Source organism: Protofrankia sp. Cj5, assembly GCF_917627405.1.
GTDB lineage: Bacteria > Actinomycetota > Actinomycetes > Frankiales > Frankiaceae > Protofrankia.
In genome coordinates this window covers 140526-188494 of the sequence record NZ_CAKJTO010000001.1, presented here as the reverse complement: position 1 = coordinate 188494, position 47969 = coordinate 140526, and the positions used below count along the sequence as shown (strand labels likewise).

Below are 47969 nucleotides of genomic sequence, written 5' to 3'. Positions count from 1 at the left end.
CGCGCGGCCTGGCGTTCGCTCCGTACGGCGCGAACGCCGGCCATGCCGCCGACCGCGCCGCCGACGATGGCGCCACCAGCCACGCCGCCGAGCAGCCCGGCGAGCAACAGGGCCACCAGCGCCGGTCGAGCCGGGGCCGGGTCGACCGGCTCTCGGCCGGCGCCGCGCGGTCCGGCTGACTTCTGGGCGTCAGCCGGATCAGCCGGGTCAGCCGGATCAGCCGGGTCAGCCGGGTCCGCCGGATCGGTATGGGGGCCGCCGGCACGGTGCGTATGGGAGGCAGCGAGAGCGGCCGGCGGATCCGGCCAGGGCCCGCGGGGAGCGGCCGGCGGATCCGGGCGCGTCCACCATGGCCGCGTCGGCGGGCCGGCCGGCCCGCCGTTGTCGGCCGGTTCACCCCGGAACGGGATGTCCTCCTCACCGTCGCCATCCACGGCCCTCCGCCTCCCGGTGCCAGCATCAGGGTACGAGCGGATATAACGCCAGACACGAGACATCCGCCGATATCGCGTAAACGGGCACCGGGAAAAGTTCGGGTCTGTCAGCGGCCCGCTACTGCGATCACGCGGCTACCACCGTACGGCCTCCCGAGAGGATCCAGCGTCAACGCCGCTGGAACACGGTGGCGGCGCGGCGCCACACCGGCAGGTCTACCGCCGCCGGTCACCCGGCAACGCCGCGACAGCCATCACCGGCAGCAGGCGGACGCTTCCGGATTCGACGGCATTGACCTCAGTGGCGTTGGCCACCGAGACGACGCCGCCTCCCAGCCTGGTCCCGGCTGGGAGGCTGGGCTGTACCACCGGGATCGCGACCGGACGCGCCGGTTCCGGCACCGTGACAGGGGCGGTCGCTCCGAGCGCGGCACCCGCGACAGCGAAAAGAATCACCGCCACCGAGTTCATCAATATTCGCCTCGCCCGGCTCCGGTACCCCCGCGGGCCGGTGGCCGGGCGGGTCACCAACCGGCGGCCAGCCCCGGATCGCGGGGTTGTCATGACCGGCCTCCCGACGGACCGGCGCGGCCGATCGGCGGGGCCCGCCGACAGCGCGGGCCGCGCGGACCGCGAAGCGGGCTGGTCTGGCCGGCGCCGCCTCGGGGTGGCATCGCCAAGGAAATCAGCTGCCCTGGCCGACAGCGCGACGCGCCTGGTCCGCGGCTGCCCTGCCCGTACCCGCCCGGCCACCGGCTGGGCCGGATCGGGGCTGCGCGCGGGGCTCTGGGCAGCAGGTGGCTGGTTCAGCGAACCGGCAACACCGACGAACAGACCACGCCCGGCTGCCCGGATGACCACGCGAACGGAGACGGTGGCCGAGCGCGGGCGGGCCGGGTCGTCGGGCGGCCCGGCGATGCCGGGAGCGGCCATCCGCAGCAGCCGTTCCGCCGCTCCCCCCGGCAGGGCCGGACCGCCGAGCCCCGCCAGCCGCGCCTTGAGATGGCGCAGCTCGGCAACCTCCCACTGGCAGGACGCACAGGACGCAATGTGCGCCAAGGCGCGGTCCCTGCCGTCGTGGTCCAGCTGCCCGTCCACCAGCGGGGCTATCTGCTTGCCGAGATGTCCGGTCACGCCTGTCCCTCCGGCGTGGACGACGTTCCACCACCTGCGCTCGCCACGGCCGGTTGGCCTGCTGGGGACGCCCGCCGAGTGATCCGGTGCGATCGGCGCGACGGCGACGCGGCGTCCTCGACCGAGAGGGCGGCGCCTGCCCCGATCGAGGACGCCCCGGCCGCCGTCTCCGGTGCCGCCGGCGCGGTCAGGGCGGCCCCCGCGGCTGCCGAGGCGTCGAACAAAGCCGGACCGGCCGCCGTCCCGGCCGCACGCGGCGCCCGGTCCGCGAGAGCCTGCCGCAGCATGGCGCGGCCTCGGGAGATTCGGCTGCGCACGGTGCCGAGCTTCACCCCGAGTGTCTGCGCGATCTCCTCGTAGGACAGCTGCTCGATGTCGCACAGCACGACCGCGGCCCGGAAGTCGGGCGGGAGCGCAGCCAGCGCGCCCTCGATGTCGGCGTCAAGATGCGACTCCGCGTAGACGGCTTCCGGGCTCGCCTCACGGCCGGCGAGGCGCTCCGGGTCATCCGGCAACGCGTCGAAACGAATCTTCTGCTGACGCCGCATGCGGTCCAGGAAAAGATTCGTGGTGATCCGGTGCAGCCAGCCCTCAAAAGTGCCGGGCGTGTAATCGGCCAAGGACCGAAACACGCGCACGAAGACATCCTGGGTGAGGTCCTCGGCATCATGCGCGTTCCCGGTAAGCCGGTAAGCGAGCCGGTACACCCGATTACCGTGATCTCGTACGACCTCTTCCCAGGTGGGCGGCACCCACGTGGGCTGGTCAGCACCGGCGATTTCCACCGCGGCGGGTTCGGCGACGGCATCACCGTCCGACACCGGACGTGACGAGACCGACCGCCCAGGCGCGAACGTGGCCAGGCGCGTGTCCTGTCCGTTCACGGTCGCCTCTCGATCGGTTCGCGACGAACGTACCCGACGCGCCGGCCATGGCGCGGCAAAACCCGCAGCGGACACCGGCTGATCTCCCCTCGCCCCATCCCGACACGAGATGCGTTGACCTGACGAACGCTCCATCCGCAGCGGGCGTTCCCGTAGGCTGCCCATGTCATGCCCGACACAGCCACCGGAGCCGTCGATCCGGCCTCCGCATACACCGAGGGCTTCCTCCTGGAAGACCCTCCGCTGCGGGCTGCCCGAGCACGTGCCGAGGAAGTCGGGATCTTTCCGGTCAGCCCGGGGGCCGGTTCCATCCTTCGTTTTCTCGCCGCCTGTGTCGCCGCCCGCACCGTCGTCGAAATCGGGACGGGCACGGGGGTATCCGGTACCTGGCTGCTGCGCGGAATGCGGCCGGACGGAACGCTCACCACCATTGACGTCGAGGCCGAACATCTCCGGCTCGCGCGCCGGACGTACGCGGACGCGGGAATGGCGTCCAACCGCAGCCGGCTGATAACAGGCCGGGCCCTCGATGTCCTGCCCCGCCTCACCGATGGTGCTTACGACCTGGTGTTCTGCGATGCGGACCGGCGTGAGGCCACCGATTACCTCAGCCAGGCCCTCCGGCTGCTGCGGCCGGGTGGGATCGTGGTGTTCGCCGGCATGCTCGCCGGTGGGCGGGTCGCGGACCTGGAGGCTCGCGACTCCGAGGCCATCGCGGCCCGGGAGCTCGCGACCGCCGTGCGGGACGACGTCCGGCTGACCCCGATGCTCCTCACCGCCGGCGACGGCCTGGTCGTCGCGGTCGTCGCGAAGTCGTCACCGGTCGGCTGACCCCACCACAGGGCCCTCGATCACCTAACAGTGATCGAGAACAACACCCCACCCACAACCCACCCCGCGGCTCCACCGCGGGCGCCCAGGCTCGCTCACGGGATGCTGGGCAGGACCTCAGGATGTGAGCCACGCCAGCAGCGTGCGCACGCCCCAGCCGGTGCCGCCCTTGCTGATCTCACCGTCGTCGCTGTCCGCGCGGGCGGTACCGGCGATATCGACGTGCGCCCAGGGGATACCGCCGGTGAACTCCCGCAGGAACAGCGCGGCCGTGATCGACCCGCCGGACACGTCCAGCGCGGTGCCGATGTTCGCGAGATCCGCCACACCGGACTCCAGGGCCGGCCGGTACTCATCGACCAGTGGCAGCCGCCACAGCCCCTCACCGGCTGTCTGAGCCGCCCGGAACAGCTCACTGGCAAGCGCGTCGTCGGAGGAGAACAGGCCGGCCGTCCGGCGGCCCAGCGCAACCGTGATCGCGCCGGTGAGCGTCGCCAGGTCAATGATCGCATCAGGCGCGAGGCTGGCCGCGTAGGCAAGCCCGTCCGCAAGCACAAGGCGGCCCTCGGCATCGGTGTTGAGCACCTCGACGGTGGTTCCGCCCCAGCAGGAGACGACATCACCGGGCCGCATAGCGGCACCACCGATCATGTTCTCCGCGAGGCAGAGCAGACCGGTGACCCGGTCCCGCACACCCATGGCCGGCAGGGCCGTCATGGTCGCGAGCACGGCAGCCGCCCCCGCCATATCCGTCTTCATCGCGGCCATGGACGTCGCGGGCTTCAACGACAGGCCGCCGGAATCGAAGGTGATCCCCTTACCCACCAGTGCCACATGCCGGCCGCGTGGACAGCCGGGATCGGACGCCGGAGCACCGTCGTAGCTCAACCGCACCAGCCGCGGTGGCCGCGACGAACCCGCGCCCACCGCGGCCAGCCCGCCGAAGCCCTGTTCGGCGAGTTCCGTCGGACCCAGGACGTGCGCGTCGAGCCCGGCCGCACGGGCGGTCTCGACCGCGCGCGCGGCGAACCACTCAGGCGACTTGACCAGGCTCGGCATATTGGCCAGATCGCGGGCGAGATGCACGGCACGGCTGGTCACGGTGGCGACGGCGACGGCGGCACGCAGCTCGGGATCCCGGGGGTTCGCGACAATGATCGTGGCTTCCCGCAGGGCCTTCGAGCGATCATCAGTGGTCCCGTCACTGGCGTCACCGTCACCGTCGCCGGTCAGCGCGGCGGCGCCGTCGGTCAAGGCAGCGACCAACGGACGGTAAGCGGCCAGCAACAGGCCTTCGGTGAACGCGCGCAGGCCGATGGCGTCGACCCCGGTCTCGGCGTCCGCGAGCACGGCCGCCCGGCTGGCGGACGCGGCCCGGCGGGCGAACGCCGCACCAGCCGCACGCCAGGCCGCCTGGTCCCGCCTGCCGGCTCCCAGCAGCAGCAGCCTCGTCGGCGGGTCGGCCCGCCCCAGCGGGACGACGACCACCTCCGCCGGCTCGCCGCTGGCCCGCTCCGCGTCCAGCAGAAGATCCAGGTCAAGACCGAGCGAGTGCCCGACCGCGCGACCGGCCGCCGTCACCGCGGCCGTGACGACCTCCTTCCCCACGGGGAAGGTCAACAAAGCCAGGACCGGCACGCCGACCTCCAATGGCGTACCGGCCCGCAGCGTCACGATCGGTGGGCGGGGGACGGCCCACCCGGCGTCCGCTGGAACGTCGAACACGCTGGCCGCGCGTCTAGCCGGCGGCCGACTTCAGCGCGTCCCCAAGGTCCTTCGCCTCGTCGGGCAACAACTCCACCACAAGACGGCCACCCCCTTCCAGCGGGACGCGCATGATAATGCTGCGGCCCTCCTTGGTGACCTCGAGCGGACCGTCACCCGTCCGCGGCTTCATGGCCGCCATCGGTGCACCTCTTCCTGCCGTCGGACCTGCTACCACCGGCGATTATCCCGGAGAACAGGCCGGGAACCGAAACACGTCACCCCGCAGCGCCACAACAGACGCGGCTTGCCGGGATCGCGAAGCACCAGAGATGCCTCTGAATGGACAACACACACGCAATCCGGACCAACGTCCATGATCAGAACGTTACGACGATCCGGCCGCGGTGTCAGTCGGAGGTCAGCCGCACGTCACTTTTCGAACGTTCCGAGCGAACCGGCGCAGTGACACCCACAACGCACCCACAACCATCGGCCGCAGTAGCGCGAACCCGGCCCGGCCGAGCCATCCCAGCGGCAGCTCCAGGTCCTCGGACCAGACAAACCGCGACCGCCCGGCGGGCAGGGGAACCACCACGAAGGCGCCACCCCCGCGCACCGCCCGGCCGGTATGGCGAACCAGGCAGCGGTACGGCGGCTCCCACTCGACGATCTCCATTGAGTCGACGAGCACCAGCGGGCCGATCCCGGTACGGGCGATGATGCATCCGCCGACCCCGATCCCGCCCTGGCGGCTTCGGACCACCGTCGTCGCCAGCAGCCACTCGCCCTGACGCTCCCAGTCCGTCAACGCCGCGAACACGGTTGCCGGCGCGGCCTCCACCTCGACGGCCACGGCCAGCGTGCCGGACCCGCGCCGCTTCACACCGGCGGCCAGGGGAACGCGCTCCCGGGATGACTGACGCTCACCATGAAGATCTCCCGTAGTGCTCCGCCGGCTCGAAGGCCTCGCATCCTCCGCATCTCCCCGGGACTCCCGTCCGCATCTCCCGGGACTCCCGTCCACGCGGCCATGCCCGCCCGGCGGCCGGTTACTCCACCGGCGGGGCCGCCGGGCCGACGGCATCGGCGTGGCCGGTCCAGCCGTCGCGCTCCGCGCTCCGGTAGCTCGGCGCCTGCTCGTCGGCATGGGCGAAGGAAGCCAGCCTGACCATCTCCTCGTCCCGCCGCGCGAGTTCAGCGTCCCGCCAGGCAAGCTCGTCCGCGAGCCGCGCGACCACCGCGTCGACCTCGGCCATCCGGTAGCCCCGGAACGCCATGTCGAACCGAACACCGGCGAGGTCGGCAGCGGACACGGTCAATGCCGGCAGACCGTCACCGGCCGCGTCCGGCGGCGCTGGCGACAACCGGTCGAAGCGTCCGACCGACAGAGCCGCGACGGCGAAGACAATTGCGGCAACAACCACTATCTCGACGACGAGCAACACATCCACGATCGTGGCACGGGTTGAGAAATTATGCCGCACCCGCCACCCCGACAGCACGATCACCGCTCTTTTTCACGCGGACGCAGGCCGGCGCAGGCTCCGGGCGGGTCCGCCGCATACGTGGCCGGCGGATAAGAGCGCCCGGCAACAGGGGTGTGGATCCTCGAAGCTTCCAGCGCCGGCCGCTAAAGTTCCCTGCGGTGAGCGACATCTCCTCGACGGGCGGCCCCGCCGGCCCCGCCCACACCGCCGGCAGCACGGGCGGAGGGCTCCCCGCGGGTACCCGGGCGGCCAGCGACCTCCGGCTCGGCTCATCGACGTTCCGCCCGTCCGACCTGACCATCATGGCAATCATCAATCGGACGCCCGACTCGTTCTTCGACCGAGGCGCAACCTACGGCGAGCCGGAAGCGCTGGCCGCGGTGGACCGTGCCGTCGCCGAAGGCGCCCAGATCATCGACATCGGCGCGGTGAAAGCGGCACCGGGCGAGGACGTCGACACCATCGAGGAGCTGCGGCGGCTCGGCGGGTTCGTCGCGCTCGTCCGGTCCAGGCACCCCAGCGTCGTGATCAGCGTGGACACCTGGCGTGCCGAGGTGGGCCGGGTGGTGGCGAGTGAAGGCGCCGACCTGCTCAACGACGCCTGGGGCGGTACCGATCCCCGGCTCGCCGAAGTCGCCGCCGAGCACGCGCTGGGTCTGGTCTGCACCCACGCCGGGCAGCTGCCGCCGCGCACCCGGCCACACCGGATCGCCTACGACGATGTGGTCGCCGACATCATCGCCACCACGACCGGGCTCGCGAACCGCGCGGTGGCGCTCGGCGTGCGACCGGACGGCGTGATCGTCGATCCAGGCCACGACTTCGGCAAGAACAGCCGGCATTCCCTGGAGGCGACCCGCCGGCTCCCCGAACTCGCCGCAACCGGCTGGCCGGTTCTCGTCGCGCTGTCGAACAAGGACTTCATCGGCGAGACCCTCGACGCCGGGGTCACAGACCGCCTCGAAGGGAGCCTCGCCGCAACCGCGATCAGCGCCTGGCTCGGTGCCAGGATCTTCCGCGCCCACCAGGTCGCCGAGACCCGCAGGGTGCTGGACATGGTGGCGGCCATCCGCGGTACCCGCGACCTCGCCGTCGCCCGCCGAGGCCTCGCCTGACCCGGACGGCGGCTACTCCCCCTCGAGCCGCTCGGCGGTGGTCGGCCCGGTGCCGCCCGGCGGTGGCACGCCGGCCTCAAGAAGATCCAACGCGGCCTCGACCGTATTCGCCCAGCCCAGGGCGTTCCGGGCCGCCGGCCGGACGAAACCCCGCCGGACCAGTTCGTCCACCTGTGCCCGGAGATGGGCGAACAGGCCGTCCGGGTCGAGGACGACGACCGGCTTGGCATGCATCCCGAGAACGCGCCCGACCCACATCTCCAGCAGTTCCTCCAGGGTGCCAAGACCGCCGGGGAGGGCGAGGAAGGCGTCCGAGCGGATCTCCAGGAGCCTCTTGCGCTCCCGCATCGTCTCGGTGACGATCAGCTCGTCCGCGTCGCCGTCGGTGATTTCCAGGGCCGACAGCGCTCGGGGAATCACGCCGGTGGTGCGGGCGGCGCCCGCACGGGCCGCGCGGGCGACCGCACCCATGCACGAGACGGAGCCGCCACCCGAAACCAGGCCGTGGCCGCGGCGGGCGAGCGCGGCACCGACCGCCGCGGCCAGCTCGAGGTAGGAGGGATCGATCGCCTCGGACGACGAGCAGTAGACACAGATGTTCACGCGGGCTCGCCGCCCGGACGCCCGGCCTCCGAGCCCGGCTGGTCGTTGCCCACGCGGTGGCTGTTGACGATGATCTGAACAGCCTCGTCCACGTCATCGGTGAGAGTGACAAGATCAAGATCTGTCGGCAGGATGCGCCCGGCGCCCGCAACCGTGGTGCGCAGCCAGTCCAGCAGGCCCGCCCAGTACCGCGAGCCCATGAGCACCACCGGGAAGCGGGTCACCCTACGGGTCTGGACGAGCGTGAGCGCCTCGAACAGCTCGTCGAGCGTGCCAAGCCCGCCTGGCAGGATCACGAATGCCTCGGCGTACTTGACGAACATGGTCTTGCGGACGAAGAAGTACCGGAAGGTCACCCCGAGGTCCACCCAGTCGTTGAGACGCTGTTCGAACGGGAGCTCGATGCCGAGGCCGACCGACAGGCCGCCAGCCTCCTGCGCGCCCCGGTTGACAGCTTCCATAGCCCCCGGGCCGCCACCCGTGATCACCGCGTAGCCAGCCCGGACGAGCGCGCCGCCGAGCCGCTCGCCAAGGGCGTAGTCGGGGTCCTCGACGGGGACACGAGCCGAGCCGAAGACCGTCACCGCCCGGGGCAGCTCGGCGAGCAGCCCGAACCCCTCGACGAACTCGCTCTGGATCCGCAGGACCCGCCACGGATCGGCGTGGACCCAGTCAGCCGGACCACGGGTGTCCAGCAGATGCTGGTCGGTCGTCGACCCTTCGACCAGCCCACGGCGAACGGTGATGGGCCCGCGTTGCCGCTCCGGCGGCCGGCGGGTCCGGGCTGGCCGATCCCGGCCCGGAGCCGGACCCGGACCCGGACCGGCGGCGGCCGAGGCGACGGCGACAGAAACATCGGCGGAAGCGGGGCCAGCGGAAAGCGCTCGGGCGGCCACGGCACCGTCGGCGACAGGAACGTCTGGCTGGGTCGGGTCGGTAGGCGCACTCACGAGCTGTAACATAACGTTCCAGCGTTACATTCAAGATCGTAAACGGGTAACCGACCGAGAAGTTCGACGGAGGTTACCCGAAACATCCCATGCGGGTCAGCGCATGAGGTAGCGCCGCAGCACATCCTCTGCCGCGCCGATCCGCGCCACCTCGACATACTCGTCGCGGGTGTGGGCGAGGCCAGGGTCACCAGGCCCGAAGTTGAGCGCCGGGATACCGAGCGCGGCGAAGCGGGCCACGTCGGTCCAGCCGTACTTGGCCACGGGCACACATCCCGCAGCCGCCACGAACGCGCTGACGACGGGCGCGGCGAGGCCGGGCAGCGCACCGGGCGCACTGTCGGTCACCGCAAGGGCGAAACCGTCGAGTACAGCGCGGACATGCTCGAGCGCCTGACCGACATCACGGTCCGGGGCGAACCGATAGTTGACCGTGACCTCACAGGCGTCCGGGATGACGTTGCCAGCCACGCCGCCGCTCACCCACACGGCGTTGAGGCCCTCGCGGTAGGTACAACCGTCGATGGTCACCGTCCGTGGCTGGTAGTCGGCGAGGCGCTCCAGCAGCGGCGCGGCGCGGTGGATCGCGTTCTCGCCAAGCCATGCCCGCGCCGAGTGCGCCCGGCGTCCGCGTAGCGAGACCACCACCCGTAGGGTGCCCTGGCAGCCCGCTTCGATCTCGCCCGAGGTCGGCTCCAGGAGCACCGCGAGATCGGCGTCCAGCCAGTCGCGATGGCGCTCGGCAACGCGGCGCAACCCGTTGAGCTCGGCGCGGACCTCCTCGTTGTCGTAAAAAACCCAGGTCACGTCATGGGTGAGGGGCTCACCCGCGAGCGCGGCGGCCAGCCGCAGCAGCACGGCCACTCCCGACTTCATGTCGGAGGTCCCGCAGCCGTAGAGCCTGCCAGCCGCGAACCGGGCGGGCAGGTTGTCCGCGATCGGCACGGTGTCGAGGTGCCCGGCCAGCAGCACCCGGGTCGGCAGCCCCAGGTCGGTACGGGCAACGACGGCGTCGCCGTCCCGGTCGACCCGCAGTCCGGCGACGCCGGTCAGAGCCGTTTCGACCAGGTCCGCGAGGACGGCCTCGGAGCCGCTCACCGACGGGACGTCGACCAGGGCGCGGGTCAGCTCCACCGCCGAGGCGGTCAGGTCGAGCGGCGCGCCGCGGCCGAGCGGGGAACGCTCGGCGGATGGTCCAGGTAGCCGGTCCGGCAGCTGCTCAGCTGGCAACGCCGTGCTCCCGCAGGATGTCGTTCAGCGCGAGCTTGTCGTGGATCTCCCCTTCGGCCAGCGTCCGCAGCACCAGGATGCACGGCATGGCGTAGTCCCCGCCGGGGAACGACTTCACCCGGCTCGACCCGACCGCCACCGCCCGCTGCGGAATCTCCCCACGCGGGTACTCCTCGCCGGTGACCGCGTCGAACACGTGCGTGGAGGCGGTGAGGATCGCGCCGGCGCCGAGCTTGGCCCCGCGGCGCACCCGGGCGCCCTCCACCACCATGGCGCGGCTGCCGATGAACGCGTCGTCCTCGACCACCACGGGCTTGGCGTTCGGCGGTTCCAGCACCCCGCCGATGCCGGCCCCGCCAGACAGGTGCACCCGGCGCCCGATCTGCGCGCAGGAACCGACCGTCGCCCAGGTGTCGACCAGAGTACCGGCACCGACGTACCCGCCGATGTTGGTGTAGCTCGGCATCAGCACCGCACCAGGTTCGATATGCGCGCCCCAGCGGACGATCGCGCCCGGCACGACCCGCACCCCGTCGAAGGATGTCTTGAGCGGCACCCGGTCGTGATAACGGAAGTCGCCGGCCGCGGACTCGGCCATCGGCAGCACCCGGAAAGCGAGCAGGATAGCGTGTTTCGCCCGCTCGTCCACGACGACGTCGCCGCTGTCGGCGACATGGGCGACCCGTGCCTTCCCCGCGTCCAGGAGGTTGACCGCCTCGACCACGACATCGTGCAGACTGCGGCCGGCCAGCGCCTCGGCGGCGTCAGGACGGTCCCACAACAGGTCGATGACCGGGTCTATCGCGGAGTCGATGATCTCGCCCGATGTGCTCACGACCCCGACCCTAACGAGGCGCCTGCCGCCCGTGCCCCACCGGCCCCGAAGGATCATGATCCTGGAAGATCGAGGAGCCCACCGCTCAGTGCCGGGAGACCGGAGCCAACGGGGCAGGAGGCGGGAGGCGGGACCGCGGCGCCCCGGACGGCACCCCCCGGCCCAGGATGGGGGCTACCGGATGTCCGGCGGCTCCGTCGTGACCCGGAATCCGGGACGGCCGCCACGGTCGTCGCCCGGCCACGGCATCGCCGGGAGCGTCCCCGGGCCCGCGGGCGCCGGCCCCCTGTCCTGGTACTGGCTCCCCTGCTGGTGCTGGTAAGCGGTGTCCGGCCGCGTCCCGGCCACGGGCAGACCCCCGGTCGGCGGTCCGGACGGGAGGAGCGGCGCGACCGGACGGGCGCCGGTCTGGTGACCGCCGCCGACGTACCCGGCGGCCACCGGTGCCGGTGGCGGGTTGACCAGCTGCGGTGGCGGCAACATCGCCATCCGCTCCGGGACGGTGGCGACCTGGGCGTCCGGCCCGGTCAGCGCTATCCGGACGTGCCTGCGCCCGGCCTCGCCGTAGAACACGCCGGGGGCGACGAGTACACCCACGCTCGCCAAGGCGTCCACCGTCGTCCAGGCTTCCTCCCCGCGGGTCGCCCACAGGTAGAGCCCGGCCTCGCTGTGCTCGATCGTGAAGCCGGCAACGGCCAACGCCGCGGCGAGCACGGCCCGCCGGTTGGCGTAACGCGCCCGCTGCTCAGCGACGTGCATGTCGTCGGCAAGGGCCGCGGTCATGGCGGCCTGAACCGGTGTCGGCACCATCGACCCGCCGTGCCGCCGCACCTCCAGCAGCCCGGTGACGAGCCTCGGATCCCCGGTGACGAAGCCGGCGCGGTAGCCGGCGAGGTTCGACCGCTTGGACAGCGAGTGCACCGCGAGCAGCCCTTCGTGGGAGCCGCCGCAGACATCCGGATGCAGCACCGAGACAGGCCGGGCCTCCCAGCCCAGCTCGATGTAGCACTCGTCGCTGGCGACGACGATGCCGCGCTCGCGGGCCCAGCCCACGACCGCCCGCATCTCGTCCACGGTCAGCACCCGGCCGGAGGGGTTGGCCGGAGTGTTCAGCCAGACCAGCGCCACACCGTCCACCGGGCCGAGCACCGGCTCGCAACGGGCGAGCAGGGCACCGACCTCGTAGGTCGGATAGGCCGGTGCCGGTATCCAGACGCGGTCGCCCGGCCCGAGCCCGAGCTGGCTCGGCAGCTGCGCGACCAGCTCCTTCGTCCCGATCACCGGCAGGACGCTGTCGGGCTCGACGATCACCCCGAGCCGGCGCGCCAGCCAGCCCGCGGCCGCGTCCCGCAACTCGGGCGTACCCGCGGTGGCCGGGTAGCCGGGGGCGTTCGCCGCCGCCGCGAGGGCATGCTGAACCGCGAGCGGGGTCGGGTCCACCGGCGTGCCGACCGACAGGTCGACCATGCCGTACGGGTGCGCGCGGGCCTTGCGCGCGAACGGCGCAAGGGCGTCCCAGGGGAAGTCGGGCAGCCGCACCCGGAAGTGATGGGCCTGCCGGAGCGCTCCAGCAGGCCCCGTAGGCCCGGTCAGGACTCGCCCTGCGGCGCCAGCGCGGCGACACCGGGCGGATCGAAGTCGAGCGCGCCCACCTTCGACGCCCCGCCAGGCGAACCGAGCTCCTCAAAGAAGACGGCGTTGGTGTCGGTGAAACCCTTCCACTGATCCGGAACGTCGTCCTCGTAGTAGATGGCTTCGACCGGACAGACGGGCTCACACGCTCCGCAGTCGACGCACTCGTCAGGCTGGATGTACAGCATCCGTCCGCCTTCGTAGATGCAGTCGACCGGGCACTCCTCGATACAGGCCCTGTCCTTGACATCGACGCAGGGCTCCGCGATGACGTAGGTCACCGGTTGTTCCTCCTCGGCTCACGGGCGACTGATTCCCTAGTATCGACCTCGACGGTTCTGTGTCGACAACAAGGGCGTTCGCTTGTCGTGTATGTCGTCCGTATCACTCCTGCTGACGTCGGCGCCAGGGTTTCCGTCCGCCGGCGGGTCGCCGGTCCGCTGCCACTGACCGACGTCGTCGGGCAGCTGCTGTCCTGGACCGACCGATGTCTGACGATACGGACCAGAGACGGTTCCATCGTGAAGGTCGCGGAAACAGATCTCGTTGCCGGCCGGAGGGTGCCGCCGCGGCCGGTCCGCCCAGCGGCCGCTGGGCAGTGCGGCGCCGGGCAGTGCAACGCTGGGCATACGGAGGCGAATCCGCAATGAGTGCCCGAACACGACGCCAATTCGCCGACATCGTCCGCCGGGATCCGGTCGATGTCGCGCTGGCCTGCCTGCTGATCGCGGCGGAGGTCGAACCAGGCCTCGACCCAGCCCGCGAGCTGGCCCGGTTCGACGCCCTCGCCACGGACGCCGGTCGCCTTCTCGACATCGCGCCGGACGAGCTGGGCACCGCAACGGACGAACTGGGCACCGCGGCGGACGAGCGACCCGCCACCCGGCGCACACTCGCCGGGCTGGACGTGCGTGCCGCCGCCGAGATCCTGCGGGAGGCGCTGGGAACGCGAGCCGGCTTCCACGGTGACCCCGGCAGCTCCGACAGCCTGCACGCCTGCCTGCTCACGTCGGTGCTCCGGCGTCGGCACGGCCTGCCGATCATGCTGTCGATCGTGTGGATGGAGGTCGCCCACCGCCTCGGCGTCCCCGCGTACCCGATCGGCCTGCCCGGCCATGTCATCGTCGGTGTCGGCGCGCCGGACCGGCACGTCCTGGTCGACCCGTTCGCCGGCGGCCGGCTGATCACCGTACACGAGGCCGCGGAGAAGGTCCGTTCCGCCGGGGTGGCGTTCACCCGTTCGCAGCTCAAGCCGATGGACCCGACCGGCCTGCTCATGCGGGTACTGGGCAACATCCGGATCTGGGCGGCACGGACGGAGGCCATCGCGACGCGGCTGTGGGCCGTCGAGCTGTCCCTGTTGCTGCCGCGCCATCCCACCCACCTGCTCCGGGAGCGCGGGGAACTACGTGCCCGCCGCGGTGACTTCATCGGCGGCGCGGCGGATCTCACGACTTTCGCCGATGTGGTCGCCGCCCTGGAGCCGGCCGCGGCCGGCGCGGCCCGTGAAGCGGCACACGCCGCCCGTGCCCGCTTGAACTGACGCCGGTCAGTCAGCGGCGAGCTCCCGGTACATCCCCCGGTAGAACAGCAGGGGAGGCGCATCCCGGCTGGATCCGTCCAGTGCCACGACTTCACCGAGCAGCAGGGTGTGATCACCGCCCTCGTAGGTGAGGACCGTGCGGCACTCGAACGCCGCGAGCGCGTCCGTCAGCAGAACCACGCCGGTCGCGGCTCCGATGGAATGCTTCCAGCTCTCGAAGAGGGTCCGTGCGTCGTGCCGGTCCTGGCTGGCGAAGAAGCGGGACGCCTCCCGCATGTCCGCGGCAAGGACGGAGACGCCCCACACGCCCGCGCCGAGGACCGGCGTGTGGAAACGGGACATCTTGCCAACGCTGACCAGCACCAGCAACGGGTCGAGTGACACGGAGGTGAACGAGTTCGCGGTAATCGCGAACGGCTGGTCCTCGAAAACAGTGGTGATGACCGTGACACCTGTTGCGAAACGCCCGACCGCCCGGCGGAAGGCGTCCGGATCGACGGCCACGCGGACACGCTACTCCCGCGCCGGTTTGCCGAGGCACTCCCGACCTGCTCGTGACAACGACCACATCTCCTCTTGGCCAGCCACGGCTTCATCCCCGGTTGTGGCGGCCCTTCAGCGCCCGGGACGACGGTGGTCCGAGCCCTGGGCCGGCGGACGCTGATCCGGGTGCGGACCGGAGGCAGAACCGCGCGGACCGGTCGCCAGCGTCGCGGACAGGCCGCGACGGGGCGAGCCGAGCATCGCCACGACGACCGGAGCGATCGCACCGACGACCAGAAACAGGTACCCGGCGGTGCCCGCCGTCAGGAGAAGATCACCTTCAGGACGCGCGACGCCAAAACACAGCACGATCGGGATCCAGCCCACAGCAACGATCATGGCCCCGAGGCGGGTGCCGGTGAACCAGCGCACCAGCAGCGCCGCGGCGGTGTTTCCGGCCAGCGCGAAGGCAACTCCGACCGACAGCAGGACCCCGCCGGGCCGGGGGCCCACCGGAACGAGGAACACACCGTAGAAGCCGAGCGCAAGACCGACCAGCCAACCGAACACGTAGGCCGACCCCAGGAAAGCCCGAGACGGTTCAGCGCCTGCGCCTGCGCCGCTGCCGCTGTCGCTGCCGCTGACCGCGTTCACGTCCCTGCCCACATCGGTGGCTGTCGCCGTGACCGAGGCCGCCGGAGGCGGCTGACACGAATGATCATGCATCGTCGAACCGGGCATGGGTCGAGATTAAGAGCGACCGGCAATAGGGGACGCGGCGTCGCGAGGCTGGGGCACCCACCTCGCCGCGTTGTCGTCGGTCGCCACCCAACACCTCCGGTGGCTCCCTCCGCCGCCTCGCGACGCACGCATCCCAGCCCCGCTCCTTGGCCCACTCCCCTGTTACCGATCACTCAGAGATCGAGCCCGGCGAAGAGGTCGGTCTCGCGCCCGTTCGGGCCGCCGGCCGGTCCGCGCTCACCCCGGGTGAGGATGTAGTGCTCGGTGCCCCATGCCCGGTGGCCGATGCCGTCGGCCAGGACGAAGAAGAAACCGTCCGTCGTCATCTGGGTTGCATGCGCTCGCATGGCCGCCACCTTCGCCTCGAAGTGAGCGGGCGAATCGATCTCAGTGGTCACGGCACTGTCCGGCACCGCCATCGGCACGTCATCCGCCGACTGCACACCGTCGAACAGCTCACGCCCGGTACCCGACGAACGGAAGTAGTCGATCCCAGCCTGGATCATCGATCGCGCGACCGCGGTCTGGTACAGCTTCGCGGGCTGCCAGGGCGGCCCGGTATCCGGAGCGAAGGACGGATCCCCCGCCACCTCGAACATCCGCACAGTCAGTTCGTGCGCACGGATGTGGTCGGGATGCCCGTAGCCACCGTTGCTGTCGTAGGTGACCAGTACCTGCGGACGGACCGCACGGACGATCTCAGCCAGCGCGGCCGCCGCCTCGTCGGGATCGGCCCGCCACAGGCAGCGCGGATCGTCGTTCCCAGGAGTGCCCATCATGCCGCTGTCACGCCAGCGGCCCGGCCCGCCGAGGAAGCGATGGTCGGTGACGCCGAGCGCCTCGCACGAGCGCGCCAGCTCACCGATGCGGTACCCGCCGAGCTGGTCGCCCCGGTCGGAGCGCAGATTGATCAGTTCTGGAACGAGCACCTCGCCCATCTCCCCGAGCGTGCACGTGACAAGAGTCACATGGGTCTCCGGGTCGGCGGCGTAGGACGCCATGGTCAGCCCGGTCCCGATCACCTCATCGTCAGGGTGGGCATGCACGAACATCACCCGCCGCGCCGGCAGCTCGATGAAGTCCGGCCCAGACCCGGTCAGCACAGTGGGAGCAGTCACGCCCACGACCCTACGGGGCGCCGCGGACGCGACGGCACCGGAGCCCACCAACCACGCTCCGCGAGGATGAACGGAGATCACCCGAGGAGCGAAGCCAGGCTGGCCCGCCTACCTCACGCACACGACGACAGCCGCCGCACGCTGGCCGAGGTCACGCCCGGCGGCGGGAACGGAGCTTCTCCCGCTCCGCCGCGGTCAGCGCGACCTTGCGCATCCGCACCGGACCGGGCGTGACCTCCACGCACTCGTCCTCCCGGCAGAACTCCAGCGCCTGCTCCAGGGACAGCTGCCGGTGTGGGGTGAGGCGCACCAGCTCGTCCCCGGTGGACGAGCGCATGTTGGTGAGCTTCTTCTCCTTGGTGGGGTTGACGTCCATGTCGTCGGCACGGGAGTTCTCCCCGACGATCATACCTTCGTAGACGTCGGTGGTCGGACCCACGAAGAGGGTGCCGCGCTCGCCCAGGTTGTACAGGGCGTACGCGGTCGCCACGCCAGCACGGTCAGCCACCATCGAACCCGTCGCACGGGTACGGAGTTCCCCGAACCAGGGCTCGTAGGAGTCGAACACGTGGTGCATCAGCCCGGTGCCGCGGGTCTCGGTCAGGAACTCGGTCCGGAAGCCGATGAGCCCGCGGGCCGGCACCTGGTACTCCATCCGGATCCAGCCGGTGCCATGATTGATCATCTGCTCGAGGCGGCCCTTGCGGACCGCCAGCAGCTGGGTGAGCGTCCCGAGGTACTCCTCGGGGGCGTCGATGGTGAGCCGTTCCACCGGTTCGTGCCGCTTCCCGTCGATCTCCCTGGTGACGACCTGCGGCTTACCGACGGTGAGCTCGAAGCCCTCACGGCGCATCAGCTCGACCAGGATCGCCAACGCGAGCTCCCCTCGGCCCTGCACCTCCCAGGTGTCGGGGCGCTCGGTCGGCAGCACCCGGATGGAGACGTTGCCGACCAGTTCGGCATCCAGCCGGTTACGCAGCAGTCGCGCGGTCAGCTTCGTCCCGGACTTACCGGCCAGCGGGGACGTGTTGATCCCGATGGTCATGCTGATCGACGGCTCGTCGACGGTGATGACGGGCAGCGGCCGCGGGTCCTCGGGGTCGGCCAGCGTTTCGCCGATCATGATATCCGCAATGCCCGCGATGGCGATGATGTCGCCTGGACCGGCCTGCTCGCCCGGCACCCGCTCCAGCGCCTTCGTGACCAGCAGCTCACTGATCTTCACCCGGTCGGTACGGCCGTCCGCGCGGCACAGCATCACGCTCTGCCCACGGCGCAGTGTCCCGTTGTGCACCCGGCACAGCGCGAGCCGGCCGAGGTAGGGGGATGCGTCAAGGTTGGTGACGAGCGCCTGCAAGGGTGCCTGCGGGTCGTAGACCGGCATCGGGACCGACTCAAGCAACACGTCGAACAACGGCTTGAGATCGGGTGAGTCGGGGTTGCCGCCATCATCCGGCCGGTTCAGCGAGGCGCGTCCCGCCTTGGCGTTGCAGTAGACGATCGGGAAGTCGATCTGGCTCTCGTCCGCGTCGAGGTCGAGGAAGAGCTCGTAGGTCGCGTCGACGACCTCGGCGATCCGGGCGTCGGAACGGTCCACCTTGTTGATGACCAGAATGACCGGCTGCCTGGCTTCCAGCGCCTTGCGCAGGACGAACCGGGTCTGCGGCAGCGGGCCCTCGCTCGCGTCGACCAGCAGCACGACCCCGTCGACCATGGACAGGCCACGCTCGACCTCGCCGCCGAAGTCCGCGTGGCCAGGCGTGTCCACAATATTGATCGTGACGTCGCCGTACTGGACCGCGGTGTTCTTCGCGAGAATCGTGATGCCCTTCTCGCGTTCGAGATCCATCGAGTCCATGACGCGATCCGTCGCCTCGGCATGGTCACCGAAGGCGCCGGACTGCCGCAGCATCGCGTCGACGAGGGTTGTCTTGCCATGATCGACGTGGGCAATGATCGCGACGTTGCGCAGATCGGCGCGGACGGACACGGTGGCGGGCTCCGGTACGGACGTGGGGCAGCGGCCCCGAGGCTGGTTGTTACTGGACAGATGGTGCTGACATCGTGACGCCGGACGCGGAACCCGGCCCGACGGGACACCCCGCGCGTCAGGCATGGGCACCAGAAGATCATCCCATTCCCGCTCGCCTCTCAGGGTCTACCCGCCATGGTACGGACCCGCGAGACCTCACATCGAAAATCAACAGAAGGTTTATTTCTCAACACCTTCCGTTAATGTTATCTACCATCCCACAACCCCAGAACACCCGCCGCCAGAGCAACACGAAGATCATTAACTAACGGTAAGTCCGGAGAGAGCCACGCTACGTTATCAAGTTCGTGCGATGCCAGCCATCGCAGCTCCGAATGCGCGATCATATATGGCTCGCCACCGACGATCCGAGCGAACCACACCCGGAGCACCCAGCCGGCCGTGGGCAGCGCGACCTCGCCGAGGAGCGCTCCCACCTCGATGCCCACGCCGAGCTCCTCGCGGCACTCGCGCGCGAGCGCGGTCGCCTCGTCCTCGCCGGGCTCGACCTTGCCACCGGGAAACTCCCAGCCACCGGCGAGCGCGGGAGGATCGCGCCGGCAGCATGCCAGCACGCGGCCCTGCGCGTCGATGAGCGCCGCGGCTACCACAACCCGCCGGCTGCCTGTCGGCTCCATAGCCGCACACACTCTCATGGCGCTGGGTTTCCCCGCGGCAAGGAGGGCGCGCTCACCCAGGTGGGGGTAACACCGAAGTCACCCGACAAACTGAACGGAGGCCATTCCATGCCCATCAGGCTCGACGCGGACCGGCTCGCCGACGCACTCGGCGAACTACCGGGATGGAGCGGTGATACCTCGACAATTGTACGAAAAGTCACCATGGATGATGAGACCGCAGACGAGGTGGTCGAGCGGATCTCGCTCGTGGCGAACACCATGAATCACCATCCCATCGTTGACCGAGCACACGGCGTGACAACCTTCACGGTCTGGACGCATTCCCAGGGCGGCGTCACAGAGCTTGACATCACGCTGGCATCCCGGATCTCCGACGTCCTGCGTCAGCACGGCATCGCGGACCCCAGCAGGTAAGAGCGCCCGGCAACAGGGGTGCGGCGGCACGGCAATCCCTCATGCGCCGCCGCATCTTTCCGACTACTCGTCGTGCCTCCAAGGCTCTGACCTGGGAACCCTCGGCGTCCCCATCAAAACTAGGTGATATGAATTAGCTATTCGCCTTGATCTATCGGGCGTCGGATCCCGGGAAGGTCACCCCAGCGCCATGCTGGATCAGCGTGACAAGACAACCACTGTTCGTGGAGGCCTACTGTGCGGCATCGCATTCCGTTTGGTCAGCGGTCTGCCATGGCCGTCGTCGCCGTTGTGCTGGCGGCAAGCTGCGGCGGCGGTAACGGCGACACACAGAGCGCGTCCGCGAACGCAGCCTGCACAACCCCCGGCATCAGCCCGACCACAGCCAAAGTCGGGCTGGTCTTCCCCTCCTCAGGGCCCGCGGCACCGCAGTTCGCGGACTTCCGGGCCGGCATAGACGCGCGGTTCGGCGTGGCGAACGGCAACGGCGGCGTACATGGCCGCCAGCTCGTCTACGACTGGTCGGACGACAGCTCCGACCCGGCCACGAACCGCGCCGTGACAACCGGGCTCGTCGAAAGATCACAGGTCTTCAGCATCCTCCAGGCCAGCAACGTCGTCTCCGGTTCAGCCGACTACCTGCACAAGAACGGCATACCGGTGGTCGGCTTCTCGGCGGAAACCATCTGGAGCAAGAACGACAACATGTTCACCTGGTCGAACTACCTCACGGACGGCCCGGCACCGACGACATGGGGAACATTCGCGAAGAACCTGGGCGGCCGGAAGGCCGCCGTGCTCCGCATCGCGTTCAGCGAGGCATCGGGCATTTTCGCCCAGAAGATGACGGACAGCCTGAAGGCCGCGGGCATCGACGTGGTCTACACCGACCAGATCTCCGTGACCGGGACGGACCCGTCCATGATCGCCGCAAAGATAAAGAGCTACGGTGTTGACGTGCTCGCCGGCGCGCTGACGGTCGACGCTTTCGCGAGCATTACCAGCGCGGTCAACCGGGCGCAGATACCGCTCAAGGTCTCGATGTCCCCGTCCGGGTACGACCAGGCGGTCCTCATCAAATACGGCGCCCAGCTCGCCAGGACCTACCTGTTCCTGAACGTCGCGCCGTTCGAGGAGAACCTGCCCGCGCACAAGGCGTTCATCGCCGGGATGACGGCGTACGCCCCGCAGCTCCAGCCACCGACCCAGAGCGTCGCCCTCAGCGGCTGGATCACCGCCGACCTGTTCATCCGCGGGCTTCAGGCCGCCGGCTCGTGCCCCACCCGCCAGTCCTTCATCAGCGGGCTGCGAGATGTCCACGACTACGATGCCAACGGTCTGGTGGTACCAGCCTCCGACATGGCCAAGTACCAGAGCGCCTCACCGTGTTACACCTTCGTCCAGATCAACGCCAAGGGCACCGCCTTCGACGTGCAGCAGCCGGCGCCATACTGCGGTCAGTAGCTCGGAGCCGCAGAGCGCCCGGCAACAGGGGCGTGGATCAAGGAACGAGGCTACGGCGTGTTTCGGAAGTCACCGGAGGCATTGGGTGACGACCGAAACACGCCCTGAGGTGGGTGCGCCGCGATGCGGCGGAGAAAGCCACCGCAGGCATTGGGCTCGGCGCGCCCCGGGCAGCCGGTGCGGAACGCGATCACCCGCGCGCTGCCCCAGCCGCGGGAGCGGTACCTGATCAGACGTTGAAACGAAACTCCACGACGTCGCCGTCGGCCATCACGTAGTCCTTGCCCTCGATACGGACACGGCCAGCGGCACGAGCCGCGGTCATCGAACCGGCCGCCATCAGGTCGTCGAACGAGACGACCTCCGCCTTGATGAACCCGCGCTGGAAGTCGGTGTGGATGACGCCCGCGGCCTCCGGCGCGGTCGCGCCGGCCCTGATTGTCCAGGCCCGCGACTCCTTCGGCCCCGCCGTGAGGTAAGTCGCCAGGCCCAGCGTGTGAAAGCCGATCCTGGCCAGCTGGGCCAGGCCGCTCTCGGTCTGCCCCAGGGCCGCCAGCAGCTCGGCGGCGTCGTCGTCGGGGAGCTCGCTCAGCTCGGCCTCGACCTTCGCGCACAAGACCACCGCGTCGGCCGGGGCGACCAGCGCCGCGAGCTCCTTACGCCGGCCGTCGTCGGCGAGGACGTCCTCGTCCACGTTGAACACGTACAGGAAGGGCTTGGCGGTGAGCAGGAACAGCTCACGCAGCGCGGCCCGGTCGACGCCCGGATCGGACGAAAGGGTGCGGCCCGCGTCCAGTACTTCCCGGGCGTGCTTCGCGGCGGCCAGCATGGCCTGCCTGCTCTTGTCGACCCGCGCTTCCTTCTCCAGCCTGGGCAGGCGCGCGTCGATGGTCTGCAGGTCGGCGAGGATCAATTCGGTGTTGATCGTGGCGATGTCGTCAGCCGGATCGACACGGCCGTCAACATGGACGACGTCCGGATCGGAGAAGACACGGACAACCTGGCAGACCGCGTCCGACTCGCGGATGTTGGCGAGGAACTTGTTGCCGAGGCCCTGTCCTTCGGCCGCGCCGCGGACAAGCCCGGCGATGTCGACGAAGCTGACCGCCGCCGGCACCGTACGGGTGCTGTGGAACACCTCAGCCAGCCGGGCCAGCCGGGAGTCCGGAACGCCGACGACTCCGACGTTCGGCTCGATGGTGGCGAACGGGTAGTTCGCGGCTAGGACGTCGTTACGGGTCAACGCGTTGAACAAGGTCGACTTGCCGACGTTGGGTAGTCCGACGATCCCGATCGACAAGCCCATGACGCCGCAGTCTACGGGGCGGGCCGCGGCCGGCGTCCACATACCACTGCCGGACGACGCCCAGAAGATATCGCTGGCATCCCGCCAGGCGCGATCATGGCCGGCGTGAAGCCTGCCGGGTACCGACTGCCGGCGATGCTGCTTGCCGGCCTCCTGTGCGCGGCCACGGGCGTCGCCTGCACGGGCTCCAACGCCAGCCAGCCGCGCCCCAGCCACCCAATCTCCAGCCACCCAATCTCCAGCCACCCAATCTCCAGCCACCCACGTGCCAGCCAGCCGGGCACCAGCCAGCCAGGCACCAGCCAGCCGGGCGCTGGCGACACGGCGAAGAACCCGCCCGTGATGGCGCGCTGTGTCACGCCAGGCCTGCTCCTGTCCGCCGTGCCGCCAGCCGGCGGTGGTGCCATGGGCCACCAGGGCCTCGTCCTCGTCTTCAGGAACACGACACGGAGCTCCTGCGCGCTCAGCGGCTATCCGGGTGTCGCCGCTCGCGACAGCAGCGGACGCCACCCCGTCGACGCCGCTCGCAGCACCGTCGGCTCCATCTTCCCGAGGACAGCACGATCACGGATCGTTCTGGCGCCGGGCGGCACCGTGTCCGCGGGCCTGGAATGGACCGTCGTCCCGATGGGGCCACGGGACCGTTGCCCGCGGTACGCCGGTCTCGCGGTGACGCCACCGGACGAGACACGCAGTCTGTGGCTGACCAGGCCGCTCAGCTTCTGTGGCGAGTTCCGGATCCATCCGCTGGTATCCGGCACCGACGCTGGCGGCACCGACGCTGGCGGCACCGCCCAGTAGCGGCGCGGCGGTCGCGGCGAAAAGCGTCGGAGGCCTGTGATTGCCTATCGGCCATGGACGTCGCGACCACCCTGCTTCTCCTTCTCGGCCTGTTGCTGGGCGGCGCGGGCGGTTTCGCGGCGGGCCGCCGCGCTGGCGACATCCGCCTCGCGGCCCTGGCCTCCGAGCGTGACGCCGCCACCCGCGAGCGTGAACTGCTACGCCAGTCGGAACAGGCCGCGCGGGAGCGGGCAGCGCTGGCCGAGGCTGATGTCGCGGGCATGCGGACGGCGCTGGACTACGAACGGCGATCCGCGACCGAACGCCTGAACCTCGTCGAGCAGAGCCAGCAACGCCTGGCCGAGTCGTTCCAGGCCCTGTCCGCACAGGCGTTGGAGAGCGCGAGCCGCCAGTTTCTCGACCTTGCCTCCGTCCGCCTGCAGGAGGCCGGTACGCGTGCCGCCGGCGACTTCGAGCAGCGCAGGGTGGCCGTCGAGCACCTGATCAGTCCGCTGCGGGAGGTACTCGGGAAGATGGAGCACCGGCTGGCGGACCTGGAAACCGCGCGCATCGAGGCGTACGCGACTCTCGTTGAGCAGGTCCGGGGTGTCCAGCAGGTATCCGAGGGGCTGCGAACGCAGACCGCCGCCCTGGTCACGGCCCTGCGCAAGCCCCAGACTCGCGGGGCCTGGGGGGAGATGCAGCTGCGCCGGGTGGCCGAGGTCGCCGGAATGATCGCCCGCTGCGACTTCACCGAACAGCCCACCATCACCGACGGCGACGGCGTGCGGCGACCGGACATGGTCGTTCACCTGGCGGGCAACCGGAACATCATCGTGGACGCGAAGGTGCCTCTGATCGCCTTCCTTGAGGCTAGCGAGGCCCCGGACGAAACCATCCGCGACCAGCGGCTCAGCGCCCACGCACGGCATCTGCGCGCTCATGTGGACGCGCTCGGGGCGAAGGCGTACTGGCGGCAGTTCTCCGCCAGCCCGGAGTTCGTGGTGCTGTTCGTACCCGCTGAAGCCTTCCTCGCCCCCGCGCTCGAGAAGGACCCAGCGCTGCTGGAGCATGCCGCCAGGAAGAAGGTCGTCATCGCGACGCCGACCACGCTCATCGCAATGCTGCGGACTGTTGCCCACGCGTGGACGCAGGAGGCGCTCACCACCCGCACCCGGGAGATCTTCGAGCTTGGCCGGGACCTGTACACCCGCCTTGGCACCCTCGGCGAGCACGTGGACCGGCTCGGCCGTTCGATCGGCCGGACCGTGACCGACTTCAACGCCGCGGTCGGATCGCTGGAGAGCCGTGTGCTGGTACCGGCACGACGGCTTGCCGCTATGGAGGTGGTGGACAGCGTGCTGGCCACGCCTGCGCGCGTTGAATCCGGTGTACGCGCCCTGTCCGCGGCGGAGCTCGCCGGCCCCGCCGAGGCACCGCCCAGCTCGCGGCTCGTCCGCTGAACGCCACAGACATTGCCGAAAGCACGTGGAGAAACACTGAAAGTAATGTCACTAGCGTTATCACAGGGTGCGACAACTCGCCGGTGACACACGGCCCGGCTCCGGGCGGTACCTTGCCCAAGTGAGCTCGCCGCCGCCTCGCTCGTCGGCCGGTCCCCCCGACCGGGCCGGAGGCCCGACCGGACAGCGCGGACGAATCCCGGCTCGGCGAGGCGGCGCAGGCACGCCTACCGTGGTTACGGGCAGCCGGCGTGGCCTTACCGTGCTCGGAGCCGCTCTCCTGGTCCTCCTGGCCGGAACAGCCGGAGCCGCCATCGATGTGGTCCTGGCCGGCTCCCTGGGCGTGGTGTTCGGCGTTCTGTTCGTCGCCGGTTGCGTCCTGGCCGCCACCCGGGTGCATCCCGACGACCTCCTCGGCATCGTTATCACACCACCGCTCGTTTATGCGCTGATAGCCATCGGTATCGGATTTGCGCATCCGGCCGCCGGCAGCGCTGGTGGTGGAATAAAGAACAAAGTGATCAGCATTAGCTCCGATCTGATTCTTCGAGCCCCCGTGCTTCTCCTTGGGTTCTTTGCCGTCGTACTCATAGCGGTGGTCCGGGCGCGGCATGCCCGGGTCGCCCGGCGCGACCGTCAACGTGCGCTCAAGGCCACGAGGAATCGCCGTCGGCCGAGTGGTTAGGGCGTGCCCGCCGGATGGCGGCCGATGTGGGCCCGGGCATCGATCCGCATGATTGAAGATTCATCAGGTGCGTCCTGGTTGCGGCAGTAGAAAAATCGCCCGGGAGCCTGGTCGAGGCGCCGTACAGCAAGGCAGCAGGAACGTCGTGGTCAGCTGCCCATGGCCGTCCGGTACCGTTTCCACCGTGCCGAGCAACGCGCCCCGCGAACTTCGGGAACGCCTGACCACATGGTGGGCCACCTGCCGCTGCGGCCATTTTCGTGACCATCACCGACATTACCGGCGCGGCTCGGACTGTGGGCGCTGTTCGTGCCCGGCATTCTCCCGCGTCCGCTCTCGTCGACGCGGCTGACCGCCGCGGGGGCAGCCCGGACGCGCCGGCCAGCGTACCGCCCTGGGCACAGAAAAGATCATCTGAACGCGGCGGCTGGCACGGGAGGTGCCGGCAGCTCGGCGGACGCGGCCGCCGAGGACAGGTTTTTCTTTGTTTTCTTTATCGCCAGATAGCCAACCAAAGACCTCCGCAACATCTCCGCTGCCCCGCCGCACGCCAGCGGACCACTACTGGAACACAAGAATTCTCAGCATCATTAAACGATAAGTGACCCCGTCACACGCAGCGATGCCAACCTTCGGTGACACTTACACAACCAGTAGTGATGTCATGTGATATGTTCCCCGTGCCGAGATACACACTGTCCGATGATATAGACAGCCAGCAACAAAATGATCGTGGACGGTGCGGAACGTACAGGGGGGCAACGGTGTACGGACGCAAGGCCGAACGTCGACAAGGCTGCTGCCGTACATCAGCTGTCGAATCGGCGGCGCTCGCCCTGTAGGCACCAGCACGATCATCACTTTTCGCGCCGCCAACACCCCCGGAACACCAGCACATGAGACCTGGCACCACGAGCCAAGCCGACCGCGTCGACTCTTCGATCTCAGCTGACGACCTGACGGGCATCCCCCACGACGGCACCGCAGCCAGGGGGCATCGCGGGCGCCCCTGCGGCGTCTGTCGCGTGCCCGAGGCCGAGGCGACGCCCGAAGAGCAGGTCGGCTCCGCCACAACCTTTTCCGCCTGGCCCGAATCGGAGGATACCCGTTGTTCGAGACGTCGCGGCGTCCAGTGGCCCCCCTCTCGGTTAGCATCGTCATTCCAACGCTCAATGAGGCGAAGAACATACCTGGCGTCTTCCGGCGGCTACCGCCCGACGCGGAAATTATCCTGGTGGACGGCCGGTCCACTGACGACACCATCCGTGTCGCCTGCGAAATCCGTCCCGACACAATCGTCGTGCGCCAAACCAGACGTGGTAAAGGGAACGCTCTCGCCTGTGGCTTCGCCGCTTCCACCGGCGATTTCATCGTCATGCTGGACGCCGATGGCTCGGCGGACCCCAGCGAGATCCCTGCCTTCCTCGACGCTCTTCGCAATGGCGCGGACTTCGCCAAGGGAACACGTTTCGCCCACGGCGGCGGAAGCGCCGACATCACCCGCGCCCGGCAGCTGGGAAACCGCGCTCTGTGCTTCCTGGCCAATCGGTTGTTCGGCCAGCGTTTCACCGATCTCTGTTATGGCTACAACGCCTTCTCCCGCACGTGTCTCGCGGCGCTGGGCCTCACACCCGGCCAGCACAACGGAACTCGCCAGTGGGGTGACGGCTTCGAGATCGAGACTTTGATCATGCTGCGAGTCGCCGCGGCCGGCCTGCGCATCACCGAGGTCGGCAGCTTCGAACGCCCTCGCGTGCACGGCGAGTCAAACCTGCGAGCCAGCAGCGACGGCCTGCGGGTACTGCGCACGATCCTGTCCGAACGGCTGCACCGACGCGACCCGCTGATCGGTCAAGCGGCCGGGTGCCACTCCGCGGCATCCGCCGCTCCGCCGGCCACCGCCCTTCCCCGCCAGGCAGACGCCCCAGAGCAGCCGGACCGGGCCGGCAGCGCCTCGGCGACCTACGCATGACGGCCGTCAGCGGACGGCGGACGCAAACGGCGCCAGTTCCGGCGGCCCGCGGCCCGGCCAGTTGGCCAGACCGCGGGCGCGACGAGGAACCGGACGACGCCAGCTGGCCCGCGGCGTGCGCGTCCGTCGTCATCTGTGCCTACACCGAAGAGCGGTGGGCCGATCTGGAGCGGGCCGTGACAAGTCTTTCGGCCCAGACCGTTCCCCCCCACGAAGTCATCGTGGTCATCGACCACAATCCCAGGCTCCACCAGCGCGCGGCTGCCGGTCTGTCCGGCGTCCAGGTCGTGCTCAACAGCGGTCGCAACGGTCTGTCCGGAGCCCGTAACACCGGTATCGCGACCGCCACCGGCGATGTGATCGCCTTTCTCGACGACGATGCCGAGGCTGAACCATCATGGCTGGCAAACCTCCTGGCTCCGTATGCGGACCCGGCCGTCGCCGGTGTCGGCGGGCTGGCCGAGCCGCGCTGGCCGTCGAGCCGCCCGCCTTGGTTCCCACCGGAATTCGACTGGGTGGTCGGCTGTAGCTACCAGGGACTTCCCACTGCCAGCGCACCGGTCCGGAACCCAATCGGTGCCGGCATGTCGTTCCGGCGGATGGTCTTCGACCAGGTGGGCGGTTTCACCGACGGACTCGGCCGGCTCGGGTCCCGGCCGCTGGGCTGCGAGGAAACCGAGCTCGCCATCCGGCTGCGCGCCCATGACCCAACGATGATCATGCTTTACCAACCGCTCGCGCGGGTAAGCCATCGGGTCACCCGGGAGCGTACGACCTGGCGGTACTTCCGGGCCCGTTGCTATGCCGAAGGCCTTTCCAAAGCCGCGGTCGCCCACAGCGTCGGCCGCGATGCGGCACTCGCCAGCGAAAAGGACTACGTGCGCCGCGTGCTCCCCCGGGCGCTGTGCCGCGACCTGGCCACACCGCGGCGCTGGCCGCGTGCGAGCGTCACCGTGGCGGGCCTGGGGATCACCACAGCCGGATATGTCCATGGCCGGTGGTTGCGCTGGCGGCGTCCTGGCAGCCCAGCCCGCCTTCCTGATGAGCCAGCCCGCCTTCCTGATGAGCCGGCCCGCCGTTCTGGTGAGCCGCGCCATCAGCCGCGCGGCTGTCCATCGTCGCTGCCCGCCGCGACGGTGACCGGGCTCACCCGGGGGCCGGCCGCTCACCTCGCGCATGCGGTCAGTGGCCGGCGAGGCCGTCAGGCGGCCCGAACCGCACCGGCAGCCACGACAGCACGGATCTGGTGCGGGGAGGTGGAACTCACCGAACCGATGGCTCTTCCCGCTGAGCTGCTCGACACCGCCGCCACGCCGTACCGCGAAGCCCGGCTTCTGATCCGCCTGCACGGCACACCGCTCGGCTTCCTGTCCGTCGATCTCGACACGGACGTCCTCGACGACCTGACGCTGCGGGCCATGGCCAGCCGCGACCTCGGCGAGGCCATCCGCGCTCACCTGGGCATCGACGGACTCGACCAGCTGCCGGGTCCGGACCCGGAGCCACCGGCGTGCCCGGCACCGGCAGGCCCGCTGGCTGCCGGTCACGCATGCCGCCGGCTGCTCTCGGCCCCCGCGGTGAGCGTTGTGGTCTGCACCCGTGACCGGCCGGCCCAGCTCGCCGCCAGCCTGGTCTCGTTACGCGCGCTCGACTGGCCCTGGCTCGACGTCATCATCGTCGACAACGCCCCGACCGACCCGGCGACCCGAAGCGTGTTCGACGCCCAGGCCGCCGGCGACCCCCGGTTCCGGTACGTGCTGGAGCCACGGCCTGGGCTCTCCCGGGCACGCAACGCGGGCCTGACAGCGGCAAGCAGCACGATCGTCGCCTTCACCGACGACGACGTGACCGTGGACGCCGACTGGATCCGCGGCCTGGTACGCGGCTTCGAGCGCCGGCCCGATGTCGCCTGCGTCACTGGGCTCGTGGCCGCGGCCACCCTGGCAAGCCCGGCGGAACGTTACTTCGACGCCCGGGTGTCATGGGCGACGAACTGCCGGCCGGCGCTGTTCGACCTTGATCGGTCCCGGCGGCCGAGCCCGCTGTACCCCTACAGCGCGGGGGCGTTCGGCACTGGGGCAAACATGGCGTTCCGCCGCGATGTCCTGCTCGCCCTCGGTGGCTTCGACGAGGCGCTCGGCGCCGGCACCGCGTCAGCTGGCGGTGAGGACCTCGACGTCTTCGTCCGCGTGCTGCTTGCCGGGCACGCCCTGGCCTATGAGCCGGCGGCACTCGTCTGGCACAGTCACCGGGCTGAGCTGGACGCGCTGCGCCGGCAGCTTTTTGGCTACGGCACCGGGCTGACCTCGTTCCTCTGCAAATACCTGCTGGACCCAGCCACGGCCCGGGGCCTGCTCGTCGCGGTTCCCGCCGGGATTGGCCATCTGCGGACGACCCGGCGACGGACCGGGCGCGCAGTCACCGCGTCCGCTGGCGGCACGCGCGGGCCGCTGGCCGCTGGTCACCGGCTGGCCGGACCGGCCGCGTTGCCCATGCGTCGGCTCTGGTTGCGCGAACTCGCCGGTATGGCCGCGGGTCCAGCCTGTTATCTGCGGTCCCGCCACCAAGCGGCTCACGACCGGCCGCCAGCGCCAGCATGGCGGTGAACGGATGCCACCGCGGTGGCCGGGATGGCGGCCAGGGCGACAGCCAAGGCGACCACCGGGATGACGGCCCCGACGACGGGCACCGCCCGGCCCCGCTCACCAGTGACACGGCGCCCACCGCATACCCGCCCGCTGGCGGTGAGCCTGGTCCGGCCCGGTCGGCGCCGATGCCAGCCAGCTGTCATCGGCGTGACCTGATGAACACGAGGGCGGATGCATGATCGAACCACGGCGTCGATGCGCGGTGGACTGCGCCCTGCTGGCACTTGCCGCGCTGACCCTGCTGATGGCCCTCAGCGGCACGCACTCACCGGTGCGGGCCGTGCTGGCTGTGCTGGCGGCGGCGCTGCTGCCAGGCGCGGCGGCGCTGACCACCCTGCGCCTTGACGACGCGTTGACGTGGCTCGCGGTCACGGTGAGCGTGAGCCTCGCGATGCTGACCCTGCTGGCGGTGGTCACCGTCGAGGTGGGCTGGTGGAACCCCACGGCGCTGCTGCTCTGCCTTGGGCTGGCCTCCGGTGGGGTGCTCGCCTGGGATCTTCGGCGGGCGCTCGGCGAGCTCTCCGCGACGGCCCCGGATCGGCGCCGGGACCATGAACGGCACCACGAGCACGGACAGCGCAGGGAGCACGGACAGCGCCACGAGCACGAACGGCGCCAGGGATGACCGCCAGCCCGCCGATCCATCGGTTGAGCTGGCTGGCGGTCCCGCCGGCAACGGCAGCGGCCGCCCAGGCCTCGGCAGCGGTGCGTGCGCTGGGCAGGCTCGCACCGACCACGGCGGTGGGCATTGCCGGCGTCCTCCTATGGGCCACGTCACTGGGCGACATCCGGGTGGACTCCCTCGGTGACTACGGGCTGCCACCAGCCCTGCCTGTGCGCTGGTACGCCGGACTCGCCCTGGTGGTCGTCGGGTACGCGGTCGCGCTCTGCCAGCGGCGGCCGAGCCCGTGGCTGCTCGCCGGTTTCCTCACGGCAACCGTGGTCATCCTCTACGGGACGGTGCCACTGTGCACGGACGTTCCGCACTACCCCTGGGTGTACAAACACATCGGCGTCGTCCGGTACATCGATGTGCACGGCAGTATCGACCCCGGGATCGACATCTACCATCGGTGGCCGGGATTCTTTGCGGTTGCCGCGCTGTTCGGCCAGCTCGCCGGACAGCGGAATCCGGTGACGTACGCGGCCTGGGCCGAGGTTCTCTTTCCGCTTGTCCAGGCAGGAATAGTCGCCGCGACCGCACGGACGCTGACCGGTCGTGCCCGTACCGCCGCCACGGCCGCCTTCCTCTTCGTCATCACCAACTGGGTGGGACAAAGCTATTTCGCGCCGCAGGCATTCGGGCTCACGATGGGGCTCGGTCTGTATCTGGTCGCGCTGCGGTTCCTGACCGGGCCGCGATCATCACACCTGGCCGGGACGCCCCCGGGCCCGGCACGGCGGGCAGCTATAACGATCATATGTGTGCTGCAGGCGGCGGTGGTCGTCAGTCACCAGCTCACCCCCTATCTGCTCGTTGCCGGGATGGGCGCGCTGAGCGCCGCGGGATACGTCCGGCCGCGGTGGCTCACCGCTGTACTGGCCGGGCTCACGCTGGCCTGGCTGGTGCCGAACCTCGGCTACGTCCAGCACACCTTCGGCCTGCTTTCCGGGACGAACCCGGTGGCCAACGCGACGAACGCGCACGTTCACGAGTTCTCCCCGCTGCCCGGGAAAATCTTCAACGCGCGCGCCGGGTACGCGCTGACGGTTTCCGTGGGGCTGCTGGCCGTCATCGGCGCCTGGCGCGATCTGCGCCGGGGTAACCGCGTGGCCGGGATCCCGCTGCTGCTCGCGGTGGTTCCCGTCGGGATCGTGTTCGCTCAGAACTACGGCGGCGAGGCGTCGCTTCGGGTCGTCCTGTTCGCCCTGCCGTTCGCGGCTGTTCTCGGCGCCCTCGCCCTGGAGCCCACCGGCGGCGTGTGGCGCCTGCGCCAGGCGCCGCGGGTCAGCGCCGTCACCGGCGCTCTGGTCGCCATGTTCCTGCCCGCGTTCACCGGACAGGAAGAAATCAACATCATGACTCCGGACACCGTCCGGGCCGCCGACTACTTCGACGCCCACGCCGAAGCCGGGTCGGTGCTTCTTCTCGCCGGCCCCGACTTCCCGCTCAGGTACGGCCCCAGGTACCCGGAATTTCGGGGTCCGAGCAGTGACGACGACCCCAACCTGCTGCACACGGCCGGGTTCCGCCACCGCCAGCTGGGCGCGGCTGACCTCGATGGCGTCGTCGCGGTGCTGCGGCAGTACTCCACGCACGGTTATCTCGCGTTCACAACCTCGCAGGAGGTCTACGCCGAGGTCTTCGGGCTCGCCCCACCGGGAGCGCTGGGCTCCCTGGAGCAGGCGGTCGCGCGTTCGCCACGCTTCCAGGCCTTCTTCACCAGCCCGACTGCCCGCATCTACTCCTACCGGGCAGGCCGATGATGACCGCCGGCGTGCCGGGGCACTCCGGACGCCACCCATACCCCTACCATGATCATCGACAGCGAGGCCGGCACAGGATGACTCGCGGGAACGCTCGCCCGGCGGATCCGGCGCCGGGAACACGGCCTGCGCAAGCCACTGCCCGGCGCGGCGTCCTCTACCGCAACGGGCTGGCCCTGGTCGTCAACAGTGGAGTGTCCTCCCTGTTGGGAAGCGCGTACTGGATTCTCGCCGCGCGCACCGCCACCCCGGCCACGGTCGGCGCGGCCACCGCCCTGGTCGCGGCGCTCACCGCGCTGTCAACGCTTGCCCAGTTCAGCTTCGGCGGCGCGTTCGCGACGTTCCTCCCAGGCGCCGGGGCATCCGCCCGGCGCCTGGTACTGATCGGATACGGCGTGGCGACCGGTGCGAGCCTGCTGCTGGGCACGGTGTTCGTACTGGTGATCCCCAGGATGAGTCCAGCGCTCGCGGTGCTGGGACGTCCCAGCGCCGCGATCGGCTTCACGCTGGCGGTCGTGCTCTGGTCGATCTTCTCCTTACAGGACAGCGTGTTGACAGGCCTGCGCGCCGCGCTCTGGGTGCCGATCGAAAACGTCGCCTACAGCGCCACCAAGCTGGCGGTGCTCGCGGCGCTGGCCGCGGGCGGGCAGAGCGGCGCACTCAGTCTCTTCGGCTCATGGGCGCTGCCGCCGGTGGTGTTCATCGCGGCTGTCTCCTGGCTGCTGTGGACGCGGCTGCTGCCGCCGTCCCGCCCCACGGGGGGCAGGGCGGCAGGCGAAACGCTGGGCGGGACTACCGAGATGTTTCGCTTCCTGTCCGGTGACGCTGTGGGAATGCTCTTCGCCCAGGTCGCGACGACCTTCCTGCCGGTACTCGTCGTGGTCAGGATGGGCTCGACGGCCGGCGGCGCGTTCGGCATCGCCTGGATGCTGACGGTATCGGTCGATCTGATCACCATCGGGATGGGGATCTCGCTGACGGTCGAGGGTGCCCAGCCCGGTGCCAACGTCGACGCCCTGCACACGGCCGTCCTGCGCCGGGTTCTCCCGGTCGTCGCGGCGGTCGGTGCCGCCGGCATCGCCGCGGCTCCAGCGATCCTGAAAATCTTCGGGACGACCTACGCCGAGCAGGCCACCACCCTGCTGCGTCTGCTGCTGCTCGGCGGTATGGCCCGCGCGGTGACGGTACTGGCCGTCTGTGCGGCGCGGGCACGGCGGCAGGCCGGCCGGATCGTCGTCCTGCAGGCCATCCCCGCGATGATCATAACCGTAGGTGTCTGGCAGTTCGCCCAGCCGCTTGGGCTGCCCGGTGTCGGTCTCGCCTGGGTTGCGGGGCAGAGCGTCACGGCGATGATCGCCATCATGCTCAGCCGCCCCGCGCTGAGAGTGCGTCTGAACAGTGGCCACAACACCAGCAATCACAACGGCGGTGGCCATAACGACGGTGGCCACAACGACGGTGGCCACAACAGCGACGTCGCTGTGCCCGCGTCCGTAACAGCGGAATCCATAACGACGGAAAAGAGAGGGGCTTTCATGCGTATGGCCGGTCGTGACCGTGCCTGGATAGGCCGGCGGCACATCATGCTCGCCGGCCCGGCCGACATGCCGGACGTGGCCGCGGTCAGGGTGGCCGCGGAACAACTGTTCACCATGAAACCCGGCCACCGGCTGTTCCGTACGCTCGACCCGAGCTCGACACGGTGGCGGCCGACCCCGACCGCCGAGATACGCCGGCACTGCGTGACGATGATTGTCCCGATGGACGATCCCGACCCGGACGACCTCACCGGCCATATCGAACGCCTCTACGCATCCGCTGTGCCGACCCTGCCGTTCCAGCTCTATGTCGGACGCCGGTACGCGGCATTGTCGATAGCCCACTGTCTCGGCGACGGCTGGTTGAGTACGAACGCCTTCCCCGACCTGCTGCGCGCCGGCCTCGACGGCGACCCACCGGTAGCGCTGACCAGGGACGAGACGGTGCTGCCGCTGCTACGCGCACTCATCCACTTCTGCGGTCGTGATCCGCGCCGCCTGCTGGCGATGCTGCGCGGTCCGCGGCCGAGCGGACCACCGGCCGCACCGCCGCGGTCCAGGCGCGCAGCCGGTGGCCCACCGCCCGCATCCACCGCGCGGGCACCGGCCGCAACATCCACAACCACGACATCCACAGCCGCAACATCCACGGCCGCTCCGAGCCGGCCGGCTGCGCCGGCGCTGGCGGTTGTCGCACGGCACAGCCCCGTGTCGACGCTGGCGGATATCCGGGAGTGGCGCGATGCCCACGCCCCCGGCTCGACCAGCGCCGCCGTCATGTTCGCCGCGGCCCGGGTCGCGTTCGACCGCTGCGGGCTGGGCACACCCGCCAGCGCGGGCCTGTTCACACTGGTTGACAACCGGCGTTTCCTGCCAGCCGACGCAAACGTCGCGGGCAACTTCGCGGTGGGTCTGCGCATGTTCCCGGTCGATCCGGTCGATCCAGTCGCCATCAGCCGGGCACTGCGCGAAACGGTTGCCTCTGGCCGGCCGCTGGCCACGCTGTGTCTCATTGCCGCCCGCGGCTACCGACGGCGGCTGCCGTCGGCAGCACCACCGCGGGCCGGCGTCCATCCACCGCCGCACCCGTGCCTGGTGCTCAACCATCTGGGCCGGGTGCCGCGCTTCGAACGGCTTGGCTGGGTCGATGGTCCGCCGGGCACGGATCCCGGTACGGACACGCCTCAGCTGTACTCGGCGTCCACACCCGGAGACAACGACGTCATCTCTGTGAAGTTCGTCGAGCTGCGCGGCGCGCTGTCGATCACCGCGGCCTTCCATCCGGCCAGCTTCTCCCGGGCCGCCGTGGCCGCCGCGATCGGCCTGCTGTGCACTGACCCGCTCGATCTGCTGACCTCCCCGGGGCCGGCCGGCACAGGCACATCGCCGAAGCCGGAGCCGGAGCCGGAGCCCACGCCAGAGGCGGTGCCGGGGCCGGCGGCGTCAGGAGCGGACCGGTGAGCACGCCCACGGCCGTGACGGACACATCGGCAAGGATGCCGCGGGAACCAGCCCGCTGCCGGTTGTTGGTTGTCGAGCAGGGCGAGGGACTATGGGGCGCACAGCGCTATCTGCTGCGGCTCGCGCCGCTGCTCCGCGACCGTGGGGTCGAACAGATCCTCGCGGCGCCCGCCGGCAGCGCCACGGCCGAGGCATGGCGGGCGGCCGGGCTGTTGCACGTCATGCTGCCCGCACCCGACGATCGCGGGATACGCGCGCCGGATGGCCAGTTCAGCCCCGTCGGCGCGGTCCGGGAGTTCGGACGGACCGCCATGCTCGCCCGACGCACGGCGGCACTCGTCCGCCTCCTTGACGTGGACGCAGTACACGCGAACAGCCACTGGTCGCATCTGCAGTGCGTGCTGGCGGGCCGGCTGACGAACCGGCCGGTCGTCCTGCACCTGCATGAGGAGAACGAACCGGATCTGATCGGCCGGCTGCGGGGGCTGGCGGTGCGCGGCGCGCAGGCGTCGGTGGCGGTCAGCGACGCGGTGGCGGCGTCATTGCCACCCGCGGCAGCCCGCCGTACCCAGGTGATCCGCAACGGGGTCGACACGGACGCGCTGCGGCCGGGACCCGCCGATCCCGAGGTACGCGCCCAGCTGGCGGCCGATCCGTCCGCACCCGTGGTACTGGCGCTGTCCCGGCTCGACCCACGCAAGGGCGTGGACAACGTGATCCGGGCGGTGGCCTCACTGCCCGGACAGTTCGCGCGTGCACAGCTCGCCGTCGCGGGCGCGCCGAGCCTCGATCCGGCACACGCGAGGACGCTACGCGAGCTCGGCGCCAGCCTGCTGGGCGTGCGGATACGCTTCCTCGGCCCACGCACGGATATAGCCGGTCTGCTGCGGGCATGCGACGCGCTGGTGCTCGCGTCCAGTCTGGAAGGCCTGCCGCTGAGCGTTCTGGAAGCGCAGGCATGCGGAACACCGGTGGTCGCATTCCCGACAGCCGGCATCCCAGAGATCGTCACGGACGGTGTGACCGGGCTGCTCGCCCGCGCGGGGGATGTCGACGATCTCACCCGCCGGCTGACCGACCTGCTCGGTAATCCGGGCTATGCCGAGCGGATTTCCATAGCCGCCCGGGCGAACGTGCTCGCTCGGCACACCCTCACCCAGCAGGCTGACAGCCAGGCGGAACTGCTGCGTTCCCTCATGGTGGCTCAGCGGCCCGGCGGCCCAGCCCGACGATCCCGGGTAGCGGTGGCCACCGCTACCCGGGCGTGACACCAGAAAACACCCAGGTGTGACACCAGAAAAGCCAACCGGTGCGATGCGGTCGCGCATTGCACCGGTTGGATCGATCGCACCGTTGGATCGGATGTGCCGATCCAACGGTTCTCCTGGTCCGTCGGCCGGCTAGACCTTGGCCGCGCGCTCCCGGGCCCGGATTTCCCGGCGGAGCTCAGGGGGCAGCGCGAACAGCAGATGCTCCTCGGCCGAAGTCACCTGCTCGACATCGTCGAAACCGCGTTCGGCGAGCCAGGCGACCACCTCGGTGACCAGCTCCTCAGGAACCGAAGCCCCGCTGGTCACACCAATGGTCTCCACCCCGTCGAGCCAGGCCGGATCCACCTGGCTGGCGTCGTCCACCAGGTAGGCGGCAGGCACCCCGTGGTCAAGGGCGACCTCGACCAGGCGTACGGAGTTCGACGAGTTCGGCGACCCGACCACGAGGATCAGCTCGACCTGGCCGGCGATCTCCTTGACCGCGACCTGGCGGTTCTGGGTGGCATAACAGATGTCGGCACTCGGCGGCCCCTGTAGCAGCGGGAACCGCTCACGCAACGCGTGCACCGTGGTCTCGGTCTCGTCGACCGACAGCGTGGTCTGTGAAAGATAGGCAACTCTGGACTCGTCGCGGACCTTGACGGCCGCCGCATCCTCCACGCCGTCGACCAGGTGGATGCGGTCGGGCGCCTGGCCCGTGGTACCGACAACCTCCTCGTGGCCTTCATGGCCGATAAGGAGGATGTCGAAGTCCTCCTTGGCGAATCTGCGTGCCTCGCCGTGCACCTTCGTCACGAGCGGGCACGTGGCGTCGATCGTTCGCAGTTCCCGGGACCTCGCCTCCTCATGGACGGACGGTGCGACACCGTGGGCAGAAAACACCACGGTCGCCCCGGCAGGAACCTCGTCCGTCTCGTCCACAAAGATCGCGCCTTTTGCCTCCAGCGTCTTGACGACGTGGGCATTGTGCACGATCTGCTTGCGTACGTAGACGGGAGCGCCGTACAGCTCCAGCGTCTTCTCGACCGTCAGCACCGCTCGGTCAACACCAGCGCAGTACCCGCGCGGATTGGCCAACAGGATCCGCCCCATGCCCGGAAGTGTACGCGGCCCAGCAGCGGCCGGAGGAGCGAACGATAACCGTCACACGCCGGCAACCTGCCAGGACACCCGAAGCGATTTGTGCATGGATCGACGGTTCACGTCGTTACGGTGGCTCGATGGCACTCACCTCCTCACCGGAGCAGCCGCTGCCGGTCCGCACGATTTCCCGCGCGATCGGGGACTGGGTCAACCGGCTTGGGCGGGTCTGGGTGGAAGGGCAGCTCACCGAGATCGTCCGCCGCCCCGGGCTCGCCACCGTCTTCCTCACGCTGCGCGATCCCGTCGCCGACGTGTCGCTGCGGCTCACCTGCCCGCGGGCCGTCTGTGAGGCGATCGGAGCCGGGCTCGTCGATGGCGCCAGAGTGGTGGTCTGGGGCAAGCCGTCCTTCCACCCCACGCGGGGAACGCTGGCGCTCGCTGTCGTGGAGATCCGCCCACTCGGTGCGGGCGCCCTGCTCGCGCGCCTCGAGCAGCTGCGCGGCGTGCTCGCGGCGGAGGGCCTGTTCGCCGCTGCCCGCAAACGCCGGCTCCCGTTCCTCCCGCAGGCGGTGGGGCTGATCACCGGACGGGCGAGCGCGGCCGAGCGGGACGTGGTCGAGAACGCCCGCCGTCGCTGGCCCGCCGTGCGCATCGTGACCCGGGAAGTGGCGGTCCAGGGGCCGCTCGCCGTCGGACAGGTCATCGACGCGCTGCGTGACCTCGACCGTATCCCCGGCGTGGACGTCATCGTCATCGCCCGGGGCGGTGGGTCGATGGAGGACCTGCTGCCCTTCTCCGACGAGGCGTTGATACGGGCCGTGGCCGCGGCGGGCACCCCGGTGGTATCCGCCATCGGCCACGAGCAGGACGCGCCCCTGCTCGACTTCGTCGCCGACGTCCGCGCGTCCACTCCGACGGACGCGGCGAAACGGATCGTGCCGGACGTGGCCGAACAACACGCCCTGGTCACCGCGTTGCGCGACCGGTCCAGGCGGATCGTCGAACAGCGGCTGAAGCACGAGGAACGCGGACTGGCCGATCTACGCGGCCGTCCCGTGCTGGCCGCGCCCGGCCGCGAACTTGACCGCCAGAGCGAGTCCGTCAACGAGCTACGGTCCCGCGGGCTACGTTGCGTGATGCAGATCCTCGCCGGGGCCGAGCGCGAGCTGGCCCACACATCCGCCCAGCTGCGCGCACTGTCACCGGCCGCGACTTTGGATCGCGGATATGCCCTGGTGCGCCGGACCGCCGACGGCTCCATCGTGCGCGACCCGGCGGGGGTGGACACAGGTGACGAGCTGGTCATCCGGGTTGCCGGTGGCTCCTTCCCCGCGACCGCCGGCGCCCGAGATCCCCAGAGTGTCTAAGAGCGCCCGAGGACAGGGCGTTCGATCAGCGAGCGGCTCATCCGCGCCCGATCCGGCAAGGCGGCGGAGGAAGGCGCCCTGGTGCTGGGCGCCGACCGACGACAACGCGGCCGGGCGGGACGCGGGGAGCCGCGAGCCGGACAGTCCTGTCCTCGGGCGCTCTAAAGGCTGAGGCCCTCGACGACTCCGGCGAGGTCCGCGCGGATGGCGGCCTTGAGCGCGGTGGGAGCGAACGAGTGGTCGACAGCGGCCACCGCAAGATCAACTACCTGGTGCCGGGTCAGGCCCAGACCGCGCAGCGCATGCAGGTACTCATCGCGCAGTGTGGTGCCGAACATCGGCGGGTCGTCACTGTTGAGGCTGACCGGCAGACCCATTTTGATCATTGTGGACAACGGGTGCCCCGAATAGTCCGCGACGACCCCGGTACGGAGGTTCGATGTCGGGCACACCTCCAGCGGGACGTGCTGTGCCCGCAGGTGGTCGACCAGTACCGGGTCGTCGATGGCGCGGATGCCGTGACCGATGCGTTCGGCGTGCAGATACTCGAGGGAGTCCCAGATCGTGCGCGGCCCGGTGGTCTCGCCGGCATGCGGTACGCGGTGCAGCCCGGCGTCCCGCGCGGCGGTGAACACGTCCGCGAACTGCGACCGGGGCACACCGGCCTCGGACCCGCCCAGCCCGAGCGCGATCACCGGTCCACGGTGGCTCAACGCGAACTCGATCGTCGCCTCGGCCGCGGGGCGCAGATCCATCCCGGGCAGGCCTGGGATGTCGGTGACCCACCGCAGCTGGATACCGGTCGCCTCCTCGGCCTCCCGACGGCCCCGCTCGACCCCGTCGAAGACCTCGGCCGCGTCGATACCACGCTGGATGTGCAGGAACGGCGTGAAGGTGATCTCAGCGTACCGGACCCCCTGCGCGGCAAGCCCCAGCGCGGTCTCACGGGCCAGCAGCGCGAAGTCCTCGCCGTCCCGCAGCACGCGGACAGCAGCCAGGTAGACGTCGATGAAATGGTCGAAGTCGCGGAACTCGTAGAACTTCGCCACGCCGTCAGAATCGGTTGGCAGATCGTCGATGCCGTGGCGACGAGCGAGGGTGAGCAGAGTCCGCGGGTGCATCGACCCCTCCAGGTGGACGTGCAGCTCCACCTTGGGCAACGCGTCGACGAACCCCTCGTCGCTGGCCTCGTCACCGCCCGGCCGCCGCCCCGCCACGGCCTCGGAGCTCATGACGCGGTACCAAACCCCGCGTTACCAAACCCCGCATCGCCCGACCCCGGGTCTGCCTGTTCTGTCTGTCGCATGTCCTGAACGATTACGGACATCCGCTTCTCGGTCAAGAACAGATCGCACCGACGGTGACGAGTCAGCCGCGACCTGCTCACCCGGGGCCGAGCGACGTTTCCGCACCGGCGGCGGCCTTTCGTGTTATCGCGGCGGCACGTTGACAGCGCACCCGGCTGTCCGCCAGGGTCGACTCGCGGCCCAGCAAGCGGGATAGTACGGATGATTACGCCTGATGATATCCAAACGTCGGCAACCGCGCGGATGCGGTGGGTCGGCTCCGGTGCCGGTGCCGACTGCGCGCCGGGGGGCTTCGCGCTGGTCAATGACCCGTCCAGGCCGCTGGTGGTGGACTCGTGGCTGATGGATGACGGCCGGGTACGAGCATGGCCGGCGCACCTCGCGCGATTCAGCTCGGCGTGCGCCCGGATGACCGGCCTGCCGGCCGCGCGGTGCGTCGCGTTCATGGTGGCGTCCGTCCGCCAGCTCCCCGCGACGGGCCGCTGGTTCCCGCGCGTCGAACTAGTCATGATCGATGATCGGCCCAGGCTGCAGCTCTGGCCGCGACCCGCCCCCGCCCGCGGCGAAGCGGTGCGGCTCTGGATCTCGCCCACGGCGGATCAGCGTGTCCAGCCCACGGTGAAAGGGGCGGATCTGGGCTATCTCGCGGGACTCCGTCAGGCGGCTGTTCGGGCCGGTGCCGACGAAACGCTGCTCCTCTCCGCCGACGGCCGGGTCCGGGAAGGCACCACAACCAGCGTCCTCTGGTGGCGTGGCAAGACCCTCTGCCTGCCACCGGACACGCCCCACCTCCTCCCGGGAGTCACCCGCGCCGCCATCCTCGGCCTCGCCGTCACCCGTGGTGTCCGTGTCCAGGAAGAGGAGAGCAGGCCGCGGGATCTGGCTGGTCTTGAGGTATGGGCGGTCAATGCCCTGCACGGGATCCGTCCCGTACGAGGCTGGGTCGGCGCGTCGATCGATGCCGGGCCGTCCCGCCGGGAACGCCGGTGGAACACCCTTCTGCGCGATCAGGCGATTCCGCCGAGCGAGTGCGGGACCGCTGCCGAGGCTCCCGTCAACAGGCGATGACCAGCGCCGGCCGCTCCACCAGGATGCCACCAGCCCGATCCCCCGCAACGCGGCTGTGAGCAGCGGACGTCGGCGGACATCGGTCCACGGCATCCGCTGCTCACCCGCGTCAGGTGCCGGGGACCCGGTTGCCGTTCACCGCCGGGTAGGTCCGTCCCTTCCACGCCGCTCCCCGGCCGCGCCAGTGCGCGCGTGCCGAGTCCAGCGTCATCAGTACATACAGGATGGCCACCACAGGCAGAAGCACCGCGTTACGAGCCGACTGGAGATAGTAGCGGATCATGGGGATGTACGTGGCGGTCATCACCGCCCACGCGCCGAGGCCCGCGGCCGCGCTCACGATGGCGGCGGTGCCGCCAGCCCCGGCCGCCAACCCGGCCAGCCCCACCACAGCCGCCAACGGTGGCGCCACGTAGGTCAGCGCGAGGCCCGCGACACTGCCGATGAGCAGTACGGGCGAGTGCCGGAGCTGGGTGTAGGCGCTGCGGGCGACCATCGACCACAGGTCCGCCAGCTGTGGGCACGGCCGGACGCCACGGACGCCGTCCGTGGCCGGGTCGGCGAGTCCCACCCAGATCCGCCCACCGCTGCGTTTGATCGTCCTGGCCAACGAGCAGTCGTCGATGACCGCGCGGGCGATCGAGGCGAGCCCCCCGGCATGTTCCAGCGCGCCGCGGCGCAGCAGGATGGCGTGGCCGGCGGCGCCCGCGGTCCGCGTGGCCGGCCTGTTGGTCCGGCGGAACGGGTAAAGCTGCGCGAAGAAGTACACGAACGCGGGGATGAGGAGCCGTTCCCAGCGGGACCGCGCGCGCAGGAACGCCATCAGTGACGTGAGATCAAGCCCGCGGGTGGTGGCATGGTGGACGAGCCGGGCCACCGACTCGGGACCATGAGCGATGTCGGCGTCGGTGAACAGAAGCCATTCGGATTCCGGCGACGAGGCGCGGACGCCCTGCTCCATGGCCCACACCTTGCCCACCCAACCGGCCGGGCGCCCTCCGCCGGTGAGCACCCTCAGCGGGACATGAGCGCCGGCCGACCGGCCGAGCGTCCGGGCTATCTCCCCGGTACCGTCCTCGCTGGCGTCGTCGACAAGGACGACCTGGAGCGGGCCCGGATAGTTCTGACTGAGCAGGGATGGAAGAGTATAGGGGATTATGTCCGCTTCATTGCGGGCAGGAATGATCACAGTCACAGCGGGCCAACCGCCGTTCGGCTCGGCCGCGCCATCCGCTTGGGGGCTGTAGGGATCAAGCCGGGTATCGGTGCGCCAGAACATTCCGTGGCCGCCTGCGAGCACCAGCCAGACGATCAGGGAGCAGACCGCGCACGCCGCCAACATCATCACGATGATCAGCGTCGCAAATCGCGGGACCGATCGCGGGAACCTGGCGAGTGGTGTGTCCAGCCACTCTCCACCGACGACAGTATCGCCAGCGCCGGTGCCAGAGTCCGCGGTCAGGTGATCACACGGTCACGTGTCACGCCCGCGACCACCGGTGGCCCGCCGGCCATGGGACCGTACGGCCACGGCCGACCGCTGTTGGTCATGATTTATCGCGGCTGGCCCGTGCCCAGGCGTCTGGTGGAGCTGGGCCGGTCATCGCGTCGGGGAAGGCACGAGTTCCCGCTCCACGCGCTCGGACACGGCGCGTACCCCGTCGATCCCGGAACGCGGGGAAGGCCGCCCCGGTTCGCCCTGCTGCCGGTCCGCCGGTAAGAACGGTCGGTAACGTCGGTCCGCCCGGTCAACGTCCCCGGTCAACGTCCCCGGTCAATGCCCAGGAGGTATCGGTGTCAGGTTCACAGGACGCGCCACCGGCGCACGAGGCTTCCCCGACGTACGAACGGGCGCGGGCGGAGCTGGAGGAGGTCGTCCACCGGCTGGAGGCCGGCGGCATCACCCTGGAGGAGTCGCTCACGCTGTGGGAACGCGGTGAGGCGCTGACAAGGACGTGCCAGGCCTTCCTCGACGGCGCCCGCGCCCGCCTCGACACGGCCCGGCACACAACCGCACCGGCCAGCGGCGGCCAGCCCGAAGACGCGCAGGCGGACGCCTGACAGCGGCCGCCGCTACCCCGCGGAGCACGCCACCGTGGACGGGTTGGAGCGACCGGCAATAGGACTGTCCGGCTCGCGGCGCCCGGTCGGTGCCTCGCGATCCATCCGCCCAGGCGCCGCTCCCTGATCGAACGCCCTATTGCCGGCGCCGGCCGGTCCGCCGACGCCATCAAGATCATTATATCGGCATGTCATGACAGCCGCTGAGGCCCGTCGCTGGGAACACGCAGGGAGGCGGCCAGCGTCCCCAGGTCGGTGAGAGAAGCGCCGCTCCGCCCACCGCTGTCGGAGACGATCAGAATGACGTCACCCACCTGACGGGTCAGCGCCAGGTGGCCGGCATCATCCCGCCGCTCCTGCCACGGCGCCCCCGCCAGGTCAACGGTCCCCGTCACCGGCCGGTCCGCCAGGACCCGTTTGACGGCGTCCCTCGCATTGCCCTGATTGAGCTGTGCGTACGTACGGTTACCCGGACGGTCAACGACGTAACCGATGCGCAGCTCGATCACGTCCGCGCGGGACGCGCCAGGCGGCGCTTGCGTCCGGATCGACGTGGCCTTCCAGTAGCCGGGCAGGCCCGTCGGTTCCGCGACGCCGAACGGTGCCACCCGCGCGAAGGCGGCCAGCGGGGCGGCTGTGTCCACGGCGACCACCGAGTCCGCGTCACCCCTCGGCATGAACAGGGTGAACAGCGCCACACCGGCCATCACCACGCCAAGGGACAGCAGCATGTCCCGGATCGTCTCCTGACCGCGTCTTCGTGCCACCCGTCCATCCTGACGTCCCGCCGCGGGCCCGGCCCGACAGGGCGGTCGATCCGCGCGGCAACGCGTGCCAAATCATTACAAAACCGTGATTTGGGAAACGACGTGAGCCAGGTAAGGCGAAAGGGCCGATCAAGCCAGCCGCAAAAAACAACAGAAGGCAAATAAACACATAAGAGCGCCCGGCACGCCCCCTCCGCGCGCCGGGCGCTCTCCTCCCGTAAACAGTTCGACGCACAGCGGGCTGCCAGCGTTGCACCAGGAAGAAGCACAATTCTGTCCACCATCCGACACCCACACCCGGTGTCCGGTACCCGATGAACGCACGACAGTTCCAACCGTCCCGAAAACACCCGAAAAACACCGAAACACCGCATATACGAAAATTCCGGACGGTTCGGCGTGGCGGCCACGGCGCTGGCGGGCGGCTGGACGCGCGTGCAACTACCCTCGGATGCGTGGCAGCAGACAGCACTCTTCCTGATCCTCTCGTCGTCCAGGGGCAGGCCCCCGACCGCAACCTGGCCCTCGAGCTCGTCCGGGTTACCGAGGCGGCCGCGCTCGCCGCCGCCCGATGGGTCGGGCGCGGTGACAAGAACGGCGCGGACCAAGCCGCCGTCGATGCCATGCGGCGGCTCGTCGGCACCGTGTCGATGCGCGGGATCGTCGTCATCGGCGAGGGCGAGAAGGACGAAGCCCCGATGCTCTTCAATGGGGAGGACGTTGGCTCGGGCGAAGGCCCCGAATGCGACGTCGCCGTCGACCCGGTGGACGGCACCACCCTCACCGCCAAGGGAATGAACAATGCGATCGCGGTGATGGCCGTCTCCGAGCGTGGATCCATGTACGACGCGAGTGCCTGCTTCTATATGGAAAAGCTGGTCACAGGCCCCGAAGCCGCCGGCATGGTGGACATCACCGCGCCGGTTGAGGAGAACATCCGTGCCGTCGCCAAAGCCAAGGGCGTGCATCCGCGGGATGTGACCGTTATCGTCCTGGAACGTCCACGCCATGCCGAGCTGATCGAACAGATCCGCGCCGCCGGTGCCCGGGTGAAGCTCATCTCCGACGGGGACGTGGCCGGCGCGGTGATGGCCGCGTCCGCCGACACCGGCGCCGACCTGTTGCTGGGCATTGGTGGCACCCCCGAAGGGATCATTGCCGCATGCGCGGTGGCCTGTATCGGCGGCGTCATCCAGGGACGGCTCTGGCCGCGAGATCCCGACGAACAGCGGAAGGTCTTCGATGCCGGTCATGACCCCAAACGTGTCCTCACCACCCGTGAACTCGTGGACAGCGACAACGTCTTCTTCGTCGCCACCGGCATCACAGACGGCGAGCTGCTGGCCGGGGTCCGGTACCGGCCGGGTGGGGCGAACACGTCGTCCCTGGTCATGCGGTCACGCAGTGGGACGGTCCGCCGGGTCGACAGCCAGCACCAGCTGACCAAGCTCCAGGCCTACTCCACGGTGCCGTTCTGAGCGGGGCGAGGACCCTGCGCGGGCTGGCTACGCCGTTGCCGATCCGGGCGGTCACCGGCACGGCCCGCGTGGTCAACGCGGCGGTCGTTCGCCTGGACAGGCCTGGTCCCCATGGGCGCGCCACCGAGGTCGCCACCCTGCCCGCCGCCGCCCGGCGCTTTGTCCGCCATCCCCGCCCACCGGTGCTGCTGGGCACCGTCGGGAGCCTCGTGGCCGTACGCCTCGCCCGCGGCCGATTCGGGCGAGGCGACGCCCTGATCGCGGTGTCGATGATGGCCGCGCAGCCGTTCGTGGAATGGGCGGTGCATCGGGAGATCCTGCATGCCGAGCCGATCAGCCCGATCGGCCGTGTCTTCTACCAGGCCGCCGGCTGGGGGCACGAGCAGCATCACCGTGACCCGACGAATATGGACACGATGTTCGTACGCCCCCAGGAGGTCCTTGCCGGCGGCACGGCCGCCCTCGCCGCAGCCGTTCACGGATCGCCTCAGGCGGCCACCGCGGCGCTGTGCGCGGCCATGGGCCTGCTCGTCTACGACTGGACCCATTTCCTCATCCACAGCGGCTATCAGCCTCGGAGCCGGATGTACCGACGCCTCTGGCGCAACCATCGCCTGCACCACTTCCGCAACGAGCGTTACTGGCTGGGCGTCACATCCAGGATCGGCGACATCGTGCTGGGAACCAACCCGCCCCGCGACATGGTCCCGATCTCGGCCACCGCGACACACGCGCCTACCCGGTGAGCCGCGGCGGAGCCGTCCATATCCGTACCTGATCGACATACATGGTGACTGTCGCCGGCGTCCGGCTGTTCCGGCACGGGATCGCGCCGGTGCAGCCCTTGTCCAGCTGTAGCGCCAGGTGCATCGCCGACGTCGACGGGATCGGGTTGACCGCGCCCGGAATGGCTGGCGTGGTCACTGTCCACTCTGGCACGCCGTTGAGATAGAAGGTGATCGATCGGGGCAGCCACTCGACCGCGATGGTTTGCCACTGAGTGTAATCACCGGGCAGATAGTGCCACTCAACATGGTTGCGTGGACCGTTGTGGACGAAGCTCGACGCGCCCTGGCGGTTGCCGTTAATTGCCTCCAGCAGGTCGATCTCACCGTCGGTGGGCCAGTTGCCCGACGCCGGCCACAGCAGTATCACCCCCGAGTAGCCATCGCCGCGCTCCACCCGGACGCGGGCCTCCCAACGGCCGTACCGCAGGTTCATCTTGTTCGCGATCCCAGCGCCCAGATCCCGGCCAGCGCTGTCGAAGCCCCCGGTGAGGCGCAGTGCGCCACCCGCGACCGTGGCCCGAGCCAGCGATCTGGGGAAAGGTTCCGCGTTCGGCTTGTCGTAGACCCACCAGTTTGTGGGGTCAACGTCCTTGCCGTCGAACCGCTCGACGAACAGCGGCGCGCCCCAGGCATCCGCCGAGGCAGAGCGCGAACCGTCACCAACCGTCGGCCCGCGGCCCGTCGGCGCGCTGCTCGCCGGGCCGCTAGCGAGCAGCGCGCCGTCCGTGCACGCCACGGCAGCGCTGGCGACTACCACCGAAACCGCGATCAGTGGCAGAAGAATGCGGAGTCTGGTGTGCATATGGCGACAACCCAACATCCGGGCGGGACAGCCCTGCGCCGACCCGCACAACCGGCTTTCCTGTCTCCACCGACACTAACACGGAGCGTAATTGATTCATCGCGTAGTACACACGTTTCGTGATGACGATAATCAACTCAAGATCGACGATCGCCATCCGGCCGCTGCGGCCCGCTGCCCGCCAGGCTGGCGCACAGCCGTTTTTGTGCTGCCCAGGAGGGTGCTTACCTGATCGAAATGGCGGGCGCGGGGCGTCGGGCGGGCGCTCCCACAGCTCCCGGGAGGGGCGCACGGCAGCAGGCATCAGGTCCGGTCGAACCTGTCATCCCGGGCACCCGCCAGCAACGCGTCCCACTCCGCTGGAATGCAGAAAAAGACCGGACTCGCGTTGCCCAGCTTAGAGCGACCGGCAATAGGGG

Annotated in this window: 43 protein-coding genes and 1 pseudogene; 19 read left to right on the top strand and 25 right to left on the bottom strand. The window is 69.9% G+C overall.

Translation table 11 applies throughout. The annotated features are described in order from the left end of the window. From MJ777_RS22835 to sigE, 3 genes and pseudogenes are all read right to left on the bottom strand, one after another. Positions 1 to 434 (bottom strand): annotated as a pseudogene (locus MJ777_RS22835) (hypothetical protein); the annotation flags it as partial. Positions 435 to 650: 216 nt separating this feature from the next. Further along, a complete protein-coding gene (locus MJ777_RS00775; protein ID WP_239372416.1) occupies positions 651 to 1568 on the bottom strand; it encodes a zf-HC2 domain-containing protein in 918 nt (305 codons plus the stop codon). Then, a complete protein-coding gene (gene sigE, locus MJ777_RS00770) occupies positions 1565 to 2452 on the bottom strand; it encodes an RNA polymerase sigma factor SigE (RefSeq protein ID WP_239372414.1) in 888 nt (295 codons plus the stop codon). Before sigE ends, MJ777_RS00775 begins: the two co-directional genes overlap by 4 nt. Positions 2453 to 2620: 168 nt before the next feature. Here sigE and MJ777_RS00765 point away from each other — a divergent pair, with 168 nt between their 5' ends. Beyond that, positions 2621 to 3283: an O-methyltransferase gene (locus MJ777_RS00765; protein WP_239372404.1), complete on the top strand. Its 663-nt coding sequence runs from the start codon at positions 2621 to 2623 to the stop codon at positions 3281 to 3283. 117 nt (positions 3284 to 3400) lie between these two features. Here the strand turns inward: MJ777_RS00765 and MJ777_RS00760 are convergent, their stop codons facing one another. The 4 genes from MJ777_RS00760 to MJ777_RS00745 form a co-directional block, all read right to left on the bottom strand. Continuing rightward, positions 3401 to 5008, bottom strand: coding sequence for a leucyl aminopeptidase (locus MJ777_RS00760; RefSeq protein ID WP_239372402.1), 1608 nt, complete (start codon positions 5006 to 5008; stop codon positions 3401 to 3403). A gap of 13 nt (positions 5009 to 5021) precedes the next feature. Then, a complete protein-coding gene (locus MJ777_RS00755; RefSeq protein WP_013872340.1) occupies positions 5022 to 5189 on the bottom strand; it encodes a DUF3117 domain-containing protein in 168 nt (55 codons plus the stop codon). Positions 5190 to 5408: 219 nt separating this feature from the next. Next, on the bottom strand, positions 5409 to 5873 hold the full coding sequence (locus tag MJ777_RS00750; RefSeq protein WP_239345752.1) for an SRPBCC family protein: 465 nt from the start codon (positions 5871 to 5873) through the stop codon (positions 5409 to 5411). 166 nt (positions 5874 to 6039) lie between these two features. Next, complete coding sequence (locus tag MJ777_RS00745) at positions 6040 to 6498, bottom strand: DivIVA domain-containing protein (protein WP_239308386.1); 459 nt, start codon at positions 6496 to 6498, stop codon at positions 6040 to 6042. A gap of 281 nt (positions 6499 to 6779) precedes the next feature. On the opposite strand from MJ777_RS00745, the gene folP reads away from it, so the two are divergent. Continuing rightward, positions 6780 to 7592, top strand: a complete 813-nt coding sequence (folP, locus tag MJ777_RS00740; protein ID WP_305039353.1) for a dihydropteroate synthase — start codon at positions 6780 to 6782, stop codon at positions 7590 to 7592. 12 nt (positions 7593 to 7604) lie between these two features. On the opposite strand, the gene MJ777_RS00735 is transcribed toward folP, so the two are convergent. The 6 genes from MJ777_RS00735 to fdxA all read right to left on the bottom strand — a co-directional run bounded on the left by MJ777_RS00735 (position 7605) and on the right by fdxA (position 13123). Continuing rightward, on the bottom strand, positions 7605 to 8195 hold the full coding sequence (locus tag MJ777_RS00735) for a TIGR00730 family Rossman fold protein (RefSeq protein ID WP_239308388.1): 591 nt from the start codon (positions 8193 to 8195) through the stop codon (positions 7605 to 7607). Further along, entirely contained in the window at positions 8192 to 9145 is a 954-nt protein-coding gene (locus MJ777_RS00730) for a TIGR00730 family Rossman fold protein (protein ID WP_370652610.1), read from the bottom strand. Before MJ777_RS00730 ends, MJ777_RS00735 begins: the two co-directional genes overlap by 4 nt. 96 nt (positions 9146 to 9241) lie before the next feature. Continuing rightward, positions 9242 to 10294, bottom strand: a complete 1053-nt coding sequence (dapE, locus tag MJ777_RS00725) for a succinyl-diaminopimelate desuccinylase (protein WP_239308418.1) — start codon at positions 10292 to 10294, stop codon at positions 9242 to 9244. A gap of 70 nt (positions 10295 to 10364) precedes the next feature. Further along, positions 10365 to 11210 (bottom strand): 2,3,4,5-tetrahydropyridine-2,6-dicarboxylate N-succinyltransferase, encoded by an 846-nt coding sequence (locus MJ777_RS00720; protein ID WP_239372400.1) that lies wholly within the window; start codon positions 11208 to 11210, stop codon positions 10365 to 10367. 174 nt (positions 11211 to 11384) lie between these two features. After that, entirely contained in the window at positions 11385 to 12749 is a 1365-nt protein-coding gene (gene dapC / locus MJ777_RS00715) for a succinyldiaminopimelate transaminase (RefSeq protein ID WP_305039352.1), read from the bottom strand. A 50-nt stretch (positions 12750 to 12799) separates the two neighbouring features. Continuing rightward, positions 12800 to 13123 carry a ferredoxin gene (fdxA, locus tag MJ777_RS00710; protein WP_239308390.1) on the bottom strand — a complete coding sequence of 108 codons (324 nt, stop codon included), beginning with the start codon at positions 13121 to 13123 and terminating at the stop codon, positions 12800 to 12802. A gap of 365 nt (positions 13124 to 13488) precedes the next feature. Here fdxA and MJ777_RS00705 point away from each other — a divergent pair, with 365 nt between their 5' ends. Beyond that, positions 13489 to 14385: a transglutaminase-like domain-containing protein gene (locus MJ777_RS00705; RefSeq protein WP_239308391.1), complete on the top strand. Its 897-nt coding sequence runs from the start codon at positions 13489 to 13491 to the stop codon at positions 14383 to 14385. A 6-nt stretch (positions 14386 to 14391) separates the two neighbouring features. Here MJ777_RS00705 and MJ777_RS00700 read toward each other — a convergent pair whose 3' ends face one another. From MJ777_RS00700 to MJ777_RS00680, 5 genes are all read right to left on the bottom strand, one after another. Then, complete coding sequence (locus MJ777_RS00700; protein WP_239308392.1) at positions 14392 to 14889, bottom strand: flavin reductase family protein; 498 nt, start codon at positions 14887 to 14889, stop codon at positions 14392 to 14394. 111 nt (positions 14890 to 15000) lie between these two features. Continuing rightward, positions 15001 to 15522 (bottom strand): DUF6113 family protein, encoded by a 522-nt coding sequence (locus tag MJ777_RS00695; protein WP_239308393.1) that lies wholly within the window; start codon positions 15520 to 15522, stop codon positions 15001 to 15003. A 260-nt stretch (positions 15523 to 15782) separates the two neighbouring features. Further along, positions 15783 to 16661: an N-acetyl-1-D-myo-inositol-2-amino-2-deoxy-alpha-D-glucopyranoside deacetylase gene (mshB, locus tag MJ777_RS00690; protein WP_239372435.1), complete on the bottom strand. Its 879-nt coding sequence runs from the start codon at positions 16659 to 16661 to the stop codon at positions 15783 to 15785. Positions 16662 to 16878: 217 nt separating this feature from the next. After that, positions 16879 to 18717, bottom strand: a complete 1839-nt coding sequence (typA, locus tag MJ777_RS00685) for a translational GTPase TypA (RefSeq protein WP_239308394.1) — start codon at positions 18715 to 18717, stop codon at positions 16879 to 16881. Between the two features lie 248 nt (positions 18718 to 18965). Beyond that, a complete protein-coding gene (locus tag MJ777_RS00680; RefSeq protein ID WP_239372398.1) occupies positions 18966 to 19397 on the bottom strand; it encodes a (deoxy)nucleoside triphosphate pyrophosphohydrolase in 432 nt (143 codons plus the stop codon). A 108-nt stretch (positions 19398 to 19505) separates the two neighbouring features. Here MJ777_RS00680 and MJ777_RS00675 point away from each other — a divergent pair, with 108 nt between their 5' ends. Both MJ777_RS00675 and MJ777_RS00670 read left to right on the top strand, forming a co-directional pair. Then, positions 19506 to 19814, top strand: a complete 309-nt coding sequence (locus MJ777_RS00675) for a 4a-hydroxytetrahydrobiopterin dehydratase (RefSeq protein WP_239345744.1) — start codon at positions 19506 to 19508, stop codon at positions 19812 to 19814. Positions 19815 to 20087: 273 nt separating this feature from the next. After that, a complete protein-coding gene (locus MJ777_RS00670; RefSeq protein WP_239372396.1) occupies positions 20088 to 21278 on the top strand; it encodes an ABC transporter substrate-binding protein in 1191 nt (396 codons plus the stop codon). Positions 21279 to 21507: 229 nt separating this feature from the next. Here the strand turns inward: MJ777_RS00670 and ychF are convergent, their stop codons facing one another. Further along, positions 21508 to 22584 carry a redox-regulated ATPase YchF gene (gene ychF / locus MJ777_RS00665; RefSeq protein ID WP_239308420.1) on the bottom strand — a complete coding sequence of 359 codons (1077 nt, stop codon included), beginning with the start codon at positions 22582 to 22584 and terminating at the stop codon, positions 21508 to 21510. A 96-nt stretch (positions 22585 to 22680) separates the two neighbouring features. Between ychF and MJ777_RS00660 the strand changes: the two genes are divergently transcribed. The 5 genes from MJ777_RS00660 to MJ777_RS00640 all read left to right on the top strand — a co-directional run bounded on the left by MJ777_RS00660 (position 22681) and on the right by MJ777_RS00640 (position 30090). After that, complete coding sequence (locus MJ777_RS00660; protein ID WP_239372394.1) at positions 22681 to 23385, top strand: DUF4232 domain-containing protein; 705 nt, start codon at positions 22681 to 22683, stop codon at positions 23383 to 23385. Positions 23386 to 23438: 53 nt separating this feature from the next. Next, a complete protein-coding gene (locus tag MJ777_RS00655) occupies positions 23439 to 24827 on the top strand; it encodes a DNA recombination protein RmuC (protein ID WP_239372392.1) in 1389 nt (462 codons plus the stop codon). Positions 24828 to 25059: 232 nt separating this feature from the next. Beyond that, positions 25060 to 25512 (top strand): DUF6542 domain-containing protein, encoded by a 453-nt coding sequence (locus tag MJ777_RS00650; RefSeq protein ID WP_239308400.1) that lies wholly within the window; start codon positions 25060 to 25062, stop codon positions 25510 to 25512. 1108 nt (positions 25513 to 26620) lie between these two features. Then, positions 26621 to 27484 carry a glycosyltransferase family 2 protein gene (locus tag MJ777_RS00645; protein WP_239308401.1) on the top strand — a complete coding sequence of 288 codons (864 nt, stop codon included), beginning with the start codon at positions 26621 to 26623 and terminating at the stop codon, positions 27482 to 27484. After that, positions 27481 to 30090 (top strand): glycosyltransferase, encoded by a 2610-nt coding sequence (locus MJ777_RS00640; protein ID WP_255723967.1) that lies wholly within the window; start codon positions 27481 to 27483, stop codon positions 30088 to 30090. Before MJ777_RS00645 ends, MJ777_RS00640 begins: the two co-directional genes overlap by 4 nt. On the opposite strand, the gene MJ777_RS00635 is transcribed toward MJ777_RS00640, so the two are convergent. Then, positions 30057 to 30275, bottom strand: a complete 219-nt coding sequence (locus tag MJ777_RS00635; protein ID WP_239372382.1) for a hypothetical protein — start codon at positions 30273 to 30275, stop codon at positions 30057 to 30059. The genes MJ777_RS00640 and MJ777_RS00635 overlap by 34 nt on opposite strands. A gap of 32 nt (positions 30276 to 30307) precedes the next feature. Between MJ777_RS00635 and MJ777_RS00630 the strand changes: the two genes are divergently transcribed. The 4 genes from MJ777_RS00630 to MJ777_RS00615 all read left to right on the top strand — a co-directional run bounded on the left by MJ777_RS00630 (position 30308) and on the right by MJ777_RS00615 (position 36826). Further along, a complete protein-coding gene (locus MJ777_RS00630; RefSeq protein WP_239372380.1) occupies positions 30308 to 30757 on the top strand; it encodes a hypothetical protein in 450 nt (149 codons plus the stop codon). Beyond that, complete coding sequence (locus MJ777_RS00625) at positions 30754 to 32559, top strand: hypothetical protein (RefSeq protein ID WP_239372378.1); 1806 nt, start codon at positions 30754 to 30756, stop codon at positions 32557 to 32559. Before MJ777_RS00630 ends, MJ777_RS00625 begins: the two co-directional genes overlap by 4 nt. 77 nt (positions 32560 to 32636) lie before the next feature. Further along, positions 32637 to 35558 (top strand): hypothetical protein, encoded by a 2922-nt coding sequence (locus MJ777_RS00620; RefSeq protein WP_239372376.1) that lies wholly within the window; start codon positions 32637 to 32639, stop codon positions 35556 to 35558. Beyond that, positions 35555 to 36826 (top strand): glycosyltransferase family 4 protein, encoded by a 1272-nt coding sequence (locus MJ777_RS00615; protein ID WP_239372374.1) that lies wholly within the window; start codon positions 35555 to 35557, stop codon positions 36824 to 36826. The genes MJ777_RS00620 and MJ777_RS00615 overlap by 4 nt, the downstream gene beginning before the upstream one ends. A gap of 132 nt (positions 36827 to 36958) precedes the next feature. Here MJ777_RS00615 and MJ777_RS00610 read toward each other — a convergent pair whose 3' ends face one another. Then, complete coding sequence (locus MJ777_RS00610) at positions 36959 to 37921, bottom strand: 4-hydroxy-3-methylbut-2-enyl diphosphate reductase (protein WP_239308407.1); 963 nt, start codon at positions 37919 to 37921, stop codon at positions 36959 to 36961. Positions 37922 to 38049: 128 nt separating this feature from the next. Here MJ777_RS00610 and xseA point away from each other — a divergent pair, with 128 nt between their 5' ends. Further along, positions 38050 to 39279 carry an exodeoxyribonuclease VII large subunit gene (gene xseA, locus MJ777_RS00605; RefSeq protein ID WP_239372372.1) on the top strand — a complete coding sequence of 410 codons (1230 nt, stop codon included), beginning with the start codon at positions 38050 to 38052 and terminating at the stop codon, positions 39277 to 39279. 161 nt (positions 39280 to 39440) lie between these two features. Here the strand turns inward: xseA and add are convergent, their stop codons facing one another. Then, positions 39441 to 40511: an adenosine deaminase gene (gene add, locus MJ777_RS00600; protein ID WP_239372362.1), complete on the bottom strand. Its 1071-nt coding sequence runs from the start codon at positions 40509 to 40511 to the stop codon at positions 39441 to 39443. Between the two features lie 276 nt (positions 40512 to 40787). Here add and MJ777_RS00595 point away from each other — a divergent pair, with 276 nt between their 5' ends. Continuing rightward, complete coding sequence (locus tag MJ777_RS00595) at positions 40788 to 41654, top strand: aminotransferase class IV (protein ID WP_239372360.1); 867 nt, start codon at positions 40788 to 40790, stop codon at positions 41652 to 41654. A gap of 109 nt (positions 41655 to 41763) precedes the next feature. On the opposite strand, the gene MJ777_RS00590 is transcribed toward MJ777_RS00595, so the two are convergent. Further along, positions 41764 to 42999 (bottom strand): glycosyltransferase, encoded by a 1236-nt coding sequence (locus MJ777_RS00590; protein WP_239308421.1) that lies wholly within the window; start codon positions 42997 to 42999, stop codon positions 41764 to 41766. A 449-nt stretch (positions 43000 to 43448) separates the two neighbouring features. Here MJ777_RS00590 and MJ777_RS00585 point away from each other — a divergent pair, with 449 nt between their 5' ends. Next, on the top strand, positions 43449 to 43715 hold the full coding sequence (locus MJ777_RS00585) for an exodeoxyribonuclease VII small subunit (protein WP_239345731.1): 267 nt from the start codon (positions 43449 to 43451) through the stop codon (positions 43713 to 43715). A gap of 191 nt (positions 43716 to 43906) precedes the next feature. On the opposite strand, the gene MJ777_RS00580 is transcribed toward MJ777_RS00585, so the two are convergent. Then, on the bottom strand, positions 43907 to 44482 hold the full coding sequence (locus MJ777_RS00580) for a DUF4245 domain-containing protein (protein ID WP_239372358.1): 576 nt from the start codon (positions 44480 to 44482) through the stop codon (positions 43907 to 43909). 455 nt (positions 44483 to 44937) lie between these two features. Between MJ777_RS00580 and glpX the strand changes: the two genes are divergently transcribed. Both glpX and MJ777_RS00570 read left to right on the top strand, forming a co-directional pair. Then, entirely contained in the window at positions 44938 to 45960 is a 1023-nt protein-coding gene (gene glpX, locus MJ777_RS00575) for a class II fructose-bisphosphatase (protein ID WP_239308413.1), read from the top strand. A gap of 35 nt (positions 45961 to 45995) precedes the next feature. Beyond that, entirely contained in the window at positions 45996 to 46706 is a 711-nt protein-coding gene (locus MJ777_RS00570; RefSeq protein WP_239308414.1) for a sterol desaturase family protein, read from the top strand. On the opposite strand, the gene MJ777_RS00565 is transcribed toward MJ777_RS00570, so the two are convergent. Continuing rightward, positions 46696 to 47550 (bottom strand): family 16 glycosylhydrolase, encoded by an 855-nt coding sequence (locus tag MJ777_RS00565; RefSeq protein WP_239372356.1) that lies wholly within the window; start codon positions 47548 to 47550, stop codon positions 46696 to 46698. The genes MJ777_RS00570 and MJ777_RS00565 overlap by 11 nt on opposite strands. Positions 47551 to 47969 lie beyond the last annotated feature (419 nt).

Coding starts and splice junctions, on each gene's coding strand:
- MJ777_RS00755 (WP_013872340.1), bottom strand. CDS start 5,189: ATGGCGGCCATGAAGCCGCGGACGGGTGACGGTCCGCTCGAGGTCACC.
- ychF (WP_239308420.1), bottom strand. CDS start 22,584: ATGGGCTTGTCGATCGGGATCGTCGGACTACCCAACGTCGGCAAGTCG.
- MJ777_RS00635 (WP_239372382.1), bottom strand. CDS start 30,275: ATGACAGCTGGCTGGCATCGGCGCCGACCGGGCCGGACCAGGCTCACC.
- MJ777_RS00620 (WP_239372376.1), top strand. CDS start 32,637: ATGACTCGCGGGAACGCTCGCCCGGCGGATCCGGCGCCGGGAACACGG.
- mshB (WP_239372435.1), bottom strand. CDS start 16,661: ATGTTCGTGCATGCCCACCCTGACGATGAGGTGATCGGGACCGGGCTG.
- MJ777_RS00565 (WP_239372356.1), bottom strand. CDS start 47,550: ATGCACACCAGACTCCGCATTCTTCTGCCACTGATCGCGGTTTCGGTG.
- MJ777_RS00660 (WP_239372394.1), top strand. CDS start 22,681: ATGGCCGGCGTGAAGCCTGCCGGGTACCGACTGCCGGCGATGCTGCTT.
- MJ777_RS00625 (WP_239372378.1), top strand. CDS start 30,754: ATGACCGCCAGCCCGCCGATCCATCGGTTGAGCTGGCTGGCGGTCCCG.
- MJ777_RS00595 (WP_239372360.1), top strand. CDS start 40,788: ATGATTACGCCTGATGATATCCAAACGTCGGCAACCGCGCGGATGCGG.
- MJ777_RS00640 (WP_255723967.1), top strand. CDS start 27,481: ATGACGGCCGTCAGCGGACGGCGGACGCAAACGGCGCCAGTTCCGGCG.
- folP (WP_305039353.1), top strand. CDS start 6,780: ATGGCAATCATCAATCGGACGCCCGACTCGTTCTTCGACCGAGGCGCA.
- MJ777_RS00590 (WP_239308421.1), bottom strand. CDS start 42,999: ATGATGTTGGCGGCGTGCGCGGTCTGCTCCCTGATCGTCTGGCTGGTG.
- MJ777_RS00675 (WP_239345744.1), top strand. CDS start 19,506: ATGCCCATCAGGCTCGACGCGGACCGGCTCGCCGACGCACTCGGCGAA.
- MJ777_RS00610 (WP_239308407.1), bottom strand. CDS start 37,921: ATGGGGCGGATCCTGTTGGCCAATCCGCGCGGGTACTGCGCTGGTGTT.
- MJ777_RS00765 (WP_239372404.1), top strand. CDS start 2,621: ATGCCCGACACAGCCACCGGAGCCGTCGATCCGGCCTCCGCATACACC.
- xseA (WP_239372372.1), top strand. CDS start 38,050: ATGGCACTCACCTCCTCACCGGAGCAGCCGCTGCCGGTCCGCACGATT.
- MJ777_RS00680 (WP_239372398.1), bottom strand. CDS start 19,397: ATGGAGCCGACAGGCAGCCGGCGGGTTGTGGTAGCCGCGGCGCTCATC.
- MJ777_RS00670 (WP_239372396.1), top strand. CDS start 20,088: ATGGCCGTCGTCGCCGTTGTGCTGGCGGCAAGCTGCGGCGGCGGTAAC.
- add (WP_239372362.1), bottom strand. CDS start 40,511: ATGAGCTCCGAGGCCGTGGCGGGGCGGCGGCCGGGCGGTGACGAGGCC.
- MJ777_RS00655 (WP_239372392.1), top strand. CDS start 23,439: ATGGACGTCGCGACCACCCTGCTTCTCCTTCTCGGCCTGTTGCTGGGC.
- MJ777_RS00630 (WP_239372380.1), top strand. CDS start 30,308: ATGATCGAACCACGGCGTCGATGCGCGGTGGACTGCGCCCTGCTGGCA.
- MJ777_RS00705 (WP_239308391.1), top strand. CDS start 13,489: ATGAGTGCCCGAACACGACGCCAATTCGCCGACATCGTCCGCCGGGAT.